This is a genomic window from Burkholderia sp. BC1, from assembly GCF_052683555.1.
This window is the reverse complement of the sequence record NZ_JBQYLP010000015.1, coordinates 56,453-112,282: the sequence shown is the minus strand read 5'-3', so window position 1 is coordinate 112,282 and position 55,830 is coordinate 56,453. Positions and strand designations below refer to the sequence as shown.

Sequence of the window (55,830 nt, the reverse complement as noted above, 5' to 3'; positions counted from 1 at the left end):
GCGCGGATCTCGACCGTCTGTGCGCGAAGACGGACATCAAGTCGCGAGCGTCGTGCGCGGCCTACATCGAAGGCGCCGCCGACGGCGTCTACAACACCATCGATGCGATCGGCGGCACGACGGGGCCGCGTGTCGGCCAGTATTTCTGCCTGCCGCCCGACATCAAGGCGCAGCAGATGACCGACGCGGTGCGCAAGTACATCGCCGAAAATCCGAAGCTCGCCGACTACAACGCGAGCACCGCCGTGTCGCTCGGTCTCGGCAAGGCCTTCCCGTGCCGGGGCGGCAACTGACCGACCGGACCGTGTCCGGGCCTGCGCGTGTGCCGCGCGGCGCCCGGACGTTCCCGACGCATTCAGGACGAGGCGCACGCGCCTCCTAACCGAAGCATCCCGGGCGCCAATGATTTCAGTCGAGGAGTTTCAGCGCATCGCCGATGCGCCGCTGCATTCATGGCTCGGCACGCTGTTCGTGTCGATTGCCGTCGTGTTCGTCGTCACCATCGGGCATCGTCTCGGCGCGCGGATCGTCAAGCGCATCGCGCAGCCGTATCCGCTGACGAGCGCGATCCTGCGCTACATCGACAAGCCGTCGCTCGTCGCACTCGTGCTGCTCGCGCTCGAATTCGTGTGGCTGCAGGCCGACGACGGCATGGCCTTCGTGCGCGGCATGCGCACCGCCGCCGCGGTCGGCTCGATCGCCTCGCTGACGTGGCTGCTCGTGCGGCTTGCGGCCGGCGTCGGCGACGCGATCATCCGCGCGCATCCGCTCGATACCGCAAACAACCTGCACGCGCGCCGCGTCCACACGCAGGCGAAGGTCCTCGTGCGGACCGTGATGGTGCTGATCGTGATCATCGGCACCGGCGCCGCGCTGATGACGTTCCCGAACGTGCGGCAGATCGGTGCGAGCCTGCTCGCGTCGGCCGGCGTCGCGGGCCTCGTCGCCGGTATCGCCGCGCGGCCCGTGCTCGGCAACCTGATCGCGGGGCTGCAGATCGCGCTCACGCAGCCGATCCGGCTCGACGACGTCGTCGTGATCCAGGGCGAGTGGGGCCGCATCGAGGAGATCACGGGCTCGTTCGTGTCGGTGCGGCTCTGGGATCAGCGGCGTCTCGTCGTGCCGCTGCAGTGGATCATCGAGAACCCGTTCGCGAACTGGACGCGCAGCAGCTCCGAGATCATCGGCACCGTGTTTCTGTCGGTCGATTACCGCACGCCGCTCGCGCCGCTGCGCGAGGAGCTCGCGCGCCTCGTGCACGCGGCCCCCGAATGGGACGGCCGCGTGCAGGTGCTGCAAGTCACCGACGCGACCGAGCGCACGATGCAGCTGCGTGCACTCGTCAGCGCGGCCGATTCGTCGCTGTGCTGGGATCTGCGCTGCCGCGTGCGCGAAGGCCTGATCGCGTATCTGCAGACGCACTATCCGCAGTGCCTGCCGCGCAGCCGGATGGAGCTGTATCCGCACGACGCGGCGCCGAAGGAGCCGAGCCCCGAACGTCCGCATGCGCGGGCGCCGGCCGGCAGCACCGCCGCGAACACCGCGGCCGACCCGAAGGCCAACGACGGCCGCCACTGAGCGCAGCGCGCGCGACGATCCCCTCATGACTGCCCTCAACACGCTCGCGATTGCCAACTACCGCTCGTTGCGCGAGCTGATCGTGCCGCTCGCGGCGCTGACCGTCGTGACCGGCCCGAACGGCAGCGGCAAGTCGAGCGTCTACCGCGCGCTGCGGCTGCTGGCCGATACCGCGCAGGGCCGCGTGATCCCGTCGCTCGCGCGCGAAGGCGGGCTGCCCTCGACGCTGTGGGCAGGCCCCGAGCGCTTCTCGCGCGCGATGCTGGCCGGCGAGGCGCCGGTGACGGGCACGGTGCGCAGCGGGCCGGTGAGCCTGAAGCTCGGCTTCGCCTGCGACGATTTCGGCTATGCGATCGATCTCGGGCTGCCGGTGAAGACCGGCACGTCGATGTTCGGGCTCGATCCGGTCGTCAAGCGCGAATGCATCTGGGGCGGCCCCGTGCTGCGTCCGTCGACGCTGCTGGTCGACCGGCACGGCGTGCAGATCCGCGCCCGCGCGGCATCGGGCGACTGGCGCACGATTCCGCAGCCCGTCGCGAGCTTCGACAGCATGATGACCGAGTTCGCCGATCCGACCGGTGCGCCGGAGATGATCGCCGTGCGCGAGCGGATCCGCTCGTGGCGCTTCTACGACCACTTCCGGACCGACGCGCAGGCGCCCGCGCGGCAATCGCAGATCGGCACGCACACGCCGGTGCTCGCCGACGACGGCGCCGATCTGGCCGCCGCGCTGCAGACGATCCGCGAGATCGGCGACGGCGCGGCGCTCGACGCGACGATCGACGACGCGTTTCCCGGCGCGTCGATCGAAATCGACAGCCCGGGCGGCCGCGGCCGTCTCGACGTGCTGATGCGCCAGCCGGGCTTGTTGCGGCCGCTCGCGGCGGCCGAGCTGTCGGACGGGACGCTGCGCTACCTGCTGCTCGCGGCCGCGCTGCTGACGCCGCGCCCGCCTGCGCTGATGGTGCTGAACGAACCGGAGACGAGCCTGCATCCCGACCTGCTGCCCGCGCTCGGGCGGCTGATCGTGCAGGCCGCGCAGCGCACGCAGGTGATCGTCGTGTCGCATGCGGCGCGGCTGATCGCGACGCTCGAGCGCGACGGACGGTGCGAATCGCTGGTGCTCGACAAGCAGCTCGGCGCGACGACGCTCGTCGATGCCGATACGCGCGATCTGCCCGCATGGAAATGGCCGTCGCGCTGACGCGGGCGCGGCCGATGCCGGCGGATGCGGCTGCGCGGCGGCGCGCGGCGCTCGCTTGCGCGCGACGAGTGTATCGGTCTGTAACATCGCCCATAAAATGCAAGACCGCGCCGTGCCGGGCGGCGGAATCGCTAATAATGGCGGGATAGCGCGCCGGCGCCGTGCCACGCCGGGGCAGCGCCGCGCACCGGCGACGGGCGCCCCGCGCCGGGGGACGGACCGGGCCGCGCGTGCCGCGTGCCGGCCGCCTCGGCAGCCGGCGCGCACCGACGCGCTCACGCACGCCGACCAAGGAGACGTGGATCATGAGGATTGCCCAGATCGCCCCGCTGACCGAATCGGTGCCGCCGAAACTGTACGGCGGTACGGAGCGCGTCGTGTCCTACATCACCGAGGCGCTCGTCGACCTCGGACACGACGTGACGCTGTTCGCGAGCGGCGATTCGACGACGCGTGCGACGCTCGAGCCCGTGTGGCCGCGCGCGTTGCGGCTCGACACGTCGATCCGCGATCGCGTCGCGCCGCACATGCTGCTGATGGAAACCGTCGCGCGTCGCGCGAAAGACTTCGACGTGCTCCATTTCCACATGGACTACTACTCGTTTTCGGTGTTCGACCGGCAGGAGACGCCGTACCTGACGACGCTGCACGGCCGGCTCGATCTGCCCGAACAGCAGCCGGTGTTCGACACGTTCAGCCGCGCGCCCGTCGTGTCGATCTCGAACGCGCAGCGGCAGCCGCTGCCGCAGGCGAAGTGGATGACGACCGTCTATCACGGGCTGCCCGAGACGCTGTACATGCCGCAGCCGGTCGAGCCGCGCTATCTCGCGTTTCTCGGCCGCATCTCGCCGGAAAAGCGCGTCGATACCGCGATTCGCATCGCGCAGCAGTGCGGGCTGCCGATCCGGATCGCCGCGAAGATCGATTCGGCCGACCAGGAGTACTTCGAGCGCGAGATCAAGCCGCTGTTCGCGCTGCCGAACGTCGAGTACATCGGCGAGATCGCCGATCATCAGAAGGCCGAATTCCTGTCGGGCGCGCATGCGCTGCTGTTTCCGATCGACTGGCCCGAGCCGTTCGGGCTCGTGATGATCGAGGCGATGTCGTGCGGCACGCCGGTGATCGCGTTCAATCGCGGCGCGGTGCCGGAAGTGATCGACGAAGGCGTGTCGGGCTTCATCGTCGAGGACGAGATCAGCGCGGTGGCGGCCGTGAACCGCCTGCACCTGCTGCCGCGTGCGCGCGTGCGGCGGCGCTTCGAGGAGCGCTTCACGTCGCGCCGGATGGCGCAGCAGTACGTCGACATCTATCAGTCGATGATCCGCGCGCAGAAGCGCTCGCGCTTCAAGGTGATCGACTCGACGACATGACGCACGCGCGCGACGTGCATGAAAAAACGGCGATGTTCCGCAAGGACATCGCCGTTTGCACGTCGTCCGCGCAGCACGCGCGGACGGGGCAGGACGTCGCAGCGTCAGAGCTTGAGCTTCGTGACCTTCGTGCCGTTGATCGACACGTCGCCCATCAGGCCGGCGTTGGTCAGCACGATGACCTGAACCGGTGCGGTCGCCGTGTTCGTGTCGACCGCGCCGTTCGCGCCCATCTTCACGAGTGCGACCGACGCGCCGGCGCCGGCGGCCCAGCCCTCGGAGTTGCGGAATTCGTCGAGCGCCTGCTGCGTCATGAACAGGAACACGATCGCCTTCGACTGCGCGCCGGCCTGCAGGCCGACCGACAGCGACGACGTGTTGTAGTAGCCGACGGTGCTGCCGCCGACGCGCAGCGCGCCGTTGCCGGACTGGCCGCCGACGATGAAGCCGGCCTGCAGCACCTCCGGGAACACCAGCACGCCGCGCGACTTCGCGACGAGCTCGCGCGAGCCCTTGACCGTCGAATACAGGCGCGACAGCGTCGCGTCGACACTCGAATCGATCGCCTGACGCTTCGACGCGTTGGTCGCGGCGTTGTCGGGTTTGTCGGGGGTGGTGGTGCAGCCGGTGAGCGCGAGGCTACCGACGACGAGCGCAGCGGCCAGTTTCAGCGCGAGAGTCCGTTTTTGCATCGTTCTTCTCCATCGGATGATGTTCGGAGTGAGTCTCGCTCAGAGAGCGGCCCACGTCGGCAGTTATATCACAGCGACATGCAGCGGCTTTTCGTTCGGACGTGAAAAAGCGTCAAATCGCGTGCCGATGTCGCGGCATGCCAACGCGGCACCGACGCCGCGTGCGGCGTCGGGGGCGACAGGAGGAAAGGGCGGGGGCCTCAGCGCGCGACGGGCGGAACCGGCGGCTCCATCGGTGGCTTGACGGGCGGCTCGATGGGCGGCTTGACGGGCGGCTTGATCGGCGGCCGCCGCAGCGCGCGGCGAATCAGCGCGATCACGACGCCGCAGCCGAACAGGAACAGGGCCGGCACGACCCAGTAGCCGACGAACGCATGCCACAGATAGCTCGCGAGCGTATTGCGCCGCACCACGTATTCGTCGCGCGCGGCCTGCTGGCGCGGCGCGTTCGCGGCGAGCACCTCGGCCGGGCAGCCGGCCGCGCGTGCTTCATCGGCGTCGCCGTGGCACTTCGCGGCCGCGCCGGCGGCCTGCTGCGCATCGGTCAGTTGCCAGGTGGTCAGCGCAAGCTGCAGATCGGCCTTGTTGTAGGCCATCTCCTCGCGAATCTCGCGCACCGCGACGATCGCGACGGGCACGGCCCAGAATGCGACCACGATCACCCAGCGGCGGAACCAGCGGTGTTGTCTCCATGCCATCCATGCCTCCGTTTGACGCGGCATGCGCGTCCGTGTCGAGGGCGGCCCGATGGCGCTTCTTGTACTTGGATGGGCCGCGTTGCAGCCATCATAGAAGAAAACGCGGCGAATTGCCGCACCGCATGCGCGGGCGGGCGGCCGCGCCGGGCGGCGCGCGCGGCGGCCGGCGTCGATGCGCGTACAACGAAAACAAAAATGCCGCGCCCGCCGAAGCGGAGCGCGGCATTCGTGGCCGGTGTGCCGGAATCAGGCGGCCGGCTGGCTGCTCAGGCAGCTCTTCATGAACGCCTTGCGATCGTCGCCTTTCTTGTCGGCGGCTTGCGTGTTGCAGGCCTTCATCTTTTCCTGCTGCGTCATCTTCTTGGCAGGCTTCGCCGACAGGCAGTCCTTCATGAACGCCTTGCGTTCGTCGCCCGTCTTGCCGGCGGCCTGGGTGTTGCAGGCCTTCATCTTGTCCTGCTGGCTGTTCGCCGCGAACGCGGGGGAAGCCAGCATGCCGCCGAGAAGCACTGCGGCCACGAGCGATTGGATTTTCATTTTGACACTCCCATGGGGTGAATTGCGTTTTATCGACGCCGTCACGAAGCCGATGCAGCACGATACGGAGTAGGGTCGCATCGCGCCGCGTTCCGATTATGGCAAACCAATGTGAAAACACCAAAACGGCACTTCCTATAACGCCGTCGCGCCACCGTGCGTTGACGTCGCCCACGCGCCGGCGATCGGGATAAACCATGAGCGGCCCGCGTCGCATGCGTTTGTTCGCACCGAATCGCTCGAATCCGGGCCGCGAGCCATTACAATCGCGGCCATGAATACGCTGACTCCCGCTTCTTCTTCGTCCGCGGCGCACCTGCCGCGCATTGCCGTCCTCGCGACCGGCGGCACGATCGCCGGCGCCGCGCCCGACGCGACGAGCACGGCCGGCTATCAGGCCGGCGCGCTCGGCGTCAATTTCCTGCTCGACGCGGTACCGGCGCTCGCGTCGGTCGCGCGCATTCACGCCGAGCAGATCGCCAGCATCGACAGCAAGGATCTCGCGCTGCCGCTCTGGAACACGCTCGCCGCGCGGATCGACGCGCTGATGGCCGATCCGGCGGTCGACGGCATCGTCATTACGCATGGCACCGACACGCTCGAGGAAACCGCCTATGCGCTGCATCTGGTCGTGAGCGGCGACAAGCCGGTCGTGCTGACCGCCGCGATGCGGCCGGCCACCGCGCTGTCGTCGGACGGGCCGCTGAACCTGCTGAACGCGGTGACGCTCGCCGGGCATCCGGCCGCGCGCGGGCAGGGCGTGCTCGTCGCCTTCAACAACCGGATCCATGCGGCGCGCGACGTCGTGAAGACGAGCACCTATGCGGTCGACGCGTTCCAGTCGCCGGAGCTCGGCGCGCTCGGCTGGGTGCAGGACGGCCGCGTCGAATTCGCGCGCCGCGTGACGCGTGCGCGCGATGCACAACTGACGATTCCCGAGACGTGGCCGCCGGTCGACGTGGTGACCAGCTATGCGGGCGTCACGCGCACGGCCGTCGATGCGCTCGTCGCGGCCGGCGTGCGCGGCCTCGTCGTCGCGGGCACGGGCAACGGCTCGATCCATGCGACGCTGCAGACGGCGCTGGCCGACGCGGTGAACGCCGGGGTCGCGGTGGTGCGCGCGTCGCGCGTCGGTTCCGGTCACGTGATGCGCAACGGCGCCGCGAACGACGATGCGTTCGGCTTCGTCAGCGCCGGCTCGCTGAGCCCGTTCAAGGCGCGCGTGCTGCTGATGCTCGCACTCGCGAACGGCATTCGCGAGCGCGACGCGTTGCAGCAGCTGTTCGATCGCTGCTGACCCACACGCGGCCGCGTGCCGGCCGAATCGATGCCGTAAACGACAAAGGCAGGCCGAACGGCCTGCCTTTTCTCATGTCGACGCGTGCAAACGCTCAGGCTTGCGGCGGAATCACGAGCTTCTGGCCCGGATAGATGCGATCGGGGCTCGACAGCATCGGCTTGTTCGCCTCGAAGATCACCGGGTACTTGTTCGCGTCGCCGTACACTTCCTTCGCGATCGCGGACAACGTGTCGCCCGGCTTCACGTCGTGGTACCGGACTTCCGGATCGTCGGGCTGCAGGCCGTCGTCGTTGACGCCCGCGACACCCTGCACGTTGCCGGCCGCGACCTTGACCTTCGCCTTCGTGTCGAGATCGGGCACGCTGCCCGACAGCGACACGGTGCGCGACGCGCCGTCGAACGCGACGGTCAGGTTCGACGTGTCGAGACCCTGCGTGTTGATGTAGTTCTTGATGGCATCGGCCGCGGTCTGGTTCGCGGCATTCGGATTTTCCGCCGCTTGCGCGTCGGCATGACCCAGCAGTTTTTCACCCGCCTCTTTGATAAACGAAAGAAGACCCATCGTTGCACTCCTTAGGTGGTTGAAACGAAAACGCGCCGTGAAGTGGCGAAAAAAACACCGCGCTGGGGGCGGCCACCGAAGGTGAACGCGAGCGCGGCGGTTTTCTCGAAAGGCGTGGCGAAAGTGTAGGCGTTCGCCGCGACGATTGCATGAAAAATCGACGGTACGAACGTAAAGAAATGTAATACGCGAAATCCGACAGGCGGACACCCGACGACGACGTCTGACCGACCAAGGCTTCCCCGGCGTCGCCGGGTGCCGCTGCGGACCCCACCACGCCGCTCTCAGCCCAGAGCGGCGTTTTTCGCTCCGCCGCGCACGCATGGACGCGATGCGCGGCGGGGCGCCCCACCGTGATGCGCGCGTGTCGCACGCATCGATGCACCGGCAGCGGCCGGCGCACGTGAATTCCGCGCACCGTCCGCCGCGATCGCGACGGAGAGTGCGTCATGGCAGCCGCGCGACGCGGCCCGCGTTCAGCTTGCCGACTTCTCGATCTCGAAGTTCGACATGATTTCGAGCGCACGCACGAGTGCCGAGTGATCCCATGCCTTGCCGCCGTGCGATGCGCACACGCTGAACAGCTGCTGCGCGCTCGCGGTGTGCGGCAGCGCGAGGCCGAGCTTGCGTGCGCCTTCGAGCGCGAGGTTCAGATCCTTCTGGTGCAGCTCGATGCGGAAGCCCGGATCGAACGTGCGCTTGGTCATCCGCGCGCCGTGCACTTCGAGGATGCGCGATGCCGCGAAACCGCCCATCAGCGCCTGACGCACGCGCTCCGGGTCGGCACCCGAGCGCGCGGCGAACAGCAGCGCTTCGCCGACGGCCTCGATGTTCAGCGCGACGATGATCTGGTTGGCGACCTTGCAGGTCTGGCCCGCGCCGTTGTCGCCGACGAGCGTGATGTTCTTGCCCATCTTCTCGAACAGCGGCTTGGCGCGCTCGAACGCCTGCTCCGGGCCGCCGACCATGATCGTCAGCGACGCTTCGCGCGCGCCGACTTCGCCGCCCGACACCGGTGCATCGAGATAGTCGCAGCCGAGCGCGTTGATCTGCTTCGCGAATTCCTGCGTGTCGAGCGGCGAGATCGAGCTCATGTCGATCACGAGCTTGCCCGGCGTCAGGCCCTTCGCGACGCCGTCGTCGGCGAACAGCACGTTGCGCACGTCGGGCGTGTCCGGAACCATCGAGATGATGATGTCCGCGTTCTTCGCGACCTCGCTCGAGTTCGCGACGACTTTCGCGCTCGCGCGCAGATCGTCGGGCACCGGATACGCGCCGTTCACGACGAGCCGATGATCGGCCTTGAGCAGGTTGCGCGCCATGTGCGCGCCCATGATGCCGAGGCCGATGAAACCGATGGTTGCCATGTGAAAGTCTCCTATAGGGGCGAATGACGGAAGGTGGCGTTCAGGCGGCGCGGCGCGCGGCGCCCGACGTGCAGCCGGCGACGCTTTGCAGCCAGCCGAGCCCTTCGGTCGTGGTGGTGCGGGGCTTGTATTCGCAACCGACGTAGCCGGTGTAGCCGAGCCGGTCGAGCAGCGCGAACAGGAACGCGTAGTTGATCTCGCCGGTGCCCGGCTCGTGGCGGCCCGGGTTGTCCGCGAGCTGCACGTGGCCGATCGAGGCGAGGTTGCGTTCGATCGTCGCGGCGAGTTCGCCTTCCATGCGCTGCATGTGATAGATGTCGTACTGCAGGAACAGGTTGTCCGAACCGACCGCGCGGATCACGTCGAGCCCTTCGGCCGAACGGTTCAGCGCGAAGCCCGGAATGTCGAAGCTGTTGCACGGCTCGACGAGCAGGCGGATGCCTTCGCGCTTGAGCGCATCGGCCGCGAAGCGCAGGTTGTCGACGATCGTGACGAACGTCTTGTCGCGCGGCGTGCTCGCCGACGGAATCCCGACGAGGCAGTTCAGCTGCGGCACCTTCAACGCCTTCGCGTATTCGATCGCGCGGCCGACGCCTTCCTGGAATTCGCCGACGCGATCGGGCAGGCACGCGATCCCGCGTTCGCCCTGATCCCAGTTGCCGGCCGGCAGGTTGTGCAGCACGAGGCGCAGGCGATGCGCGTCGAGCCGTTCGGCGAGTTCCTCCTTCGCATACGGATACGGAAACAGGAACTCGACGGCATCGAAGCCCGCGTCCGCGGCCGCCTTGAAGCGGTCGAGGAACGGCACTTCGTTGAACAGCATGGTCAGGTTTGCAGCAAACTTCGGCATGAGCTAAGCCTCTTCGGTCGGTCAGTCAAAAAAATCGCGCGGATCAGTCGAGCATCGAGATGGCGGTCGGCGCGTGTTCGGCTTTCTCCGCGAGGTCCTCGAACTCGTTGATCGCATCGATCTCGGTGCCCATCGAGATGTTCGTCACGCGCTCGAGGATCACTTCGACGATCACCGGCACGCTGAACTCTTCCGCGAGCGATTGCGCCTGCTTCAGCGCCGGTTCGATCTCTTCCGGCTTGAACACGCGCAGCGCCTTGCAGCCGAGGCCTTCGGCCACGGCGACGTGATCGACGCCATAACCGTTCAGCTCCGGTGCGTTCACGTTGTCGAACGCGAGCTGCACGCAGTAGTCCATGTCGAACGCGCGCTGCGCCTGACGGATCAGCCCGAGGTACGAGTTGTTCACGACCACGTGCACGTACGGCAGCTTGAACTGCGCGCCGGCTGCCAGTTCCTCGATCATGAACTGGAAGTCGTAGTCGCCGGACAGCGCGACGATCGGGCGGGCCGGATCGGCCGCACGCACGCCGAGCGCGGCGGGAATCGTCCAGCCGAGCGGGCCGGCCTGGCCGCAGTTGATCCAGTTGCGCGCCTTGAACACGTGCAGGAACTGCGCGGCGGCGATCTGCGACAGACCGATCGTGCTCACGTAGCACGTATCGCGGCCGAACACCTTGTTCATCTCTTCGTACACGCGCTGCGGCTTGATCGGCACGTTCTCGAAGTGCGTCTTGCGCTGCAGCGTGCGCTTGCGCTGCTGGCACTCGGCCACCCAGGCGCTGCGGTCCTTCAGCTTGCCGGCCGCCTTCCATTCCTGCGCGACGGCGACGAACAACTCGAGCGCCGCCTTCGCGTCCGACACGATCCCGAGATCGGGGCCGAACACGCGGCCGATCTGCGTCGGTTCGATGTCGACGTGCACGAACTTGCGGCCCTTCGTGTAGACGTCGATGCTGCCGGTGTGGCGGTTCGCCCAGCGGTTGCCGATGCCGAGCACGAAGTCCGAGGCGAGCATCGTCGCGTTGCCGTAGCGGTGCGACGTCTGCAGGCCGACCATGCCGGCCATCAGCGGATGGTCGTCCGGAATCGCACCCCACGACATCAGCGTCGGAATCACCGGCACGCCGACGGTTTCCGCGAACTGCACGAGCAGGTCCTCGGCCGCCGCGTTGAGCACGCCGCCGCCCGACACGATCAGCGGCTTGTCCGCGTCGTTGAGCATCGCGAGCGCCTTCTCGATCTGCGCGCGGGTCGCCGCGGGCTTGTAGACCGGCAGCGGTTCGTACGTGTCGATGTCGAATTCGATTTCGGCGAGCTGCACGTCGATCGGCAGATCGATCAGCACCGGGCCCGGACGGCCCGAGCGCATCAGGTGGAACGCCTGCTGGAACACGCGCGGCACGAGTGCCGGCTCGCGCACGGTGACGGCCCACTTCGTGACGGGCTTCGCGATCGACTCGATGTCGACGGCCTGGAAGTCTTCCTTGTACAAACGCGCGCGCGGCGCCTGGCCCGTGATCGCGAGAATCGGAATCGAGTCGGCCGAGGCGGAGTAGAGGCCCGTGATCATGTCGGTGCCGGCCGGGCCCGACGTGCCGATGCACACGCCGATGTTGCCCGGTGCCGCGCGCGTGAAGCCTTCGGCCATGTGCGACGCGCCTTCGACGTGGCGCGCCAGCACGTGGCTGATGCCGCCCGACTTGCGCATCGCCGAGTAGAACGGGTTGATCGCGGCGCCGGGTACGCCGAACGCGGTCTGGATGCCTTCCTTCTCGAGCACGAGCACGGCGGCGTCGACAGCTCTCATTTTGGCCATGAATGTCTCCTTGAACCTGAAATGGGGTGAATCTCGGTAATCGGTCTGTTGAGGACACTTTAGGGATGCAGGAAAGGTTTGATAAGATCAGCCGAAGTCGCTTATTTCGAAACTAAAAGTATGGAATGACGGCCGGACGGGCATTCCACCGGCGTCGGAACGGAGACGGGAGATGGATCGCTTCAAGCAGATCGAGACGTTCGTGCGCGTCGCGGACGCCGGCAGCCTCGCGGCGGCGGCGCTCGAGGAGGGCGTGTCGCCGGTCGTGCTCGGCCGGCGCATCGACGCGCTCGAGAAGCGGCTCGGCGTCAAGCTGATGTACCGGTCGACGCGGCGGCTCGTCGTCAGCGAGGAGGGCGCCGCGTTCCTCGAACGCTGCCGCGGGCTGCTGTCCGAATGGGATCAGGCCGAGAACGAACTGGCCGCCGGGCGGCGCGCGGTCAGCGGTCACCTGATCGTATCGGCGCCGGCCGCGTTCGGCCGCAAGCACGTGGCGCCCCACGCGCCCGGCTTTCTCGCCGACAAGCCCGAGATGCAGCTGTCGTTCAACCTGACCGATCGCGTGGTCGATCTCGTGCGCGAAGGCTACGACCTGTCGATCCGGATCGGCGGCGCGGTGGACCCGAACTTCGTCGCGGTGAAGCTCGCATCGAACCGGCGCGTCGTGTGCGGCACGCCCGACTATTTCCGCCGGCACGGCCGCCCGAACTCGCTCGACGATCTGCTCAAGCACAACTGCCTCGCATTCAACCTGCAGGGCGGGCAGAACCGCGGCTGGTACTTTCAGCGTCACGGCAAGATCGTCACGATGCGCGTGACCGGCAATCTCGACTGCAACGACGGCGAGCTGCTGCACCGCTGGGTCGCCGAGGGGCTCGGGCTCGGCTGGCGCTCGACATGGGAAATCGCCGCGCAGCTCGAGACGGGCGAACTCGAAACGGTGCTCGACGAGTATGCGCTGCCCGACTACGACATCCTCGCCGTCTATCCGCAGCAGCGCTACGTGCCGGCGCGCGTGCGCTACTTCATCGACTACTTGCGCGACGCGTACGCGCAGCCGGGGTACTGGAGCACGTCGCCGTAACGGGCGGGCGCGTTGCTTAGGCGAGTGGCCGTGCGCGCCAGTTGCCGTTTTTTTCGCTTCGGGCCCGTGCCGCGGGAATAAACTCGACGCAATGGCGGTAAGGTCATCGAGAGTGTGGCGGCTGGCTTTGGGCCTCGGGACTTGCGCGGCCGGCATCGCACGCGCAGCGGGCGCGGCTTCGGCCGCCGGGACCAGGGAGGCCATGTGGGGCAAGCCGGACAGCCGGTCGATGGGCAGACAGCAGGCGATGCGGCGGCGCGCGGCGAGCGGTTTCGCGCGCTCGTGCTGCCGCACCTCGATGCCGCGTACAACCTCGCGCGCTGGCTGAGCGGCAGCGCGAGCGACGCGGACGACGTCGTGCAGGAGGCTTGCATGCGTGCGCTGCGTTTCGTCGATTCGTGCCGCGGCGACAACGCGCGGCCGTGGCTGCTGACGATCGTGCGGCACACGTGGTACAGCGAATGGCGGCGGCGCACGCATGCGCACGAAGTCGCCGCGCCCGACACGCTCGAGGACGCCGACGTGCCCGACGACTGGCAGCCGGCGACGGCCGATCCGCTCGCGCAGCTGCTGCGCGGCGAAAACGTCCGGCTCGTCAACGCGGCGCTCGCGAAGCTGCCTGCCGGGTACCGCGAGGTGCTCGTGCTGCGCGAGATGGAGGATCTCAGCTATCGCGAAATCGCGGCGATCGCGGACGTGCCGATCGGCACCGTGATGTCGCGGCTCGCGCGCGGCCGTCGGCGGCTCGCCGCGCTGCTCGGCGAGGAAGCCGTGCCGGCGCGCGGCGAGCGGGCGGCGCGCACGCCGGCCGGCGGATCGGCATCGGAGGCTATCGATGGACTGTAACGAAGCGCGCGCGCTGCTGGATGCGGACGTCGACCGCGAGCTGTCGCCGCCGGATGCGCTGCGGGTCCAGCAGCACGTCGACGAATGCGAGCTGTGCCGGCGCGAGCGCGAGCGGATCGTCGCGCTCTCGCATGCCGTGCGGGCCGCCGACTATCATCGCGCGCCGGACGCGCTGCGCGCGCGGATCGCCGCGCTGCAGCCGCAGGCGGAGGCGGCGACTGCGCCGATGGGCGATCGAACGGGGCCGGAACGGGCGCGCAACGACGGATTTCAGGCGCAGCCCCAGCCCCGGTCGCAGCCGCGCGGTCGCCGGCGGTTTTCATGGCTCGGCGGTCGCGCCGCGTCCGCGCGCCCGGCTGCCGCGGCATCGGGCACGCGCGCGCCGGCGCTGCCGGGGCTCGGCTGGGGCGTTGCGCTCGTCGTCGCGCTGGCGGCAGCGGGCGGCATCGCGGTGTCCGCGCATCGCGCCGAGACCGACCGCACGGTCGACGAACTGGTCGCGAGCCACGTGCGCGCGGGGTTGTCCGCGCGCGATATCGACGTGATCTCGACCGATCGGCACACGGTCAAGCCGTGGTTCAACGGGCGGCTCGACTACGCGCCGCCGGTCGAGGACCTCGGCGCGAACGGCTTCGTCCTCGTCGGCGGCCGGCTCGACTATGTCGACCGACGCCGCGTCGCGGTGCTCGTGTACCGCTATCGGCAGCATGTGATCGACGTCTACGTGTCGCCGGCGGGCGACGGACGCGCCGCGCCGTACGCGACCGTGTCGCAGGGTTACGCCGTCGATCGCTGGACGGCGGCCGGCATGACCTGGTGGGCCGTGACCGACGCGGAGCCGTCGGCGCTCGCGGCGTTCCGCGCGGCGCTATCGGCGCGCATCGGCGCGGCCGGCGGCGAACAATGACGCCGGTGGGCGAAGCGGCGGGGCGGTGAACGAGGCGGACTCGTCGGTCCCGCCCGCGCCGCAGCCCGGCGCCGACGCAGCCCGGCACCGACGCACGCCGCGTTCCGTCCCGATATTCCAAAATGCATGCGCGCCGCGAGCGCCGCGCGGCGCGGCAGCCCCTCAAGTGATTGAAAACACGGCCGAATCGGGCGGCGAATCGCCGATCGGCATTGCACACGGCGCGTATCCGGGTTAGAATCTTCGGCTTCTCACTTGCCACACCGGTTCAGACGCCCGGGTGGCTTCTATCCACAAGGAGTGTGTAATGCGTCATTACGAAATCGTCTTCATCGTGCACCCCGATCAGAGCGAGCAAGTGCCCGCGATGATCGAGCGTTACAAGACCACGATCACCTCGCACGGCGGCCAGATCCACCGTGTCGAAGACTGGGGCCGTCGCCAGCTGGCCTACATGATCGAGAAACTCGCGAAGGCTCACTACGTCTGCATGAACATCGAGTGCGACCAGACGACGCTCGACGAACTCGAACACGCGTTCAAGTTCAACGACGCCGTGCTGCGTCACCTCATCGTCAAGATGAAGAAGGCCGAAACCGGCCCGTCGCCGATGATGAAGGAAGTTCAGCGCGAAGAAGCCAAGAAGGCGGCTGCCGCTCAGCCGACCGAAGCGCAGGCTTAAGCTCGTCTCGATTAAGCCACCAAGGAGCACGCCACTCACGTGAACAGGTTGCAATTGACGGCAAGCGTCGTCGAGCGCGCAGCGGTGCGATACACGCCCGCCGGCGTTCCGATCGCGAGCGCGACGTTGCAGCACCGCACGGAAGTCGTCGAAGCAGGCATTCCCCGTCAGGTCGAAATGACGATCGAGGCGGTGGCGGCCGGCGACGCGAGCGGCAGGCTGGAGCAGTGTGAACTCGGCGTCGAGACGCTGTTCACGGGCTTCCTGGCAAAGAAAAGCCGCAACGCGCGAACCTTGGTGTTTCACATCACAGCATTGCAGGACATTGGAAAGGACTGAACATGGCCCGCCCCACTGGTAAGAAATTCGACAAGCGTCGTCAGCAACAAAACCCGCTCTTCAAGCGCAAGAAGTTCTGCCGCTTCACGGCAGCCGGCGTCGAGCAGATCGACTACAAGGACACGGAAACGCTGAAGGACTTCATCGGCGAAAACGGCAAGATCACGCCGGCCCGTCTGACGGGTACGAAGGCGCACTATCAGCGTCAGCTGGACACGGCAATCAAGCGCGCACGCTTCCTCGCGCTGCTGCCGTACACCGATCAGCACAAGGCGTAATCAGGCGACGCAATAAGGAGAATTCGAATGCAAATCATTCTGTTGGAAAAAGTCGCCAATCTGGGCAACCTCGGCGATATCGTCAAGGTCAAGGACGGTTACGCTCGCAACTTCCTGATCCCGAACCGCAAGGCTCGCCGTGCGACGAAGGAAGCGATCGCCGAATTCGAAGTGCGCCGTGCAGAGCTCGAGAAGATCGCGGCTGAAAAGCTGGCGGCTTCGCAGGCTGTCGGCGAGAAGCTGAACGGCCAGTCGTTCGAAATCACGCAGAAGTCGGGCGTGGACGGCCGTCTGTTCGGCTCGGTCACGAACGCGGACGTCGCGGAACTGCTGAAGAAGGCCGGCTTCGATGTCGAGAAGTCGCAGGTTCGCATGCCGGAAGGCCCGCTGAAGATGATCGGCGAGCACGGCGTTCAGGTCGCGCTGCATACGGACGTCGTCGTCGACGTCACGATCAACGTGATCGGCGACCACGCGTAAGCGTACGCAACACTTGCCGGGCGGCACACGCCGCCCGGACAGGGGCAGGCGCCCGGGCAACCGGGGCCTGCCTTTTTTGTTGGCCGATCGCCGGCGACGAACTGGCGTCGCGGCCGGCAATTCGCGATAATCCCAACCCATGAACGCGCCGCAAGATCCACAAATCGAATCGCTGAAAGTCCCGCCGCACTCGGTCGAAGCCGAGCAGTCGGTGCTGGGCGGCCTGTTGCTCGACAACGCGGCATGGGACCGGATTGCCGATTTCCTGTCGCAGAGCGACTTCTATCGTTACGACCATCGGATCATCTTCGAGCATATCGGCCGGCTGATCGCGGCCACGCGTCCGGCCGACGTCGTGACGGTGTTCGAAGCGCTGACGACGTCCGGCAAGGCCGACGAAGTCGGCGGTCTCGCCTATCTGAACGCGCTCGCGCAGAACACGCCGAGTGCGGCGAACATCCGCCGCTATGCGGAGATCGTGCGCGACCGTGCGGTGCTGCGCCGGCTCGTGTCGGTCGCCGACGAAATCTCGGCCGATGCGTTCAATCCGCAGGGCAAGGAAGTCCGCCAGCTGCTCGACGAAGCCGAAGCGAAGGTGTTCTCGATCGCCGAAGAGGGCGCGCGCGGCAATCAGGGCTTTCTCGAGATCGGTCCGCTGCTCACGCAGGTCGTCGAGCGGATCGACACGCTCTATCACACCGCGAACCCGAGCGACGTCACCGGCACGCCGACCGGCTTCGTCGATCTCGATCGCATGACGTCGGGCATGCACGGCGGCGAGCTGATCATCGTCGCCGGGCGGCCGTCGATGGGCAAGACCGCGTTCTCGATGAACATCGGCGAATACGTCGCGGTCGAGTACGGGCTGCCGGTCGCGGTGTTCTCGATGGAAATGCCGGGCACGCAGCTCGTGATGCGGATGCTCGGCTCGATCGGCCGGCTCGATCAGCACCGCATGCGTACGGGCCGCCTCACCGACGAGGATTGGCCGAAGCTCACGCACGCCGTGCAGAAGATGAGCGAAGCGCAGCTGTTCATCGACGAGACGGGCGGCCTGAACCCGATGGAACTGCGCTCGCGCGCGCGGCGTCTCGCGCGGCAGTGCGGCAAGCTCGGGCTGATCATCGTCGACTATCTGCAGCTGATGTCGGGCTCGTCGCAGGGCGAAAACCGCGCCACCGAGATCTCGGAAATCTCGCGCTCGCTGAAGAGCCTCGCGAAGGAACTCGACGTGCCGGTGATCGCGCTGTCGCAGCTGAACCGCGGCCTCGAACAGCGTCCGAACAAGCGCCCGGTGATGTCCGACCTGCGCGAATCGGGCGCTATCGAACAGGACGCGGACGTGATCCTGTTCATTTATCGCGACGAAGTCTACAATCCGGACAGCCCGGACAAGGGGACGGCCGAGATCATCATCGGCAAGCAGCGTAACGGCCCGATCGGTCCCGTTCGGCTCACGTTCCTGGGCCAATACACGAAGTTCGACAACTTTGCAGGGGCGCAGAACTTCTACGGCGAGTAACGCCGGATGTAAACCCCTATTTAGCCAAACGTTGTATCCCGTCCGGCGCGCGCGCATGCGCGCGTCGCGCCGTCACCGGAAACGGTACAATGTCGCCCGTTTTCGTGACAGTCGTTTGACAATCTCTCAGGAATCCCATGTTCGGTCGATTCATGCCCACCGAGGGCAAGTTCTTTGAACTCTTCAATGCGCACGCGAAGCACATCGTTTCCGGTGGCCGCGAGCTCGAACTGCTGATCGACAATCTCGCCGACGCCGAGATTCACAAGCAAAACGTGCAGACGGCGGAGAAAGCCGCCGACAAGCTGACGCACGAAGCGATCGATCTGCTGCACAAGACCTTCATCACGCCGCTCGATCGCGACGAGATCCACAAGCTGATCACGACGATGGACGACATCCTCGACCTGATGGAAGACGTCGCGACGGCCGTGTCGCTGTACGACGTGCAGTCCGTCACGTCGGAAGCGAGCCAGCTCGCGCACATCGTCACGCAGTCGGCGCAGCACGTTCAGCAGGCCGTCGCGCTGCTGTCCGACATGAAGCAGTCCGCGCAGATCCTCAAGCAGTGCGAGGAAATCGACCGCTGGGAGTCCGAGGCCGACCGCGTGCTGCGTGCGGCGATGTCGAAGCTGTTCCGCGAGGAAGACGACGTGAAGACGCTCATCAAGCTGAAGGCGATCTACGAACTGCTCGAGGAGATCACCGACAAGTGCGAGGACGTCGCGAACATCATCGAAGGCATCGTGCTGGAAAACGCCTGAGCGGATCACGATGCATTCGATACAACTCGCCCTATGGATGGTCGCGACGCTGGTGCTCGTCGCGCTCGTATTCGACTTCATGAACGGCTTCCACGACGCGGCGAACTCGATCGCCACCGTCGTGTCGACCGGGGTGCTGAAGCCGCAGCAGGCCGTCGTGTTCGCGGCGGCCTTCAACGTGATCGCGTATTTCATCTTCCATCTGAAAGTCGCGCAGACCGTCGGCAAAGGCACGATCGATCCGGAGATCGTCGATCACTACGTCGTGTTCGGCGCGCTCGTCGGCGCGATCGGCTGGAACGTGATCACGTGGTACTACGGGATTCCGTCGAGCTCGTCGCACGCGCTGATCGGCGGGCTGGTCGGCTCCGCACTCGCGAAATCGGGCTGGAGCGCACTGAATGTCGACGGGCTGATGAAGACCGTCGCGTTCATCTTCATTTCGCCGCTGCTCGGCTTCATTCTCGGCTCGCTGTTCATGCTCGGCGTGTCGTGGCTGTATTTCCGTACCGCACCGAGCAAGGTCGACCGGCGCTTCCGCCGGCTGCAGCTGCTGTCGGCCGGGCTCTATAGCCTCGGTCACGGCGGCAACGACGCGCAGAAGACGATCGGCATCATCTGGATGCTGCTGATCGCGTCCGGCTACGCGTCGGCGACGTCCGATGCGCCGCCTGCCTGGGTGATCGGCGCCTGCTATCTGTCGATGGGCCTCGGCACGCTGTTCGGCGGCTGGCGCATCGTGCGCACGATGGGCCAGAAGATCACGAAGCTGAAGCCGGTCGGCGGCTTCTGTGCGGAAAGCGGCGGTGCGATCACGCTGTTCGTCGCGTCGTTCCTCGGCATTCCGGTATCGACGACGCACACGATCACCGGCGCGATCGTCGGTGTCGGCGCGACGCAGAAGCTGTCGGCCGTGCGCTGGGGTGTTGCCGGCAACATCGTGTGGGCGTGGGTGCTGACGATTCCCGCATCGGCGCTGATCGCCGCCGGCGGCTGGTGGCTCGGGCACCGGATCTTCTGATTCCGGCGCGCGATCCGGTCGCCGCTTCGAGAAAAGGGCGCCGCATGCCGAACAGGCTGCGGCGCTTTTTTTTTGGCGTGCGGCAGCGCGTGTCTGCTAAGCATAGCGATCGGTTGTCGTAGACGATGAATCGGCAGGGAAGCCGGTCACCGATGCGATCGGGAAGCAGGTGAAACGATGGCGGCTTAAGCCGCTCAATGCGGACAGCGTGCCACGATAGTGTGGGGATCCCTCGACGTACGTGAACCCGGCGTGCCGGCCCGAGGGCGTCAGTAGCTGCCGTTCGCGAAGCGGGCGATCGGGTCGTCGGCCGTGCCGGTGCGGGCGCCGACCGGCGCGGACTGCGTCGACGCGCGCAGCACCTGAACGGCGGCCGGCTCGCTATTGCGCGACGGCGCGGCGGCAGCCGGCGGTTCGGCATCGAATGCGGCGGCTTCCGCGGCGGTCAGCGCCGTCGTCGGAATCGGCGTGCCGACTTCCGGTGTGCCGGCCGGCATCATATTCGACGTCGCGGCGATCGCGTCGCCGCCCGCGGACGCCGCCTGTTGCCGGGCCGCGGACAAGCGGGCCGGCGGCGGCTCGTACGGATCCGCAGGCGCGGCTGCCGCAGTCGATACAGTCGATGTTGTCGATACGGGCGCGGCTGCCGCGGCGACGGCCGCGGGCGGTGCCGCCGATACGCGTCGTGCTTGCGTCTCCGCATAAGCCGGCGGCTGCGATGCCGCGGCCGTCACGACGGGTGCGGGGGCGGCCGGCGTCGGCGCCGATACAGCCGCCGTCGCCGCCGTGCGCGACTCGTCGCGCCGCGCTTCGTACGTCGGCGCATCGAACGGCGTCGGCTTCGCGCGCGGCGGCGCGACGCGGCGAATGCCGTCGAAGCGCTTCGCCCAATACGGATTGGTCAGGTAATCGAGCCGCACGGTCCCGCCCGTCGACGGCGCATTCACGAAGCGGAGCTTGCCGACATAGATGCCGACATGCGAATGCGGGCGGCCGGTCGTGTTGAAGAAAATCAGGTCGCCGGGCGCGATCTGGTCGGGTTCGATCGACACGCCGCGGCTGCTCATGTCGGCCGTCGTACGCGGCAGGTTCACGTCGGCCGCGCGGTCCATCACGTAGCGCACGAGCCCGCTGCAGTCGAAGCCGCTCGCGGGCGTGTTGCCGCCCCAGCGATACGGTACGCCGACGAGGCTCATCGCCTGGATCGAAATTTCTTCCTGGCCGACGCTGTGATCGACGAATTTCGGGAAATTGGCGGGCGGTGGGAACGCGCGCGGCGTCTTGATCGTCATGCCGGACGAGCGCGACGCCGTCTGCGGCGGCACGCTGGAGCAGGCCGCAAGCAGCGAAACGACGGCGACGGGAACCCAGATTCGAAGCATGAAAGACGGAACGGGCGCGGCGCACCCTGATTCGTATGACGACGGATAGGCCCGATGGTAGACGCTCCGACGGGGCTTGCGCAACCATTCCTGAGAATTTACTTGAAGTTTCGCGCGTAAACCGTCGTGGTTTTCGTAACGGCGCGTTATCGACGAATCCGACCCTCAAAATAAAACGGCGCTCCGGAAGCGGAGCGCCGTCAGGTGTCGGAAACCGGCCGAGCGGCCGGCGCCGTGCGTCAGAGGATGTCGGACGCGTAATCGGCGAGGCGCGAGCGTTCGCCGCGCGCGAGCGTCACGTGGCCGCTGTGGCCCCAGCCCTTGAAGCGGTCGACGACGTAGGTGAGGCCCGAGCTGCCTTCGGTCAGATAAGGCGTGTCGATCTGCGCGATGTTGCCGAGGCACACGATCTTCGTGCCGGGGCCGGCACGCGTGACGAGCGTCTTCATCTGTTTCGGCGTCAGGTTCTGCGCTTCGTCGATGATCAGATACTTGTCGACGAACGTGCGGCCGCGCATGAAGTTCATGCTCTTGACCTTCAGGCGCGAGCGGATCAGCTCCTGCGTCGCGGCGCGACCCCATTCGCCGGCTGCGTCGTCGGTCTTCTGCAGCACTTCGAGGTTGTCGTCGAAGGCGCCCATCCACGGCTGCATCTTCTCTTCCTCGGTGCCCGGCAGAAAGCCGATGTCCTCGCCGACCGGCACGGTCGCGCGCGTGACGATGATCTCGTTGTAGCGCTTGTCGTCGAGCACCTGCGCGAGGCCGGCCGCGAGCGCGACGAGCGTCTTGCCGGTGCCGGCCTGGCCGAGCAGCGTGACGAAGTCGATGTCGGGGTTCATCAGCAGGTTCAGCGCGAAGTTCTGCTCGCGGTTGCGCGCCGTGATGCCCCACACGTTGTTCTTGTGATGGCTGTAGTCGCGCAGCGTCTGCAGCAGCGCCGTCTTGCCGTTCAGCTCGCGCACGATCGCATGGAACGTCGGCTCGCCGTTCTGCGGCTCGAGATAGACGAACTCGTTGACGAGCATCGACGCGACGAGCGGGCCCGTCACGCGGTAGTACGTGGTGCCCGTCTTCGTGTCCTGCCAGCTCTCCATGCCTTTCGCATGGCGGGTCCAGAAGTCCTGCGGCAGTTCGCGCACGCCGGTGTAGAGGAGATCCTTGTCCTCGAGCACCTGGTCGTTGAAGTAGTCTTCCGCGGGCAGGCCCAGCGCATGCGCCTTGATCCGCATGTTGATGTCTTTCGACACCAGCACGACCTGACGATCGGGCCGGTCGCGCTGCAGCGCGCGCACGACGCCGAGGATCTGGTTGTCGGCCTTGCCTTCGGGCAGCCCTTCGACGGGCGCGATGTCGGCGAGCTTCGTCTGGAAGTACAGGCGGCCGAGCGCATCGCGATTGCCGAGGCGCGACAGCGGAATGCCGGCCGAGATCGGGCCCGCGTCGGCGACGAGCGCATCGAGCGTGCGACTCACCTGACGCGCATTGCGCGCGACTTCGGACATCCCTTTCTTGTGGTTGTCGAGTTCCTCGAGCGTCATCATCGGCAGATAGACGTCGTGTTCCTCGAACCGGAACAGGCTGCTCGGATCGTGCATCAGCACGTTCGTATCGAGGACGAACAGCTTCTGCAGTTCGGCTTCGGCGGTCTTGCGCCCGCGCGCCTTGGTCGTCGCGCCCGTGTCGCGCGCCGGTGCGGCCGCAGGTTTGGCGGCGGCGGGCCGCTCGTCGCGTGCGACGACCGGTGCTGCGGGTGCGGCGGCCGGCATCGGCTGCAGCAGCGCGGCGGTCTGGCGCGTCTTGCGCGTACGCGTGGTCGCGCTCGCGGCTTCCTGCGCCGACGCGACGGCCCGCAGCGGTGCGGCGGTGTTCGCGGCTTCGGTCATCGGCTGGGCCACGCTGGCCGCGCCGTAGTCTGCGGATGTGGATGCGTCCCCTTCGGCGGTTTTCTTCGCGGCTTTCGCGGGCCGCGCTTTCGCCTTGTATTCATCGGGCGGCAGCAGGCTGCCGAGCTTGCTGGGGGCAGTAGGCAAAGGCATGGTGTCCCTCGGGAGGAATCGTGTCGCATGACGTGCGCCGCTGATCGCATCCTGCGTGATGACGCATGCAGTTTGCGCGCGGTGGCGCACAGGAATTTCGTCTAGCCGGTTCGCCTAAGTGTCGATCAACTCCTTGACGGGGTAGGGGCCGGACCGAGTGCCGGCGCGCAGTCCATAAAAAAAGCCGCTGCCCCGTGGACAGGGACATGCGGCTCGGCTGATACCGTCGTGATGCGCGTCAGATGCCGGAAAGCACCGGCGCAGCTACGAGAAATATGGGGCGAACTGGCATTCATTGCGGCCCAATATAACGCGCCTCAAAGCGCTTGTACAGCACTTAGCACGTCGTCCACGTGACCGGGTACCTTGATGCCGCGCCATGCCTGACGAAGCACGCCGTCGGCGTCGATCAGGAACGTCGAGCGCTCGATGCCGCGCACTTCCTTGCCATACATTTTCTTCATCTTGATGACATCGAACAGCGTGCACAGCGCTTCGTCGGCATCGGAAATCAGCGGGAACGGCAGTTCGAGCTTCGCCTTGAAATTGTCGTGCGAGCGCAGGCTGTCGCGCGACACGCCGACGATTTCCGCGCCGGCCTTCTTGAACTTCGGATAGAGATCGCGAAACTGCAGGCCTTCGGTCGTGCAGCCCGGCGTATTGTCCTTCGGATAGAAATACAGCACGAGCTTCTTGCCGCGCAGGTCGGACAGCGACAGGTCGCCGCCCGTGGCCGGTGCGGTGAAATCGGGAACTTGACGGTCTACTTCGACGGACACGTGTTTCTCCTGTTGTTATGGAAAGGCGCCGCCGCGGCGGCGCCGTTCGCGACGGGCCGCGCCGGCGCGCCGCGCATGCGCGTGCGAACTTCAGTCGGGCTGGACGATCAGTTCGCCGGAGCGGCCGGGGATTTCGCCCCACGCGACAGGGTACGATGGCAGCGAATCGCGGTCCAGCGTCGCATGGTAGTCGCCCATCGTCGCGAACGTATGACCCTGCGCGCGCCAGCCGGCAAGCAGCTGTTCGAACACGGGCGCGAGCTTCTGGCCTTCGAGCTCCGCGTGCAGCGTGAACACCTGGTCGTGCGGATTGGTTTCGGTGAACTGCAGAATGTGCGCGGCGACGTTGTGCGTGTCGATGCCGTCGACGCCGAGCACTTCATCGAGCGTCGGCAGCGTGGTCGGCATCTGCACGTGCGACAGCGTGCGACCGCGAACGACCGGCAGATACGGCGAGTGGCCGCGCCCGTCGGACGCATAACGCATGCCCCATGCGTCGATCTGCTCGAACGCCGCATCGTTCATCTGCCAGCCGGCCGCGCCGTGCGTGACGGGCGGTGCGCCGAAGATCTCGGCGAAGCGCGCATGACTCTTCTGCATCTCGCGTACCGTCCAGTCGCGGTCGCGCACGCGGACGTTGTCCTGCCAGTACACGTGGTCCCACGTATGGATGCCGCATTCGAAGCCGGCCTCGTGGATCGCGCGCATGTCGGCGACCGCGCGGCGGCCGATGTCGGGGCCGGGCAGCAGCACGCCGTACATCAGCTGCTTCACGCCGTAGTGTTCGACCACCGACGTGCGCGACACCTTCTTCAGGAAGCCGGGCCGAAACACGCGGCGCAACGCCCAGCCCGTGTGATCGGGGCCGAGGCTGAACAGGAAGGTCGCGCGCGCGTTGAAGCGGTCGAAGATGCGCGCGAGATTCGGCACGCCTTCACGCGTGCCGCGCAGCGTGTCGACGTCGATCTTGAGAACGATGCGAGCCAAGCGAGCGTCCCGTCAGCCTTGTTGCTCGACGAGTGCGCGCGCGTCGGCGACGTGGCCGCGATACGCTTCGAAGATCTTGCGCAGCGCGTCGTCGAACGTCGATTGCGGCGCCCAGCCGAGCTCCTGCATCGTGTTGTCGATCTTCGGCACGCGGTTCTGCACGTCCTGGTAGCCGTTGCCGTAGTACGCGCCCGACGTGGTCTCGACGAGTCGCACCTGCTTGGCGGAATCCGCATACTCGGGGAATTCGGCGGCCAGCTCGAGCATCTTGTTCGCGAGTTCGCGCACCGAGAAGTTGTTGTTCGGATTCCCGATGTTGTAGATCTTGCCCGAGGCGATGCCGTTCGGATTCTCGATGATCTTCATCAGCGCGCTGATGCCGTCGTCGATGTCGGTGAACGCGCGCTTCTGCGAGCCGCCGTCGACGAGGCTGATGTTCTCGCCGCGCACGATGTGGCCGAGGAACTGCGTGACGACGCGCGAGCTGCCTTCCTTCGGCGTGTAGATCGAGTCGAGGCCCGGGCCGATCCAGTTGAACGGACGGAACAGCGTGAAGTTCAGGCCTTCCATCCCATAGCCCCAGATCACGCGATCCATCAGCTGCTTCGAGCAGGCGTAGATCCAGCGCGGCTTGTTGATCGGGCCGTAGGTGAGGGCGGACGCGTCCGGGTCGAACTGCTCGTCCGAGCACATCCCGTAGACTTCCGACGTCGACGGGAACACGAGGTGCTTGCCGTACTTGACGGCCGAACGCACGATCGGCAGGTTCGCCTCGAAGTCGAGTTCGAACACGCGCAGCGGCTGCTGGACGTAGGTCGCGGGCGTCGCGATCGCGACGAGCGGCAGGATCACGTCGCACTTCTTCACGTGATACTCGACCCACTCCTTGTTGATCGTGATGTCGCCTTCGAAGAAATGCATCCGCTCGTGCTTGACGAGATCGCCGAGCCGATCGGTCTGCATGTCCATGCCGAACACTTCCCAATCGGTGGTTTCAAGAATGCGCTTCGACAGGTGGTGACCGATGAAGCCGTTCACACCCAGGATCAGGACTTTTTTTGCTTTCATGAATGACGGGAAGAATGAATGAACTGCGCGAATTCCGCGGGCGTCACGACGGTTTCGCGGCCGTCGCGCTGTTGCCGCAGTTCGAGAATGGATAGCGCGCGGCTGTCGCCGCAGACGCCGAATAGCGCATTATCGCTTACGTGCAGGCCGGGCGGCAAATTCGCTGCAGCCGCGGCGGCTGCGCTGCCGGGCGCCGCCGGGCGCGCGCGCGCGACGATAAAGCGCGTGCCGGCGAGCTCGGTGAACGCACCCGGATACGGCGGCGCGACCGCGCGCACGAGGTTGTAGACCTGCGCGGCCGGCTGCGTCCAGTCGATGCGGCCGTCCTCGGGCTTGCGCCCGCCGTAGTAGCTGCCGGCGGCCAGATCGTTCGGCAGATGCGGCGCCTCGCCGGCCAGCAGCGCGGGCAAGACGCGCCAGAGCGTCTGCTCGGCCGCCACCGTGACCTTGTCGAATACCTGCGCGGCCGTGTCGTCGGGCAGGATCGGCACCGCGGTCTGGCCGACGATCGCGCCGGCGTCGGGCTTCGCGGCCATTTCGTGCAGCGTCGCGCCCGTTTCCGTTTCGCCGTTCAGCACGGCCCAGTTCGTCGGGACGCGACCCCGGTACTTCGGCAGCAGCGAGCCATGCATGTTGTACGCGCCGCGCGGCGCGATCGCGAGCAGGTCGGTCGGCAGCATGTGCCGGTAGTAGAACGAGAAAATGAAATCGGGCTGCGCGTTCGATACCGCGCGGCGCAGCGCCGGATCGGCGGGGTCGGACGGCGTGACGACCGGAATGCCGTGCTCGGCCGCGACCGACGCGACGCTGCCGAACCAGATGTTCTCGTTCGGATTGTCTTCGTGCGTGACGACGAGCGCGACGTCGACGCCGCGCGCGAGCAGTACCTGCAGGCAGCGCACGCCGACGTTGTGATACGCGAAAACGACCGCGCGCGGCTTCATGAGCTCGCCTCCGAGCGCGCCTTCGCGCCGGCCGGCACGGCCGGCACGCCGTCGTGCTGCTCGAGCACGGCCTGGATCAGGTAGCGCGGCCGCGCTCGCACCTGCTGATAGATGCGGCCGACGTATTCGCCGAGCAGCCCGAGCGCGAAGATGATCACGCCGAGCAGGAAGAACGTGATCGCGAACAGCGTGAACACGCCTTGCACTTCCGCGCCGACGATGAAGCGCCGCACGAGCAGCAGCACGAACAGCGCCGCGGAGCCGAGCGACAGGATCACGCCGATGAACGACAGCCATTGCAGCGGCACGACCGAGAAGCCGGTCACGAGGTCGAAATTCAGGCGGATCAGGCTGTACAGCGAATACTTCGACTGGCCCGCGAAGCGTTCCTCGTGCGCGACTTCGATCTCCGTCGGGTTCTGCGCGAACGTATACGCGAGCGCCGGGATGAACGTGTTGACTTCGCCGCAGACGTTGATCGTGTCGATGATGCGGCGGCTGTACGCGCGCAGCATGCAGCCCTGGTCGGTCATCTTGATCCGCGTGATGCGTTCGCGCAGACGGTTCATCATCTGCGAGGCCTTGCGGCGCCAGAGGCTGTCCTGACGCTGCTTGCGAATCGAGCCGACGTAGTCGTAGCCCTCGCGCATCTTCGCGATCAGCTTGCCGATTTCCTCGGGCGGATTCTGCAGATCGGCGTCGAGCGTGACGACGATTTCGCCGCGCGACTGCGCGAAGCCGGCGAGGATCGCCATGTGCTGGCCGTAGTTGCCGTTGAGCAGCACGACGCGCGTCGTGTCGGGACGCACGTGGAACTGGTCGGCGAGCATCGCGGCCGAGCGGTCGCGGCTGCCGTCGTTGACCAGGATCACTTCGTATGACGTGCCGAGCGCGTCGAGCGCCGGATAGAGCCGCGCGAACAGCGCGGCGAGGCCGTCTTCCTCGTTATACACGGGGATCACGACCGACACTTCCGGACTCGTCGCGCCCGGATGGCCGGCGCGTGCTTCTAGGTGATTCATGTACGCTTACTTTCCGTATTGTTCGCAAATCTGATTGGTGGCATCGACGACGCGGCGCACGTCGGCTTCCGTCATCTGCGTAAACAGCGGCAGCGTGACGGTCGATGCGCCGTAGCGCTCCGCATGCGGGAACATGCCTTCGCGGAAACCGCGCGCGCGGTACAGCGTGAACAGATGGATCGCCGGGTAATGGACGCCCGTGGCGATGCCGCGTTCCTTCATCTGCGCCATGAAATCGGCGCGCGAGATCGACAGCCGGTCGAGCGGCAGCGTGATCTGGAACATGTGCCAGTTGCTGTTCGTGAAATCGGCGACCGGCAGCCCGACGCCGAGCCGCACCGCCGCGCCGCCGTCGAACGCCGCGAAGTAGGCGCGCGCGAGCGCGCGGCGCTGCGCGGTGAAGCGCTCGAGGTGCGGCAGCTGGCCGAGGCCGACGCGTGCGGCGACATCGGTCAGGTTGTACTTGCCGCCGAGCACGTCGCAGTCCATGCCGTCGAAGCCGCTGCGCGTGATGCCCTGCAGCCGGTATTTCTGCGCGAGCGTCGCCTCGGCCTCGTCGTTCAGCACGAGCGCGCCGCCTTCGATCGTCGTCAGGTTCTTGTTCGCGTGGAAGCTGAACGACACGATGTCGCCGATCGCGCCGATGCGCTTGCCGTTCCATGTCGAGCCGAGCGCCTGCGCCGCGTCCTCGACGACGCGCAGCCCGTGTGCGCGCGCGATCGCGTACAGCCGGTCCATGTCGACCGGCAGGCCGGCCAGATAGACGGGGATGATCGCCTTCGTGCGCGGCGTGATCGCCTGTTCGAGCTTGTCGAGATCGATGTTGCGCGTGACGGGATCGATGTCGGCGAAGACGGGTGTCGCGCCGGTCTCGAGGATCACGTTGCTCGTCGATACCCACGACGCGGGCGTCGTGATGACTTCGTCGCCGGGGCCGACGCCCGCGATGCGCAGGCCGATCTCGAGCGTGCAGGTGCCGGAGTTGAACGCGCGCACCGGGCGGCCGCCGCAGTACTCGGACAGCGCGGCCTCGAACTTCTGGCACTGCGGGCCCGTGGTGATCCAGCCCGAGCGCAGCACCTCGACGACGCCCTGGATGGTTTCCTCGTCGATCTCGGGGCGGGTGAACGGCAGAAACGGAGCGGTAGTCTGGCTCATGAACGCATAGCCTGTAATGGCGTGTAATAAAAGGGTCGGGCGATCCGTCCGAAACCGGCATTAAACACCGGTTGGCGGATTCGTAGCGTGATTTTTTGTAGGCGGGCGCTTAACGCCGCCGCGCTCAGCTGCGCGCGAGCACGAGCACCCCGATCAGGATGATGCCGATGCCGACGAGCCGCTGGACGGACAGCACCTCGCCGAACAGATACCAGGCCGCGAACGCGTTGACGACGTAGCCGAGCGACAGCATCGGATACGCGATCGACACGTCGACGCGCGACAGCCCGACGATCCAGACGACGACGCTCAGCACGTAGCAGCCGAGGCCGCCGATGATCGGCAGCTGCGTCGCGATCTTCAGACCGACCGGGATGATGTTCGCACGGCTGAATTCGAAGTGTCCAACGGCGTTGACGCCGGCCTTCAGCAGAAGTTGCGCGCACGCGTTGAGCAGCACGCCGGTGATGATGCAGACGAACGAAATCGGGTTCATGCGGCGGGCGTCCTTACGATTGCGGTTTCTCGACGATCACGCGGCGGTTGTCGCGCGCGATCACGCGCATCGGCACCTGCTGCTTGACGAGCGCGTCGTATTCGCCGGGCGGCATGATCGCGAGCGCGTGCGTGTCCTGCTTCCAGCGCGCGATCCACTCGTCGACGGTCGGAACCCATTTGTTCGGCTCGACCGAGATGCCGAACGCCAATTCGTCCTGGCGATGCACCATGATCGTCGTGTGGCCGACGTAGAACGGGAACGTGTGATCGAGCATCTCGATCGAGTAGAACGGCGTGTCGGGCGGCAGCTTCGCGAGCTCGGCGCGCACGGCGGGCGCAAGCAGCGCGCCGGAGCTGTAGCGGCCGAACTCGTCGTGGCCCGTGCCGCCGATCGTGCCGAAGATCAGCCACGCGGCGCCGAACGCGGCGAGCGCGGCCGTCACGCCGGTGCGGCGGTTCAGCCATGCGGCAACGAGCGTCAGCACGGCGGCGATCGCGAGGCCGACGTAGAGCCAGATCTGGAACGCGCGGTACAGCGCGTTCGGCGTGCGCGCGTCGCCCTGGTACGCGAGGAAAATGATCCCGAACGCGGCGGCGACGAAGAACACCAGATAGCCGAGCAGATGGCGCCGGAACCGGTCGGCGCCGAGCAGCGGCAGATAGGCGCCGATGATCAGCGCGAGCGCCGGCGCGACCGGCAGCACGTACGAGATCAGCTTCGAATGCGACGCGCTGAAGAACAGGAAAATGAATGCGCTCCAGATCAGCAGCACGAGCATCGGCGAGAAGCCGTTCGGCTGGCGCGGCATCCGCAGCGCGTGGCGCACGCTCTGCCACGCGACCGACAGCCACGGCAGGAAGCCGACCAGCAGCACCGGCACGAAATAGTAGAACGGGCCCGGCCGGTTCTGTTCCGGCGTCAGGTAGCGGCGGAACTGCTGGACGATGAAGAAGAAGTTGAAGAATTCGGGATTGCGCTGCTGCACGAGCACGAACCATGGTGCGGCGATCGCGAAGAAGATCACGAGGCCGCTCACCAGATAGAGGCGCTTCCAGAGCGCCCAGTCGCGTGCGATCAGCGTATAGAGCACGAGCACCGCGCCGGGCAGGATCACGCCGACGAGCCCCTTCGACAGCACCGCGAACGCCATCGCGGCCCAGCACACCCACATCCAGCCGCGCACGGCGGCGGGGCGCAGCCCGGGCCGCTGCGCGAGCAGCAGCGCGCAGAGCGACAGCGCCATCCAGAACGCGAGCCCCATGTCGAGCGCGTTGAAGTGGCCCATCAGGTTCCAGTACGGCGACGACGCGAGCACGACGGCGGCGAGGAAGCCGGACAGCGGGTTGAACAGGCGCGCGCCGGTGAAGCCGACGAGCAGCACGCCCGCGAAGCTCGCGAGCGCCGTGTAGAGGCGTGCCTGCCATTCGCCGATGCCGAACCAGGCGAACGTCAGCGCGTTGAGCCAGGTCTGCAGCGGCGGCTTCTCGAAGTACTTGTAGCCGTTGTAGCGCGGCGTGATCCAGTCGCCGGTCACGAACATCTCGCGCGCCATTTCCGCGTAGCGGCCTTCGTCGCTCGGAATCAGGTGGCGCATGCCGAGCGGCGTGAACCAGATCACCGCGAATGCGACGAGCAGAAGGACGAGCACGATGCGATTGAGCGGTAGCCTCGACGGCGTATCGTTCATGGAGTTTCAGCCTGTTGGTTGTTGTGATGAGCCGCCGGCGGGTGGCGCCGCGGCAGGCGGCGTGCCGGGGGTGGCCGGCGTACCGGCCCGAGTTTTACCGCATCGGCGCTTAACGTTCAATTAAGAGCGCGGCGGCGACCTTGCGGCCTTCGGCCATCAGGATGTTGTAGGTGCGGCACGCGGCCTGGAAGTCCATCGTCTCGACGCCGATGCGCTGCGCGGCGAGCGCGGCGACGAGCCGCGGGTGCGGGAAGCGCAGCCGGGCGCCGCTGCCGAAGATCACGACCTCGGGCGCCGGGTCGAGCAGCATCGCGAAGTGCTCGGGCGTGAGCGCGTCGAACGACGACACCGGCCAGGCGCGGACCGGTGCGCCTGGCAGCACGATGACGCTCGTTTCGTGGCGTTCGAGGTTGACGTCGACATAATCGGGGCCGTAGCCCGTGACGGTGTTGAGCGCGCCGCTCGCGTCCTGGTGCAGTTTCAAATCGGTATTCCGCGGTTTCCGTGGTGGGAATGGGATCGGGCCGCGCGGGCCCGGGCAGCCGGTTTCGCGCCCGACGCGCGCGGGACGCCTGACGGCGCGGGCCCGGCGCGGCTTTGGTGCATTGCGAAAGTCGGCCAAAATCCGCTAAATTATAACTTTTTGGTCGCCTGCGGGCGCCACTTGCGTCGTGCGCCGCCACAAGCTGCGTCCGGACCGCCGCTTTTTCCCAGCCTAGACAGCGCGCACAGACCGGCCGCTCTCCAGTTTTGATCCCGTCCCCCGGCCGCAAGGCCAACCCAGGAACCGTGTCGTCGTGAAACCGATTCAGAAGTCGAACAAGCTGCTCAACGTCTGCTACGACATCCGTGGCCCGGTGCTCGAGCACGCGAAGCGCCTCGAGGAAGAAGGCCACCGCATCATCAAGCTGAACATCGGCAACCTCGCGCCGTTCGGGTTCGACGCGCCGGACGAGATCATCCAGGACATGATCCGCAACCTGCCCACGTCGTCCGGCTATTCGGACTCGAAGGGCGTGTTCTCCGCGCGCAAGGCGGTGATGCACTACACGCAGGAAAAGGGCGTCGTCGGCGTCGGTCTCGACGACATCTACATCGGCAACGGCGCGTCCGAGCTGATCGTGATGGCGACCCAGGCGCTGCTGAACGACGGCGACGAAGTGCTGCTGCCCGCGCCCGACTATCCGCTCTGGACGGCCGCGGTGAGCCTGTCGGGCGGCACGCCCGTGCACTACATCTGCGACGAGCAGAACGCGTGGATGCCCGATCTCGACGACATCCGCCGCAAGATCACGCCGAACACGAAGGCGATCGTCGTGATCAACCCGAACAACCCGACCGGCGCGCTCTATTCCGACGAATTGCTGCTCGAGCTGCTCGCGATCGCGCGCCAGCACGGGCTGATCGTGTTCGCCGACGAGGTCTACGACAAGATCGTCTACGACGGTCTCGAGCACACGGCGATGGGCGCGCTCTCCGAGGACGTGATCACGGTCACGTTCAACAGCCTGTCGAAGAGCTACCGGTCGTGCGGCTACCGCGCGGGCTGGATGGCCGTGTCGGGCCTCGGCGGCGACAATCGCCGGCGCGCGAAGGACTATCTCGAAGGGCTCGGCATCCTGTCGTCGATGCGGCTCTGCGCGAACGTGCCCGGCCAGTTCGCGATCCAGACGGCGCTCGGCGGCTACCAGAGCATCAACGAACTGATCGTGCCGAGCGGGCGCCTGTACAAGCAGCGCGAACTCGCGTACGACATGCTCACGTCGATCCCGGGCGTCACCTGCGTGAAGCCGCAGGCCGCGCTCTACATGTTCCCGCGCCTCGATCCGAAGCTGTATCCGATCCAGAACGACCAGCAGTTCATTCTCGACCTGCTGCTCGAGGAGCGCGTGCTGCTCGTGCAGGGGACGGGCTTCAACTGGCCCGCGCCGGATCACTTCCGCGTGGTGTTCCTGCCGAACCTCGACGACCTGACCGATTCGATCAACCGGATCGCGCGCTTCCTCGACGGCTATCGCAAGCGCCATTCGGTCTGAGCGGCGCCATCGCACGGCATTCATTACTTTTCATTCATCGACCACACGCAGCATGGAACCGATCAAAGTTGGCCTGTTGGGCTTCGGCACGGTAGGCAGCGGCACCTTCACGGTGCTGCGACGCAACCAGGAAGAAATCAAGCGACGCGCAGGACGCGGCATCGAGGTTGCGCGCATCGCCGTGCGCAACCCGGCCAAGGCGCAGGCCGCGCTCGCCGGCGATGCCGGCGGCGCGCAGATCACCGACGACTTCAACGCGGTCGTCGACGATCCGTCGATCGCGATCGTCGCCGAGATGATCGGCGGCACCGGCATCGCGCGCGAGCTCGTGCTGCGCGCGATCGCGAACGGCAAGCACGTCGTGACGGCGAACAAGGCGCTGCTCGCGGTGCACGGCACCGAGATCTTCGAGGCCGCGCGCGAGAAGGGCGTGATGGTCGCGTTCGAAGCGGCCGTCGCGGGCGGCATCCCGATCATCAAGGCGCTGCGCGAAGGGCTGACCGCCAACCGCATCCAGTACATCGCCGGCATCATCAACGGCACGACGAACTACATCCTGTCGGAGATGCGCGACCGCGGGCTCGACTTCGCGACCGCACTGAAGGCCGCGCAGGAACTCGGTTACGCGGAAGCCGATCCGACCTTCGACATCGAAGGCGTCGACGCGGCGCACAAGGCGACGATCATGAGCGCGATCGCGTTCGGCGTGCCGGTGCAGTTCGACCGCGCGTACGTCGAAGGCATCAGCAAGCTCGACGCGACCGACATCCGCTATGCCGAAGAGCTCGGCTACCGGATCAAGCTGCTCGGCATCGCGCGCCGCACCGAGCGCGGCATCGAGCTGCGCGTGCATCCGACGCTGATTCCGGAGAAGCGCCTGCTCGCGAACGTCGAGGGTGCGATGAACGCGGTCGTCGTGCACGGCGACGCGGTCGGCACGACGCTGTACTACGGCAAGGGCGCGGGCGCGGAGCCGACCGCGTCGGCGGTCGTCGCCGATCTCGTCGACGTCACGCGCCTGCATACGGCCGATCCCGAGCATCGCGTGCCGCATCTCGCGTTCCAGCCGGACAGCCTGTCGAACACGCCGATCCTGCCGATCGAGGAAGTGACGAGCGGCTACTACCTGCGTCTGCGCGTGGCCGACGAAACCGGCGTGCTCGCCGACATCACGCGCATCCTCGCCGATTCGGGCATCTCGATCGACGCGCTGCTGCAGAAGGAATCCGAGCAGGTCGACGACGCGAACGGCGAAACCGACATCATCCTGATCACGCACGAGACGCTCGAGAAGAACGTCAACGCGGCGATCGCGCGTATCGAGAGCCTGTCGACGGTCGTGTCGAAGGTGACGAAGCTGCGCATGGAAGCGCTGAACTGAGCTCAAGACTGAGGACGCCATGAACTACATCTCCACGCGCGGCGCCGGCATCGGCGAGCGCCATACGTTCTCCGACATCCTGCTCGCCGGCCTCGCGAAGGACGGCGGGCTCTATCTGCCGGCCGAGTATCCGCGGGTGTCGGCCGACGAGCTCGCGCGCTGGCGCGCGCTGCCGTATGCGGATCTCGCGTTCGAGATCCTCTCGAAGTTCTGCGACGACGTGCCGGCCGACGATCTGCGCGCGATCGCGCGCCGCACCTATACGGCCGACGTCTACCGCCACACGCGTCACGGCGAAAACGCGGCCGAGATCACGCCGCTGAAGACGCTCGGCACCGAGCACGGCGCGCCGCTCGCGCTGCTCGAACTGTCGAACGGGCCGACGCTCGCGTTCAAGGACATGGCGATGCAGCTGCTCGGCAACCTGTTCGAGTACACGCTCGCGAAGCACGGCGAGACGCTGAACATCCTCGGCGCGACGTCCGGCGACACGGGCAGCGCGGCCGAATACGCGATGCGCGGCAAGGCCGGCGTGCGCGTGTTCATGCTGTCGCCGCACAAGAAGATGAGCGCGTTCCAGACGGCGCAGATGTACAGCCTGCAGGATCCGAACATCTTCAACCTCGCGGTCGAGGGCGTGTTCGACGACTGCCAGGACATCGTGAAGGCAGTGTCGAACGATCACGCGTTCAAGGCGCAGCACAAGATCGGCACGGTCAACTCGATCAACTGGGCACGCGTCGTCGCGCAGGTCGTCTACTACTTCAAGGGCTATTTCGCGGCCACGCGCTCGAACGACGAGCGCGTGTCGTTCACGGTGCCGTCGGGCAACTTCGGCAACGTCTGCGCGGGCCACATCGCGCGCATGATGGGGCTGCCGATCGCGAAGCTCGTCGTCGCGACCAACGAGAACGACGTGCTCGACGAGTTCTTCCGCACCGGCGCGTACCGCGTGCGCAGCGCGGAGAACACCTATCACACGAGCAGCCCGAGCATGGACATCTCGAAGGCGTCGAATTTCGAGCGCTTCGTGTTCGATCTGCTCGGCCGCGATCCGGCGCGCGTGATGCAGCTGTTCCGCGACGTCGAGGAGAAGGGCGGCTTCGATCTGGCGGCAAGCGGCGATTTCGCGCGCGTCGCCGAGTTCGGCTTCGTGTCGGGCCGCAGCAGCCACGCCGACCGCATCGCGACGATCCGCGACGTGTTCTCGCGCTACGGCACGACGATCGATACGCATACGGCCGACGGCGTGAAGGTCGCGCGCGAGCATCTGGATGCCGGCGTGCCGATGATCGTGCTCGAGACGGCGCAGCCGATCAAGTTCGGCGAGACGATCCGCGAGGCGCTCGAACGCGAACCGGAGCGCCCGGCGGCGTTCGACGGGCTCGAGTCGCTGCCGCAGCGCTTCGAGGTCGTGAAGGCCGACGCGCAGCAGGTGAAGGACTTCATCGCCGCGCACACGCGCGCCTGACGGGCGGCCGGGCGCGACGCCCGGCAGCGCGGCACGGCCGGCACGCCGATTCGTCCAACGGATCGCGTTCCGGCCGTTTCGTTTGGCGACGCCGCCGCGCGGTCGCGGCGGCCGCTGGCGTATCGGTGCGGCATGACTGCGGGCATCAGTGCGGCATCGGTGCAGCATCAGTGCGGCGCGTCGGCGCCGATCACAGTTTCCGCATGCCGGCCATATCGCGCGTGCGCGCGACGGCGTCGCTACAATGACGTATTGCGTTCAATCCCCCGATTTCACGATGTCGAATCCGAACCCTGCGGCGCCGCATGCGCCGATGCTGTCGACGGCCGAGGCGCTCGCCGCGCTGCTCGATGCCGCGAAGCCGCTGCCCGGAACCGAAACGGTCGCGACGCTCGACGCGCTCGGACGCGTGCTCGCGGCCGACGTGAGCTCGCCGCTCGACGTGCCGCCGATGCATACGAGCGCGATGGACGGCTACGCGGTGCGCGTCGCCGATCTGCTGCACGGCGAGCGGCGGCTGCCGGTCTCGCAGCGGATTCCGGCCGGCCATCCGGCCGCGCCGCTCGCTGCCGGCACCGCCGCGCGGATCTTCACCGGCGCGCCGGTGCCGCCCGGCGCCGACGCCGTCGTGATGCAGGAGCAGGCCGCGGCCGACGGCGACGCGGTCGAGATCCTGCATACGCCGAAGCCCGGCGAATGGATCACCGCCCAGGGCGCCGACATCCGCCGCGGCGCGGTGATCCTGCCGGCCGGCACGCGGCTCACGCCGCAGGCGCTCGGCCTCGCCGCGTCGGTCGGCTGTGCGACGCTGCCGGTCGCACGGCCCGTGCGCGTTGCGGTGTTTTTCACCGGCGACGAACTGACGATGCCCGGCGAGCCGCTGAAGCCCGGCGCGATCTACAACTCGAATCGCTTCACGCTGCGCGCGCTGCTGCAGCGGCTCGGCTGCCACGTGACCGACTACGGGATCGTGCCCGACTCGCTCGCGGCGACGCGCGACACGCTGCGGGCAGCCGCGCGCGATCACGACGTGATCCTGACGAGCGGCGGCGTGTCGGTCGGCGACGAGGATCACGTGAAACCGGCCGTCGAGGCGGAAGGGCGGCTCGCGCTGTGGCAGATCGCGATGAAACCCGGCAAGCCGCTCGCGTTCGGCGCGGTGCGGCGCGGCGACGATCTGCCCGACGCGCATTTCATCGGGCTGCCCGGCAACCCGGTGTCGAGCTTCGTCACGTTCCTGCTGTTCGTGCGGCCGTTCCTGCTGCGTCTGTCCGGCGTGCGCGACGTCGCGCCGCGCGCGCTGTCGCTGCGCGCGGACTTCTCGCAGAGCAAGGGCGACCGGCGCAACGAATTCCTGCGTGCGCGCGTCAACGCGGCGGGCGGTCTCGATCTGTTCCCGAACCAGAGCTCGGCGGTGCTGACCTCGACCGTCTGGGGCGACGGCCTGATCGACAATCCGCCGCAGCACGCGATCAGCGCGGGCGAGACCGTGCGCTTCATTCCGTTTTCCGAACTGCTGTCGTAACGCGACGGCTTCCCGACATGAAGATTCAGCTGAAATTCTTTGCGAGCGTGCGCGAGGCGCTCGGCGTCGCCGACGAACAGGTCGACGTGCCGGACGGCATCGCGACGGTCGGCGACGTGCGCGCGTGGCTGCGCACGCGCGGCGGCGCCTGGGCCGAGACGCTCGCCGAAGGGCGCGCGTTGCGCATGGCCTGCAATCACGAGATGACCGACGCCGGCACGCGCATCACCGACGGCTGCGAAGTCGCGTTCTTTCCGCCCGTCACGGGCGGCTGAGCGATGCGTTCGGTACAGGCGGCCGGCGGCGCGCCGGCAGGGAGCGAATGATGGCGACCGTACGAGTGCAGACCGACGATTTCGATCTGAACGCCGAGGTGGCGGCGCTGCGCGCGCGCAATCCGAAGATCGGCGCAGTCGCGTGCTTCGTCGGCACCGTGCGCGACCTGAACGAAGGCGACGCGGTGGCCGCGCTGGAGCTCGAGCACTATCCGGGCATGACGGAGAAGGCGCTCGAGAAGATCGCGGCGGACGCCGCCCGGCGCTGGCCGGGCATCGACGTCGCGATCGTCCATCGGGTCGGCAAGCTGTATCCGCTCGACCAGATCGTGATGGTGGCGACGGTCGCCGCCCATCGCGGCGACGCGTTCGCGTCGTGCGAATTCGTGATGGATTACCTGAAGACCGATGCGCCGTTCTGGAAGAAGGAGACGACGCCGGACGGCGAACGCTGGGTCGACGCGCGCAGTACCGACGATGCGGCGCTGGCGCGCTGGGGGATCGAGTCGCGCAACGCGGCGCGCTGAGTGCGGTTCTGCGGCCGTGGCTGCGGCTGCGCGATGCCGGGCCGGCGTCCCGCGGTGGCCCGCGCGGGCGGTGCAGCGCCGAAAGCCGACGAGGACGGCGAACGCGGCGGCGCGGCATCGGCCCGCACGGCCATCAGTCGTCGGCGCCGCGCCCGATGATCTTCGCCGGAAACGGCTCGCCGCGTGCGCGCGACGGCAGCGCATGCGGATCGTCGCCGGCATCGGGCCGGCGCGGTGCGATCGCGTCGAGCAGCGCCTGCTGCTCGGGCGGAATCCGGTAATCCCAGCCGAAACGGCTCAACTGCAGGCTCTGCGCGATCCGCAGCGCGGGCTCCATGAAGCGGATCGCCGCCGCGGGCGCATAGCGCGTGTCGACCGTGTTCAGAAACAGCGACAGCCAGCGGCTGAAGTGTGCGGGCTCGATGCCTTCGAGCGGCTGATGCGCCTGCTGTACATTGCCGCGATAGCGCTTCGTGCCGAGCACGAGGCTCGACCAGAAGCTGACCATCTTCGGCAGATGCTCGTCCCAGCGTCCCGCGAGCTTCGTGTCGAACACCGGCCCGAGCAGCGGGTCGGCGCGCACGCGATCGTAGAACGCATAGACGAGGTCGCGGATATTGTCTTCGGTCGGCTCGGCGTCGCGCAGGCGCGCGGGTGCCGAATCGGGCGGGGCGGATGGAGCAGTCATGTGAACCTGAGGCGGAAATCGGGGCGATGCGCGAGACGGCGCACGGGACGCGGGCACGATTTTGCCGCAAAATAGCGTCCATTCACCCATGAAAAACGTGCAAACATCAGGCATCTTATTGCTTGCGCGCGATCCCGGCAACCGGGCGAGCGCAAGCGGCGCGCAGAACCGGTCCGACGCATGCCGCCTTCCGTCCTGCCCGCGTAATCGGGGCACGATCCTCAATCATCCTACTGGCTCATGAGACTGACCGACTACACCGACTATTCGCTGCGCGTGATGCTTTACCTGGCCGTGCGCGGCGAGGGGCTTGCGACGATTCAGGAAATTTCGGATGCCTACGGCATCTCGAAGAATCATCTGATGAAAGTCGTGCAGCGGCTCGGCGAACTCGGCTGGGTCGACACGGTCCGCGGCCGCAACGGCGGGCTGCGGCTCTTTCCTGCGTCGCTGAAGCTGACGGTCGGCGAAGTCGTGCGCGCGACCGAGACCGACTTCGCGCTGGTCGGCTGCTTCGTAGCCGGCGACGATACGCGCGGCTGCGTGATCGAGCCGCAGTGCCGGCTGAAGGGCGTGCTGGCTGCCGCGCGCGACGCCTTTTTCGCCGAGCTCGAACGCCATACGCTCGCCGAGCTCGCCGAGCCCGCCCCGGCGCTCGTGTCGCTGCTCGGCATCCGGCCGATCGCGGTCGCGCGCACGCCGCACGCGGCAGGCTCGACCGAGTAGCGCGGGCGCCGCGCCCGGCACACCGGCCGACACGACCGTGCAGCGCCCCGCGCGATCGCGGCCCGAATCGGCGCATGCGCGTGCCTGCCGCAGCCGACACTTTTTTGCGCTGTATCGACCCGAGTTCCGCTTGAAAGCCGCATAACCATCCTCACTTTGGTGTTAATCGAAAATTGGAGGTCTCAACTAAATGAGAATCGACAAGCTCACCACCAAGTTCCAGGAAGCGCTTGCGGATGCGCAAAGCCTCGCGGCCGGCCGCGACAATCAATACATCGAACCGGTTCACGTGCTCGCGGCGCTGCTCGCGCAGCAGGACGGTTCCGCGCGCTCGCTGATGTCGCGGGCGGGCGTCCACGTGCAGGCGCTGCAAGGCGCGCTGAACGACGCGATCGCACGCCTGCCGCAGGTCACGGGCACGGGCGGCGACATCCAGATCGGCCGCGAGCTGGCCGGCCTGCTGAACCAGGCCGACAAGGAAGCGCAGAAGCTCAACGACACGTTCATCGCGAGCGAGATGTTCCTGCTCGCGGTCGCGGACGACAAGGGCGAAGCAGGCAAGCTCGCGCGTCAGCACGGTCTCACGCGCAAGGCGCTCGAAGCCGCGATCGCCACGGTGCGCGGCGGCTCGCAGGTGCATAGCCAGGACGCGGAAAGCCAGCGCGAAGCGCTGAAGAAATACACGGTCGACCTGACCGAGCGCGCGCGCGCCGGCAAGCTCGATCCCGTGATCGGCCGCGACGACGAAATCCGCCGCTCGATCCAGATCCTGCAGCGCCGCACCAAGAACAACCCCGTGCTGATCGGCGAGCCGGGCGTCGGCAAGACGGCCATCGTCGAAGGGCTCGCGCAGCGGATCGTCAACGGCGAGGTGCCGGAGACGCTGAAGGGCAAGCGCGTGCTGTCGCTCGACATGGCCGCGCTGCTCGCCGGCGCGAAGTATCGCGGCGAGTTCGAGGAGCGCCTGAAGGCCGTGCTCAACGACATCGCGAAGGACGAAGGCCAGACGATCGTGTTCATCGACGAGATTCACACGATGGTCGGCGCCGGCAAGGCCGAAGGCGCGATGGATGCGGGCAACATGCTGAAGCCGGCGCTGTCGCGCGGCGAGCTGCACTGCATCGGCGCGACCACGCTCGACGAATACCGCAAGTACATCGAGAAGGATGCCGCGCTCGAGCGCCGCTTCCAGAAGGTGCTCGTCGACGAGCCGAGCGTCGAGGCGACGATCGCGATCCTGCGCGGGCTGCAGGAGAAGTACGAACTGCACCACGGCGTCGACATCACGGACCCGGCGATCGTCGCCGCGGCCGAGCTGTCGCACCGCTACATCACGGACCGCTTCCTCCCGGACAAGGCAATCGACCTGATCGACGAGGCCGCTTCGAAGATCAAGATGGAAATCGATTCGAAGCCCGAAGAGATGGACAAGCTCGACCGCCGGCTGATCCAGCTGAAGATCGAGCGCGAGGCCGTGAAGAAGGAGCAGGACGAAGCGTCGCAGAAGCGGCTGCAGCTGATCGAGGAAGAGATCGAGCGGCTCGGGCGCGAGTATGCGGACCTCGAGGAAATCTGGACCGCCGAGAAGGCCGCGGTGCAGGGCAGCGCGCAGCTGAAGGAAGAGATCGAGAAGGTGCGCGCGGACATCGCGCGGCTGCAGCGTGAAGGCAAGCTCGAGAAGGTCGCCGAACTGCAGTACGGGAAGCTGCCGCAGCTCGAGGCACAGCTGAAGCAGGTCACGCAGGCCGAAGAGCAGGAGCAGCACAATCCGACGCGGCCGCGTCTGCTGCGCACGCAGGTCGGCGCCGAGGAGATCGCGGAAGTCGTGTCGCGCGCGACCGGGATTCCGGTGTCGCGGATGATGCAGGGCGAACGCGAAAAGCTGCTGCACATCGAGGAGAAGCTGCACGAGCGCGTGGTCGGCCAGGACGAGGCGATCAACGCGGTCGCCGATGCGATCCGCCGCTCGCGTGCGGGCCTCGCCGATCCGAACCGTCCGTACGGCTCGTTCCTGTTCCTCGGCCCGACGGGCGTCGGCAAGACCGAGCTGTGCAAGGCGCTCGCGTCGTTCCTGTTCGATTCGGAAGAGCATCTGATCCGTATCGACATGAGCGAGTTCATGGAGAAGCACAGCGTCGCGCGGCTGATCGGCGCGCCGCCGGGCTACGTCGGCTACGAGGAGGGCGGCTACCTGACGGAAGCCGTGCGCCGCAAGCCGTACAGCGTGATCCTGCTCGACGAGATCGAGAAGGCGCATCCGGACGTGTTCAACGTGCTGCTGCAGGTGCTCGACGACGGTCGCATGACCGACGGGCAGGGCCGCACGGTCGACTTCAAGAACACGGTGATCGTCATGACGTCGAACCTCGGCTCGCAGGTGATCCAGTCGATGACGGGTTCGCCGCAGGACGAGATCAAGGATGCGGTGTGGCTCGAGGTGAAGCAGCATTTCCGCCCCGAGTTCCTGAACCGGATCGACGACGTCGTCGTGTTCCACGGCCTCGACCGCCACAACATCGAGTCGATCGCGAAGATCCAGCTCGCGCGCCTGCACGACCGGCTCGCGAAGCTCGACATGGCGCTCGACGTGTCGCCGGCGGCGCTCGAGCAGATCGCGAAGGTCGGCTACGATCCGCTGTTCGGTGCACGGCCGCTGAAGCGCGCGATCCAGCAGGAGATCGAGAACCCGGTCGCGAAGCTGATCCTCGCCGGCCGCTTTGGCCCGAAGGACGTGATTCCCGTCGACGTCAACGACGGCAAGTTCGTGTTCGACCGCGTCGTGCACTGATCGCCGTCATCGGCAGCGTCGCCCGGTTCGTGCCGGGCACGCAAAAAACGAACACCCCGCCTCGGCGGGGTGTTTGCTTATGGGGCCGCGTACGACGGCGCAGGGCCGTCGCGCGTACCGCTCAGGCCTGCTTGTTCCCGCCGAACATGCCGGCCAGCTGCGTGAGCGCGCCGAGCACGTTCGACGTGTCGACCTGGCCGTCGCTCGGCACTTCGCCGTTCGGCGTCGCGTGGTTCACGACGTGCGGCAGCACCTGCGCGAGGATCGACGACGCCTGCGCCGGGTCGATGCCGACCTTGCTCGCGAGCGAGCCGACCACGTCGGAGCCCAGCACGTTCTGCAGCGTGTCCGGCGAGATCGGCTGATTCGCGCCGGTGCCGACCCACGAGCCGATGACTTCGCCGGCGCCGCCCGCCTTGAATTTTTCGATGAGGCCGTTCAGGCCGCCCGGCTGGTTGTTGATGAATTCGAGCGCGGTCGTAATCAGCGCGCTTTGCGAGTTGCCGCCGGCCTGGCCGCCGATCAGACCGCCGACGATGTCGAGGAGACCCATGGTTCTTCACCTTCACTGAAAGGGGCGCCGCAAGGCGACGCCCGTTGCACGGATGCCGCGCACGCGTCCGTCGCGCGCGCGGCGCACATCAGGCGCCCGACGCCGCGGCGGCGGAGGCTGCCTTGTCCTTCTTGCTCTTCTTCTTCGAACCCTTCGCTGCCTTCGTCGACGATGCGGCAGCCGGCGCGCTCGCGCTTGCGCCCGCGTCCGCGGACGCCGCGGCTGCTGCTGCCGCCTTCTCCTTCTTCGAGGCGCGCTTGCTCTTGGCCGGCTTGGTCGCCGCGGCCGGCGTGCTCGCCGCCGGTGCCGGCGCCGGCGCGGCGGCCGTGGTGCCGGCCGTCGCGGTGGTCGACGTCGATGCCGTACCGGCGGACGTCGTCGTCGACGTCGTGGCCGAGGTCGTCGCGGCCGGCTTCGACAGCTTCACGCCCTTCGGCGGCGCGGACGAGCCGCCGATCGTCAGCCCGTTTTCCTCGAGATGCCCGACCGACTTCGTGCCGAGCCCCTTCACGCGCGTGGCGAGATCGTCGGCATCCTTGAACGGGCCGTTCTTCGTGCGCTCGTCGATGATCGCCTTCGACTTCACGGGCCCGAGGCCCTTCACCGATTCGAGCGCGGCCTGATCGGCCGTGTTGACGTCGACGGCGGCCGCAAGGCCCGCAGCGAGCGACAGCGATAACGCGACGAACAGCATCAGCAGCTTTTTCAGCATGGCAAGGGCTCCCTGGTTCGGACGGATGAATGGCTGTTGCAACGGACGGCGGATGCGACACGGCCGGGCGTCGCCGTTAAGCATAGGACAAATGCGTGCCCTTTTTAAGACAGGCTGCACGAATCTTGCTCAAGCGCGCGCCGCGTGTAAAGGGCGAATGCGCCGCGGCGGCGCGGTTTTGACGATTCTTTACGGTATTGCCGCGCCGGCGGCACGATGCTGGCCGTTCGACGGCGCTTGACTTAGAGTGAACTCTAACTCCTAACCTTGAGCGTGCCATGTCGATGACCGAATCGAAACCTTCCGCCGCCGGTCCGCTGACGATCGGTGAAGTCGCCGCGCGGATGCGCGTGTCGACGCATACGCTGCGCTATTACGAGCAGGCCGGGCTGCTGCGTGCGATTTCGCGCAACGCGGCCGGGCACCGGCTTTATGCGCCGGCCGATCTGGACTGGCTCGCGTTCGTGATGCGTCTGAAGTCGACCGGAATGCCGATCGCGCAGATGCAGCAGTTCGCGGCGCTGCGCGCGCAGGGCGAGCCGACGCTCGGCGCACGGCGTCGGCTGCTGATCGCGCATCGCGATGCGGTGCGTGCGCATCTCGTGGAGCTGCAGGCGAGCCTCGACGCGATCGGCGAAAAGATCGCGCACTACGAGGCGCTGGAGCGCGAGTCGGAACGACAGGCGAGACCTTCTCATTCACTCAAGGAACAAGACGAACATCATGGAACGAGTCGTTGAAGATCGCTATGCGCGCGGCTGGGACAAGCTCAAGGAAATCGACGGCGACGCGGGCGAGCGCGTGATCGCCGCGCTCGCGCCGATCGCGCCGGACTTCGCGCGGATGGTCATCGAATTTTCGTTCGGCGAGATTTACAGCCGCCCGCAACTGGACCTGAAATCGCGCGAGATCGCGACGATCGCGGCGCTCGCCGCGCTCGGCAATGCGCAGCCGCAACTGAAAGTGCATATCGAAGGTGCGCTGAACGTCGGTTGCACGCGCGACGAGATCGTCGAAGTGTTCATGCAGATGGCCGTCTATGCCGGTTTCCCGGCCGCGCTGAACGCGCTGTTCGCCGCGCACGAGGTGTTCCGCCAGCGCGACGAAGCGGCGGGCGCGGCGCGCGACGACACGCCCGCGGCGCCCGCCGAAACCGCGTGACACGCGTGATGCGCGCGACACGGCATGCGCGCGCGGATCGGCGCGCGCGTCACACGCGGTGCGGCGCGACTATCCGGTATTTCGCGATGCGCCGATACAGCGTCGCGCGCGACATGCCGAGTGCCTGCGCGGCCGCATCGGGCCGCCAGCGGTGCGCGGTCAGCGCCGCGACGATGCGGCTGCGTTCGTCGTCGGGCAGCACGCTCCCGGTGTCCGCACCGAGCTGCGCGGCGACGTCGGCCGGCAGATCACGCCGTGTCACGCGTGCGCCGTCGCATACCGCGCAGGCATAGCGCATCACGTTGCGCAACTGACGCACGTTGCCGGGCCACGGATAGGCGGCGAGCTGCTCGGCGAGCGTCGTGTCGAGCGTCAGCACGTGGCCGGTCGCCTGCGCTTCCTCGGCGAACACGGCTGCGATCAGGTCGCGCACGTCGGCGCGTTCGCGCAACGGCGGCAGCTCGAACGTCGCGCCGCTGAGCCGGTAATAGAGATCCTCGCGGAACGTGCCGGCCGCGACCATCTGCGCGAGATCGCGGTGCGTCGCGCAGATTACGTCGAGATCGACGCGCACCGGCGTGTCGCTGCCGAGCGGCACGACTTCGCCGTCGGCAAGCACGCGCAGCAGGCGCGTTTGGAGCGCGAGCGGCATGTCGCCGATTTCGTCGAGAAACAGCGTGCCGCCGTCGGCCAGCGCGATCTTGCCGCGTGCGCCGTGCTTGCGTGCGCCCGTGAATGCGCCGGCCGCGTAGCCGAACAGTTCGCTCTCGATCAGCGCTTCGGGCAGCGCGCCGCAATTGACGGCGACGAACGGCCGTGTGCGTCGCGCGCCGGCATCGTGGATCGCCCGGGCGAACACTTCCTTGCCCGCGCCGGTTTCGCCGAGCACGAGAATCGGCAGGCGCTTGCTCGCGACGCGCAGCGCGAGTTCGGCCTGCTGCGCGACGCGCGCGTCGCTGCTGTGCAGGAACGGCGTCAGCGCGCCGACGTGGCGCTCGGTCGCGCCCGGCCGGCGCGATGCGCTGCCGGCGTCGCGTCCCGCGCGGCGCAACGGCGCGCGCAGCCGCGCATGCAGCGTCGCACCGGTCGCGCGCAGGCGCAGCGCGACGATCGCGTCGAGCCGCGCGGCGTCGCGCAGCGGCATGTCGGTCACGTCGAAAATCTCGTCGATGTGGCGCGGCTCGCGCAGCTCCGGCAGCGCGTCGCGCGCGCGCCGGTTGGCGGCGACGATGTTGCCGCATTCGTCGAACGCGATCAGCCATTCGGGCTGCGCCTCGACGTAGTGACGATTAGGATGCCCGAACAGGATCCAGTGCTGCGCCGTGCTGTGCACGAAGTAGCCGTCCTCGATCAGCGCCGCGCTCTGCCGCACGAGCTGATAGACGAGACGCTGGCTGTCGCGATTGTCGGGCGACTGCACGGCCGACGCGTCGAGCACGCCGATCAGCTCGCCGGCCGGCGAAAAGATCGGCGCCGCGCTGCAGGTGAGCGTCGTGAACGCGGCACGGAAATGGTCGGTCTTGTGCACGGTGATCGGCGCGAGATCGGTCAGCACGCTCGCGACGCCGCACGTGCCTTCCTCGCTCTCCGACCAGCACGAGCCGATGTGCAGCCCCGCATGGCGAAAGTCGTTGCGGCGCTCGCGATCGATCCGATAGTCGATCGTCACGCCGTGCGCGTCGGTCAGCATCACGCAGTAATCGGCGACGCGGATCATCTCGTGCAGCCGCGTGAGGCACTGGCCCGATGCGCGCAGAAACGCTTCTTCCTTGTCGCGCACCTCGCGCAGCTCGGCCGCGGTCAGCACGCGCGGGCCGATCGACGATGCGGGGTCGAGCCGGTAGCGCTCGAGCGAGCGCTGCCATGACGAGACGAGGCGCGTCGAATCGGCCGGCGGCGGCAAACGGCCGGCGAGCGCACCGAGCACGCGGTCCGCATGCTGGGCCTGGGGAACGACGTAAGGCATGGTCGGCTCCGGTTCCGTACGACGGGGAATTCGATGCTCTTGTAGCACATCCGTTTCGGCGGATCACATTGCGCCGCAGCACGGGAGACGCCTGAGACGTTCGTCTCACGCCCGTCGCCGCGCGTCTCGCGCGATTGAGACGCGCAGCGACGCGTCGTCCGGCCGGCATCGCGCCGGCGCAATGCGGCGGACAGCCGCGCCGCAGGCGGGTTTGCGCGCGATGCGCGGCGTCGCGGCGCGTGCGACGACGAGGCGCGCAGCGTCGCGCGCGCGTGAGACGCCGGCGCCGCTCGGCGACGCGATGCGCGGTCGCGGCGTTGCATCCGCATGCCGCGCGCGGCCGCCGCGCCAGCGCCGGCGCGGGTGCCGCGCCGATCGCGCGCATGCTGGCACATCGCTTGCAGAGATCACGGGCAAGACCGGCGCGATGGCGTCGGCGACGACGATCCGCGGCCCTTCGCAGGCCGCGGACGGAACGCAGGGCCGCGGCGGGCGCGACAGCGCCGGCGCCGGCCGACTGGATGGAGACAAAGCCCGTGACGACGCCCGTTACCGTCGGCGTGATCGCGAACCCCGCCTCGGGGCGCGACATTCGCCGCCTCACCACGCACGCATCGGTGTTTCCGACCGCCGAGAAGGCGAACATGATCGTGCGCCTGCTGGCCGGCCTCGGCGCGATGGGCGTCGAGCGCGTGCTGACGCTGCGCGACCGCACCGGCATCGCGACGCTGCTGCTGCGCGCACTCGATACACACCGCGCGGTGGGGGCCGACGCGCGCTGGCCGGACGTCGAATTCGTCGACCTGCCGATCACCGATACGGTCGCCGACACGCATGCGGGCGCCGCCTATCTGCATCGCCACGAAGTCGCGCTGATCGTCGTGCTCGGCGGCGACGGCACGCATCGCGCGGTCGCGGCCCATTGCGGCACGACGCCGCTCGTCGCGCTGTCGACCGGCACCAACAACGCGTTTCCCGAGCAGCGCGAGGCGACCGTCGCCGGCGTCGCGGCCGGCCTCGCCGCCACTGGCGCGGTGCCGCCCGACGTCGCGTTCACGCGCAACAAGCGGCTCGTCGTGCGCTGCGCGGCCGGCCCGCAGCCGGGACGCGAAGAGATCGCGCTCGTCGACGTCTGCGCCGCACGGCAGCGCTTCGTCGGCGCACGCGCGATCTCGGGGCCCGACGACATCGACACGCTCTATCTGACCTTCGCGGAGCCGGACGGCATCGGGCTGTCGGCGCTCGGCGGTGCGTGGGCGCCGCTCGAGCGCAGCGCGCCGCACGGGCTCGCGATGCGTTTCGCGGGCGAGGGGAAGACGGCCGGCACCCCGCTCGTCGCACCGATCGCGCCGGGCCGCGTCGACCGCGTCGTGATGCGCAGCTGCGAACGGCTCGAGCCGGACACGTGGCAGCCGATTCCATTCGAGCACGGCACGCTCGCGTTCGACGGCGAACGCGAGATCGAAGTCGCGCGCGGCGACCGCTACGAGATCGCGCTCGACTGGCGCGGCCCGCTCACCGTCGACGTCGGCCGCACGCTGCGCTACGCGGCGTCGCGTCAGTTGCTGCGCGACGTCTCCGCGTGGCGCAACTGAACGCACCGACGCGCATGCATCGCTTTTCCCATTCACAAGGAGACAGTGCCATGACAACCGCTCTCGAAGGACAGATCGCGATCGTGACCGGCGGCGCGCGCGGCATCGGCCGCGGAATCGCGCTGACGCTCGCCGGCGCGGGCGCCGACATTCTGCTTGCCGACCTGCTCGACGACGCGCTCGACTCCACGGCGCGCGAAGTGCGTGCACTCGGCCGCCGTGCAGCGGTCGCGAAGGTCGACGTCACGCAGCCCGCGCAGGTCGACGCGATGGTCGCGCAGGCGCTCGCCGAGCTCGGCCGGCTCGACATCCTCGTCAACTGCGCCGGCGTGATCAGCATCCACCCGGTCGACCAGCTGAGCGAGCGCGACTGGGATTTCGTGATGGACGTGAACGCGAAGGGCACGTTTCTCGGCTGCCGCGCGGCGCTGCCGCATCTGAAGGCGCAGCGCAGCGGCCGGATCGTCAACGTCGCGTCGATCGCCGGCAAGGAAGGCTTTCCGAATCTCGCGCACTACAGCGCCTCGAAGTTCGCGGTCGTCGGTTTCACGAACGCGCTCGCGAAGGAGGTCGCGCGCGACGGCATCACCGTCAACGCGATCTGCCCGGGCATCGTGCGCACCTACATGTGGGACCGGCTTTCCGACGAATGGAAGGCGGACGGCGAGTCGGTCGAGGAATCGTGGCAGCGGCATCAGCTGACGCTGATTCCGCAAGGCCGCGCGCAGACGCCCGAAGACATGGGCCGCCTCGCGCTGTTCTTCGCGACGATGGACAACGTGACCGGGCAGGCCGTGAACGTCGACGGCGGCTTCACGTTTCACTGACGGCCGCAACCGGCACGCGCGGGCCGCAGTCGCGCAATCCGTTGCCGCGGCAGCGCCGCGGCGGCATTCGCAGTCAGACCAACCCAAGGAGACACACATGTCCGTTTCGACACAGCTCAGCAGGGACACGCTGCTGGAGGCATACCGGCTGATGCGCACGATCCGCGAATTCGAGGAGCGCCTGCACGTCGAGTTCGCGACCGGCGAGATTCCCGGCTTCGTTCACCTGTATGCGGGCGAGGAGGCGTCCGCGGTCGGCACGATGCTGCACCTCGGCGTCGCCGACTACGTCGCGACGACGCACCGCGGCCACGGCCACTGCATCGCGAAGGGCGTCGACGTGCGCGGGATGATGGCCGAGATCTACGGGAAGAAGACCGGCGTCTGTCACGGCAAGGGCGGCTCGATGCACATCGCCGACCTGTCGATGGGGATGCTCGGCGCGAACGGGATCGTCGGGGCGGGCGGGCCGCTCGTTTGCGGCGCGGCGCTCGCGGCCAAGCAGAAGAAGACGGGCGGCGTCGGCGTCTGCTTCTTCGGCGACGGCGCATCGAACCAGGGCGTGATCTTCGAATCGATGAACCTCGCATCGGTGTGGCGGCTGCCCGCGATCTTCGTCGCCGAGAACAACGGCTACGCGGAAGCGACCTCGTCGAGCTGGTCGGTCGCGACCGACAACATCGCCGATCGCGCGAACGGCTTCGGCATGCCGGGCGTGATCGTCGACGGCTTCGACTTCTTCGCCGTGCACGAAGCGCTCGGCGAAGCCGTCGAGCGCGCGCGCAACGGCGGCGGCCCGACGCTCGTCGAGGTGAAGTTCTCGCGCTACTTCGGCCACTTCGAAGGCGACGCGCAAACCTATCGCGCGCCCGGCGAAGTGCAGAAGCTGCGCGACGAGAAGGACTGCCTGAAGCATTTCGAATCGCGCGTCGTGCGCGCCGAAGTACTGACGACGGACGAGCTGCGTGCAGTCGACGCGCAGGTGAAGGCGCTGATCGACGACGCGGTGGCCGAAGCGAAGGCCGCGCCGCTGCCGGATGCGGCCGACCTGCTGACCGACGTCTACGTGTCGTATCCGTGAGCGCGGCCGTACCGCGCGCAATGCAACGGCCGACACGGCGAACCGAACATTCCAGGAGACAGACATGGCAAGGAAGATCACTTATTCGCAGGCGATCAACGAGGCGCTCGCGCAGGAGATGGCGCGCGACGACAGCGTGATCGTGATGGGCGAGGACAACGCGGGCGGCGCGGGCGCGCCCGGCGAGGACGACGCATGGGGCGGCGTGCTCGGCGTGACGAAGGGGCTGTTCCACAAGTTTCCGGGCCGCGTGCTCGACACGCCGCTGTCCGAAGGCGGCTACATCGGCGCGGCCGTCGGCGCCGCCGCGTGCGGGATGCGGCCCGTCGCCGAGCTGATGTTCGTCGACTTCATGGGCGTGTGCTTCGACCAGATCTTCAACCAGGCCGCGAAATTCCGCTACATGTTCGGCGGCAAGGCCGTCACGCCGGTCGTGATCCGCGCGATGTACGGCGCGGGCCTGCGCGCGGCCGCGCAGCACTCGCAGATGCTCACGTCGCTGTTTACGCACATTCCGGGGCTGAAGGTCGTGTGTCCGTCGACGCCGTACGACGCGAAGGGACTGCTGATCCAGTCGATCCGCGACAACGATCCGGTGATTTTCCTCGAGCACAAGCTGCTCTACACGCGCGAGGGCGACGTGCCCGAGGAGTCCTATGCGATTCCGTTCGGCGAGGCGAACGTCGTGCGCGACGGCGACGACGCGACGATCGTCACCTACGGCCGGATGGTGCATGTCGCGATGGACGCCGCCGCGAAACTCGCGAAGGACGGCATTCAGGTCGACGTGATCGACCTGCGCACGACGTCGCCGCTCGACGAGGAAACGATTCTCGAAAGCGCGGCGCGCACCGGGCGCGTGGTGGTCGTCGACGAAGCGAACCCGCGCTGCTCGATCGCCACCGACATTGCCGCGCTCGTCGCGCAGCGCGCGTTCCGTTCGCTGCAGGCGCCGATCGAGCTCGTGACCGCGCCGCATACGCCCGCGCCGTTCGCCGGCGTGCTCGAGGATCTGTATATCCCGTCTGCCGATGCGATCGCGCAGGCCGTGCTGAAAACGAGGAGCTGAGACGATGTCGATTCACATGATCACGATGCCCAAGTGGGGGCTGTCGATGGAGCAGGGGCAGGTCAACGGCTGGCTGAAGGCGGTCGGCGAACGCGTGTCGAAGGGCGACGAGGTGCTCGACGTCGAGACCGACAAGATCTCGTCGGGCGTCGAATGCGCATTCGACGGCACGCTGCGCCGGCAGGTCGCTCAGGAGGGCGAAACGCTGCCGGTCGGCGCGCTGCTCGGCGTGGTCGCCGCGGCCGACGTGAGCGATGCTGACATCGACGCGGCGATCGCGGCATTCCAGCGCGACTACACGCCGAGCGCGGCGGCCGACGAAGCGGCCGGCCCGCAACCCGAGAAGGCGCAGATCGGCGGCCGCACGATGCGCTTCCTGAAGCTCGGCGACGGCGCCGGCACGCCGGCCGTGCTGATCCACGGCTTCGGCGGCGACCTGAACAACTGGCTGTTCAACCATGCGGAACTGGCGGCGCACCGGCCGGTGTGGGCGCTCGATCTGCCCGGTCACGGCGAGTCGGGCAAGGCGGTCGAGAGCGGCAACCTCGACGAGCTCGCCGACGCCGTGCTGGCGCTGCTCGACGCGAAGGACATCGAGCGTGCGCACCTGATCGGCCATTCGATGGGCGGCGCGGTCGCGATGACGGTCGCCGAGCGTGCGCCGGCGCGCGTCGCGTCGCTGACGCTGATCGCGAGCGCGGGCCTCGGTGCCGAGATCAACCGCGACTACATCGACGGCTTCGTCGCCGGCAACAGCCGCAATACGCTGAAGCCGCATCTCGGCGCGCTGTTCGCGGACAGCGCGCTCGTCACGCGACAGCTCGTCGACGATCTCGTCAAATACAAGCGGCTCGAAGGCGTGCAGGCCGCGCTCGAGAAGATCGCGAACGCCGCGTTCGACGGCGCGACGCAGCGACGCGTGTTCCGCGACCGGCTTGCGTCGCTCGCGCCGCGCACGCTCGTGATCTGGGGCGAGCGCGACCAGGTGATTCCGGCGCAGCACGCGCACGGCTTGCCGGACGGCGTGCGCACCGAGCTGATCGCCGGCAGCGGGCACATGGTGCAGATGGAAGCGGCGGCCGACGTGAACCGGCTGATCGTCGCGTTTCTCGGAGACTGACGATGGCTGCCGCGCTCGAACGACCCAGCCTCACCGCGCTCGGCCAGCCGGGCGCGCGCAGCCGCGACAAGCTCGCGCGCATTCCCGTGCGCGTCGAGCCCGCCGACGGTGCGGCGCTGCCCAAGCCGCCGTGGCTGCGCGCACGGCCGATGATGAGCGCGGCCGTCGCCGACATGGCGGCCGTGCTGCGCGCGCATCGGCTGCATTCCGTATGCGAGGAAGCGATGTGTCCGAACATCGGCGAGTGTTTTGCGCAACGCACGGCGACCTTCATGATCATGGGCGGGCTCTGCACGCGCCGCTGCCCGTTCTGCGACGTCGCGCACGGCCGTCCGGAGCCGCTCGATCCGGACGAGCCGGCCCGGCTCGCGGAGGCCGTCGCCGCGCTCGCGCTGCGCTATGTCGTGATCACGTCGGTCGACCGCGACGATCTGCGCGACGGCGGCGCCGCGCATTTCGCCGCCTGCATCGCGGCGGTGCGCGCGAGCGTGCCGGGGATCGGCGTCGAGGTGCTGGTGCCCGATTTCCGCGGCCGCATCGATCGTGCGCTCGACGCGCTGTCGCAGGCATGGCCCGACGTGTTCAACCACAACATCGAGACGGTGCCGTCGCTGTATCGTGCGGCGCGGCCCGGCGCCGACTATCGCGGCTCGCTCGACCTGCTCGCGCGCGCGAAGGGCGCGCGGCCGGCGCTCGTCACGAAATCGGGATTGATGCTCGGACTCGGCGAAGGCGACGACGAGGTGCGCGCGACGATGCGCGACCTGCGCGCGCACGGTGTCGACGTCCTGACGCTCGGCCAGTATCTCGCGCCGTCCGCGCATCATCTGCCGGTGCGGCGCTACGTGAGCCCGGAGGCGTTCGCGGCATGGCGCGACGAAGGACTCGCGCTCGGTTTCGCGGAGGTGGTCGCCGGCCCGCTCGTGCGCTCGTCGTATCACGCGGCCGACGTGCTGGTGCCCGCGTAGCGGGCCGCGGCTCAGGCGCCGGCGGACACGTGCAGGCGGCTCACGCGGCGCAGGTACAGCGCGAGCCCGACGCCCGCGAGCATCAGGCTGACCGTGTTCGCGAACCAGAAGCCGCGCGCGCCGACGAGCCACGCGGGCGCGATGCCGCCGACGTCGAAGCCGAGCAGATAGCCGCCGCCGAGGCCGACGCCCCAGAGCGCGACCGCGTAGATCACGGTCGGCACGACCGCGACCTTGTACGCGCGCAGCACGAACGCGGAGGTGATCTGCAGCGCGTCGAAGAAGTGGTAGCAGGCGACGATCGCGACGAGCGGCATCGCGGCGGCCGCGACGGCCGGATTCGGCGTGTAGCCGCCGATGATCAGCGGCCGCAGCACGAACACGAGCAGGCCGTACGCGGCCGCGATCGCGCAGGCGAGGATCACGCCGTGTCGGCCGAGCAGCCGCGCTTCGTCGGGCCGGCCCGCGCCGAGCGCGCGCGCGACGAGCGTGGACGCAGCAACGCCGATCGACAGCGGCGTCATGTACAGCACGGCGCCGACGTTGCCGGCGATCTGGTGGCCGGCCAGCGTCGTCGTGCCGAACTGCGCGATGAACAGCGCCATGCAGGTGTAGGACGTGACTTCGATCAGGTAGGACAGCCCCATCGGCACGCCGAGCTTCAGAAGCGCCTTCTGGCGCGCCCAGACGGGCCAGCAGAAGCGCGAGAAGATCGCGAGCGGCGCGAACACGTCGAGGCGCGCGAGCAGCGCGAAGCCGATCAGCGCGAGCGCCCAGTTGATCAGCGTGCTGGCGAGCCCGCAGCCCGGGCCGCCGAGCGCCGGTACGCCGAAGCCGCCGAAGATGAACCACACGTTGAGCGGAAACTTCAGCAGCAGTGCGCCGATCTGCAGGATCATCGCGAGCCGCGGCTTGCCGGCTGCGTTGGTCAGCGCGTTGTAGATGCGGAACACGAGGCTCGCCGGTAGCCCGTACGACAGGATGCGCAGATAGTCGACGGTGCGGTCGTGAAGCGCGGGCGGCGCGTGCGCGATGCGCAGCAGCGGTTCGGGAAAATGCAGCAGCAGGAAGCCGGGCGTCGCGAGCAGCACGGCGAGCCACAGCGCCTGGCGCACTTCCTCGCCGATCTCGGCGTAGCGCCGCGCGCCGTACAGCTGGCCCGCGATCGGCTGCAGCGCGGACAGGATGCCGGTCAGGCCGATATAGACGGACACGTAGATCGACGAACCGAGCCCGAGCGCGGCGAGGTCGACGGCCGAGTAGCGGCCGACCATCGCGGTATCGATCACGCCGAACGCGATGATCGCGAGCTGGCCGACGAGCACCGGCCACGCGAGACCGACGATGCGACGGATGTCCGCGAACATCGTCAACCGGCCGCCCGGCGATGCGGCGCGCGCCGCTTGACCGGCGTCTTCGGCCGTTCGATGCGCTCGTACAGGCGGAAGCGCTCGTCGCGGTCGGCGACGCGGCGGCCTTCCCAGACGAGACGCCAGACGTACTGCGACATCGCGCTCGGCTCGCCGAAGTCCGCGCGGTCCTGGCGCAGGATCACGTCGCAATCTTCGGTGAAATCGAAGTGCATGTTGCCGAAATAGGCGAACGTCGCGATCTGCGCATCGCCGAGCCGCACGGGCGAAATGCATTGGTAGTCGGCCGGCAGGTGCGTCGCGATCTGCTGCGCGACGTCGCGGTAGGTGCGGCCGTAGTTGACGATCGGCAGCCACAGCGTCATCAGCAGCACCCACATCAGCGTGGTGCCCGCGCCCGACAGCACGACGCTGCGCCAGAGCACCTTCGGCTGCCGTGAGATGCGCCAGCGCGCGAGCACGCACCAGCACACCGTGACGACAACCGCACAGGCGAACGACAGCGCGTTGAAATGCGGCTCGTAGCCGG

Annotated in this window: 55 protein-coding genes and 1 pseudogene (2 of these 56 only partly in view); 32 read left to right on the top strand and 24 right to left on the bottom strand. The window is 67.7% G+C overall.

Annotated features, from left to right (window positions below):
* From ACSHSS_RS10515 to ACSHSS_RS10500, 4 genes are all read left to right on the top strand, one after another.
* Window positions 1–293, top strand: the 3' portion of a protein-coding gene (locus tag ACSHSS_RS10515) for a Rap1a/Tai family immunity protein (protein ID WP_006402276.1). Its footprint begins 64 nt before the window's first position; only the last 293 of its 357 coding nucleotides appear in the window; the start codon falls outside the window, past its left edge; its stop codon occupies window positions 291–293.
* A 109-nt stretch (window positions 294–402) separates the two neighbouring features.
* Window positions 403–1,578 carry a mechanosensitive ion channel family protein gene (locus ACSHSS_RS10510; protein ID WP_006402277.1) on the top strand — a complete coding sequence of 392 codons (1,176 nt, stop codon included), beginning with the start codon at window positions 403–405 and terminating at the stop codon, window positions 1,576–1,578.
* Window positions 1,579–1,603: 25 nt separating this feature from the next.
* On the top strand, window positions 1,604–2,782 hold the full coding sequence (locus ACSHSS_RS10505; protein ID WP_059938318.1) for an AAA family ATPase: 1,179 nt from the start codon (window positions 1,604–1,606) through the stop codon (window positions 2,780–2,782).
* Window positions 2,783–3,087: 305 nt separating this feature from the next.
* The gene (locus tag ACSHSS_RS10500) at window positions 3,088–4,152 is read left to right on the top strand and encodes a glycosyltransferase family 4 protein (protein WP_006402279.1); all 1,065 of its coding nucleotides are present in this window, start codon (window positions 3,088–3,090) and stop codon (window positions 4,150–4,152) included.
* A 104-nt stretch (window positions 4,153–4,256) separates the two neighbouring features.
* Here the strand turns inward: ACSHSS_RS10500 and ACSHSS_RS10495 are convergent, their stop codons facing one another.
* From ACSHSS_RS10495 to ACSHSS_RS10485, 3 genes are all read right to left on the bottom strand, one after another.
* A complete protein-coding gene (locus ACSHSS_RS10495; RefSeq protein ID WP_006402280.1) occupies window positions 4,257–4,844 on the bottom strand; it encodes a BPSL1445 family SYLF domain-containing lipoprotein in 588 nt (195 codons plus the stop codon).
* 200 nt (window positions 4,845–5,044) lie between these two features.
* Window positions 5,045–5,542 (bottom strand): hypothetical protein, encoded by a 498-nt coding sequence (locus ACSHSS_RS10490; RefSeq protein ID WP_012213213.1) that lies wholly within the window; start codon window positions 5,540–5,542, stop codon window positions 5,045–5,047.
* Between the two features lie 246 nt (window positions 5,543–5,788).
* Window positions 5,789–6,079, bottom strand: a complete 291-nt coding sequence (locus ACSHSS_RS10485; protein ID WP_006402283.1) for a PsiF family protein — start codon at window positions 6,077–6,079, stop codon at window positions 5,789–5,791.
* Window positions 6,080–6,353: 274 nt separating this feature from the next.
* Here ACSHSS_RS10485 and ACSHSS_RS10480 point away from each other — a divergent pair, with 274 nt between their 5' ends.
* Window positions 6,354–7,376: an asparaginase gene (locus ACSHSS_RS10480; protein ID WP_006413344.1), complete on the top strand. Its 1,023-nt coding sequence runs from the start codon at window positions 6,354–6,356 to the stop codon at window positions 7,374–7,376.
* A 94-nt stretch (window positions 7,377–7,470) separates the two neighbouring features.
* On the opposite strand, the gene lysM is transcribed toward ACSHSS_RS10480, so the two are convergent.
* The 4 genes from lysM to gcl form a co-directional block, all read right to left on the bottom strand.
* Entirely contained in the window at window positions 7,471–7,941 is a 471-nt protein-coding gene (gene lysM, locus ACSHSS_RS10475; RefSeq protein WP_006402286.1) for a peptidoglycan-binding protein LysM, read from the bottom strand.
* 476 nt (window positions 7,942–8,417) lie between these two features.
* The gene (locus ACSHSS_RS10470) at window positions 8,418–9,308 is read right to left on the bottom strand and encodes a 2-hydroxy-3-oxopropionate reductase (protein WP_059782569.1); all 891 of its coding nucleotides are present in this window, start codon (window positions 9,306–9,308) and stop codon (window positions 8,418–8,420) included.
* 40 nt (window positions 9,309–9,348) lie between these two features.
* Window positions 9,349–10,158, bottom strand: coding sequence for a hydroxypyruvate isomerase (gene hyi, locus ACSHSS_RS10465; protein WP_006402289.1), 810 nt, complete (start codon window positions 10,156–10,158; stop codon window positions 9,349–9,351).
* Between the two features lie 43 nt (window positions 10,159–10,201).
* Complete coding sequence (gene gcl, locus ACSHSS_RS10460) at window positions 10,202–11,977, bottom strand: glyoxylate carboligase (protein WP_006402290.1); 1,776 nt, start codon at window positions 11,975–11,977, stop codon at window positions 10,202–10,204.
* Window positions 11,978–12,149: 172 nt separating this feature from the next.
* Between gcl and ACSHSS_RS10455 the strand changes: the two genes are divergently transcribed.
* From ACSHSS_RS10455 to ACSHSS_RS10410, 10 genes are all read left to right on the top strand, one after another.
* Entirely contained in the window at window positions 12,150–13,061 is a 912-nt protein-coding gene (locus ACSHSS_RS10455) for a LysR family transcriptional regulator (protein WP_105767812.1), read from the top strand.
* A gap of 204 nt (window positions 13,062–13,265) precedes the next feature.
* Window positions 13,266–13,907: an RNA polymerase sigma factor gene (locus ACSHSS_RS10450; RefSeq protein WP_445544932.1), complete on the top strand. Its 642-nt coding sequence runs from the start codon at window positions 13,266–13,268 to the stop codon at window positions 13,905–13,907.
* Entirely contained in the window at window positions 13,897–14,814 is a 918-nt protein-coding gene (locus tag ACSHSS_RS10445; RefSeq protein WP_445544931.1) for an anti-sigma factor family protein, read from the top strand. The genes ACSHSS_RS10450 and ACSHSS_RS10445 overlap by 11 nt, the downstream gene beginning before the upstream one ends.
* Before the next feature lie 307 nt (window positions 14,815–15,121).
* The gene (gene rpsF / locus ACSHSS_RS10440; RefSeq protein WP_006402295.1) at window positions 15,122–15,496 is read left to right on the top strand and encodes a 30S ribosomal protein S6; all 375 of its coding nucleotides are present in this window, start codon (window positions 15,122–15,124) and stop codon (window positions 15,494–15,496) included.
* 39 nt (window positions 15,497–15,535) lie between these two features.
* Entirely contained in the window at window positions 15,536–15,835 is a 300-nt protein-coding gene (gene priB / locus ACSHSS_RS10435; protein ID WP_006402296.1) for a primosomal replication protein N, read from the top strand.
* Window positions 15,836–15,837: 2 nt separating this feature from the next.
* Window positions 15,838–16,113, top strand: a complete 276-nt coding sequence (gene rpsR / locus ACSHSS_RS10430; protein ID WP_004193360.1) for a 30S ribosomal protein S18 — start codon at window positions 15,838–15,840, stop codon at window positions 16,111–16,113.
* A gap of 27 nt (window positions 16,114–16,140) precedes the next feature.
* Window positions 16,141–16,593 carry a 50S ribosomal protein L9 gene (gene rplI / locus ACSHSS_RS10425; protein ID WP_006402297.1) on the top strand — a complete coding sequence of 151 codons (453 nt, stop codon included), beginning with the start codon at window positions 16,141–16,143 and terminating at the stop codon, window positions 16,591–16,593.
* A gap of 139 nt (window positions 16,594–16,732) precedes the next feature.
* Window positions 16,733–18,115 (top strand): replicative DNA helicase, encoded by a 1,383-nt coding sequence (locus ACSHSS_RS10420; RefSeq protein WP_006402298.1) that lies wholly within the window; start codon window positions 16,733–16,735, stop codon window positions 18,113–18,115.
* A gap of 137 nt (window positions 18,116–18,252) precedes the next feature.
* Window positions 18,253–18,879: a DUF47 domain-containing protein gene (locus ACSHSS_RS10415; protein ID WP_006402300.1), complete on the top strand. Its 627-nt coding sequence runs from the start codon at window positions 18,253–18,255 to the stop codon at window positions 18,877–18,879.
* Window positions 18,880–18,889: 10 nt separating this feature from the next.
* Window positions 18,890–19,900, top strand: a complete 1,011-nt coding sequence (locus tag ACSHSS_RS10410; RefSeq protein WP_006402301.1) for an inorganic phosphate transporter — start codon at window positions 18,890–18,892, stop codon at window positions 19,898–19,900.
* A 269-nt stretch (window positions 19,901–20,169) separates the two neighbouring features.
* Here ACSHSS_RS10410 and ACSHSS_RS10405 read toward each other — a convergent pair whose 3' ends face one another.
* Window positions 20,170–21,282: a C40 family peptidase gene (locus tag ACSHSS_RS10405; protein WP_217104738.1), complete on the bottom strand. Its 1,113-nt coding sequence runs from the start codon at window positions 21,280–21,282 to the stop codon at window positions 20,170–20,172.
* Window positions 21,283–21,521: 239 nt separating this feature from the next.
* Window positions 21,522–23,318 (bottom strand): PhoH family protein, encoded by a 1,797-nt coding sequence (locus tag ACSHSS_RS10400; protein WP_059782558.1) that lies wholly within the window; start codon window positions 23,316–23,318, stop codon window positions 21,522–21,524.
* Between ACSHSS_RS10400 and ACSHSS_RS10395 the strand changes: the two are divergent.
* Window positions 23,268–23,455, top strand: a pseudogene (locus ACSHSS_RS10395) (hypothetical protein). The gene ACSHSS_RS10400 and the pseudogene ACSHSS_RS10395 overlap by 51 nt on opposite strands.
* 180 nt (window positions 23,456–23,635) lie before the next feature.
* Here ACSHSS_RS10395 and ACSHSS_RS10390 read toward each other — a convergent pair.
* The 9 genes from ACSHSS_RS10390 to ACSHSS_RS10350 all read right to left on the bottom strand — a co-directional run bounded on the left by ACSHSS_RS10390 (window position 23,636) and on the right by ACSHSS_RS10350 (window position 31,946).
* Window positions 23,636–24,097 carry a peroxiredoxin gene (locus ACSHSS_RS10390; RefSeq protein WP_006402305.1) on the bottom strand — a complete coding sequence of 154 codons (462 nt, stop codon included), beginning with the start codon at window positions 24,095–24,097 and terminating at the stop codon, window positions 23,636–23,638.
* Window positions 24,098–24,187: 90 nt separating this feature from the next.
* Window positions 24,188–25,084, bottom strand: a complete 897-nt coding sequence (locus ACSHSS_RS10385) for a polysaccharide deacetylase family protein (RefSeq protein ID WP_445544930.1) — start codon at window positions 25,082–25,084, stop codon at window positions 24,188–24,190.
* Between the two features lie 12 nt (window positions 25,085–25,096).
* Window positions 25,097–26,152, bottom strand: a complete 1,056-nt coding sequence (locus tag ACSHSS_RS10380) for a bifunctional UDP-4-keto-pentose/UDP-xylose synthase (protein ID WP_006402307.1) — start codon at window positions 26,150–26,152, stop codon at window positions 25,097–25,099.
* Complete coding sequence (locus ACSHSS_RS10375) at window positions 26,149–27,096, bottom strand: formyltransferase (protein WP_445544929.1); 948 nt, start codon at window positions 27,094–27,096, stop codon at window positions 26,149–26,151. Before ACSHSS_RS10375 ends, ACSHSS_RS10380 begins: the two co-directional genes overlap by 4 nt.
* Window positions 27,093–28,118: a glycosyltransferase gene (locus tag ACSHSS_RS10370; RefSeq protein WP_445544928.1), complete on the bottom strand. Its 1,026-nt coding sequence runs from the start codon at window positions 28,116–28,118 to the stop codon at window positions 27,093–27,095. Before ACSHSS_RS10370 ends, ACSHSS_RS10375 begins: the two co-directional genes overlap by 4 nt.
* A gap of 6 nt (window positions 28,119–28,124) precedes the next feature.
* Window positions 28,125–29,276 (bottom strand): DegT/DnrJ/EryC1/StrS family aminotransferase, encoded by a 1,152-nt coding sequence (locus ACSHSS_RS10365; RefSeq protein ID WP_048806114.1) that lies wholly within the window; start codon window positions 29,274–29,276, stop codon window positions 28,125–28,127.
* Between the two features lie 124 nt (window positions 29,277–29,400).
* Window positions 29,401–29,772 (bottom strand): EamA family transporter, encoded by a 372-nt coding sequence (locus ACSHSS_RS10360; protein ID WP_006402311.1) that lies wholly within the window; start codon window positions 29,770–29,772, stop codon window positions 29,401–29,403.
* 13 nt (window positions 29,773–29,785) lie between these two features.
* Window positions 29,786–31,462, bottom strand: coding sequence for a glycosyltransferase family 39 protein (locus ACSHSS_RS10355; protein ID WP_217261798.1), 1,677 nt, complete (start codon window positions 31,460–31,462; stop codon window positions 29,786–29,788).
* Between the two features lie 109 nt (window positions 31,463–31,571).
* Window positions 31,572–31,946: an Mth938-like domain-containing protein gene (locus tag ACSHSS_RS10350; RefSeq protein ID WP_006402313.1), complete on the bottom strand. Its 375-nt coding sequence runs from the start codon at window positions 31,944–31,946 to the stop codon at window positions 31,572–31,574.
* A gap of 313 nt (window positions 31,947–32,259) precedes the next feature.
* On the opposite strand from ACSHSS_RS10350, the gene ACSHSS_RS10345 reads away from it, so the two are divergent.
* The 6 genes from ACSHSS_RS10345 (at window position 32,260) to moaE (ending at window position 38,677) form a co-directional block, all read left to right on the top strand.
* On the top strand, window positions 32,260–33,498 hold the full coding sequence (locus ACSHSS_RS10345) for a pyridoxal phosphate-dependent aminotransferase (RefSeq protein WP_006402314.1): 1,239 nt from the start codon (window positions 32,260–32,262) through the stop codon (window positions 33,496–33,498).
* 52 nt (window positions 33,499–33,550) lie between these two features.
* Window positions 33,551–34,879 carry a homoserine dehydrogenase gene (locus tag ACSHSS_RS10340; RefSeq protein WP_039221502.1) on the top strand — a complete coding sequence of 443 codons (1,329 nt, stop codon included), beginning with the start codon at window positions 33,551–33,553 and terminating at the stop codon, window positions 34,877–34,879.
* 19 nt (window positions 34,880–34,898) lie between these two features.
* Window positions 34,899–36,350: a threonine synthase gene (thrC, locus tag ACSHSS_RS10335; RefSeq protein WP_105841496.1), complete on the top strand. Its 1,452-nt coding sequence runs from the start codon at window positions 34,899–34,901 to the stop codon at window positions 36,348–36,350.
* A 277-nt stretch (window positions 36,351–36,627) separates the two neighbouring features.
* Entirely contained in the window at window positions 36,628–37,875 is a 1,248-nt protein-coding gene (locus ACSHSS_RS10330) for a molybdopterin molybdotransferase MoeA (protein ID WP_445544927.1), read from the top strand.
* A gap of 17 nt (window positions 37,876–37,892) precedes the next feature.
* Window positions 37,893–38,150 carry a molybdopterin converting factor subunit 1 gene (gene moaD, locus ACSHSS_RS10325; protein ID WP_006407805.1) on the top strand — a complete coding sequence of 86 codons (258 nt, stop codon included), beginning with the start codon at window positions 37,893–37,895 and terminating at the stop codon, window positions 38,148–38,150.
* Window positions 38,151–38,200: 50 nt separating this feature from the next.
* On the top strand, window positions 38,201–38,677 hold the full coding sequence (moaE, locus tag ACSHSS_RS10320) for a molybdopterin synthase catalytic subunit MoaE (RefSeq protein ID WP_212155455.1): 477 nt from the start codon (window positions 38,201–38,203) through the stop codon (window positions 38,675–38,677).
* A gap of 133 nt (window positions 38,678–38,810) precedes the next feature.
* Here moaE and ACSHSS_RS10315 read toward each other — a convergent pair whose 3' ends face one another.
* Entirely contained in the window at window positions 38,811–39,365 is a 555-nt protein-coding gene (locus ACSHSS_RS10315; protein ID WP_060041367.1) for a group III truncated hemoglobin, read from the bottom strand.
* Window positions 39,366–39,605: 240 nt separating this feature from the next.
* Here ACSHSS_RS10315 and ACSHSS_RS10310 point away from each other — a divergent pair, with 240 nt between their 5' ends.
* Entirely contained in the window at window positions 39,606–40,091 is a 486-nt protein-coding gene (locus ACSHSS_RS10310; RefSeq protein WP_059843943.1) for an Rrf2 family transcriptional regulator, read from the top strand.
* 190 nt (window positions 40,092–40,281) lie between these two features.
* The gene (gene clpB / locus ACSHSS_RS10305; RefSeq protein ID WP_445544926.1) at window positions 40,282–42,879 is read left to right on the top strand and encodes an ATP-dependent chaperone ClpB; all 2,598 of its coding nucleotides are present in this window, start codon (window positions 40,282–40,284) and stop codon (window positions 42,877–42,879) included.
* A gap of 121 nt (window positions 42,880–43,000) precedes the next feature.
* Here clpB and ACSHSS_RS10300 read toward each other — a convergent pair whose 3' ends face one another.
* Together ACSHSS_RS10300 and ACSHSS_RS10295 are read right to left on the bottom strand one after the other, a co-directional pair.
* Window positions 43,001–43,432: a YidB family protein gene (locus ACSHSS_RS10300; RefSeq protein ID WP_445544925.1), complete on the bottom strand. Its 432-nt coding sequence runs from the start codon at window positions 43,430–43,432 to the stop codon at window positions 43,001–43,003.
* 88 nt (window positions 43,433–43,520) lie between these two features.
* Window positions 43,521–44,144 (bottom strand): ComEA family DNA-binding protein, encoded by a 624-nt coding sequence (locus ACSHSS_RS10295; protein ID WP_006413422.1) that lies wholly within the window; start codon window positions 44,142–44,144, stop codon window positions 43,521–43,523.
* Between the two features lie 278 nt (window positions 44,145–44,422).
* Here ACSHSS_RS10295 and ACSHSS_RS10290 point away from each other — a divergent pair, with 278 nt between their 5' ends.
* Both ACSHSS_RS10290 and ACSHSS_RS10285 read left to right on the top strand, forming a co-directional pair.
* Entirely contained in the window at window positions 44,423–44,884 is a 462-nt protein-coding gene (locus ACSHSS_RS10290; RefSeq protein ID WP_445544924.1) for a MerR family transcriptional regulator, read from the top strand.
* Window positions 44,868–45,305, top strand: coding sequence for a carboxymuconolactone decarboxylase family protein (locus tag ACSHSS_RS10285; protein ID WP_006402328.1), 438 nt, complete (start codon window positions 44,868–44,870; stop codon window positions 45,303–45,305). The genes ACSHSS_RS10290 and ACSHSS_RS10285 overlap by 17 nt, the downstream gene beginning before the upstream one ends.
* A gap of 49 nt (window positions 45,306–45,354) precedes the next feature.
* On the opposite strand, the gene ACSHSS_RS10280 is transcribed toward ACSHSS_RS10285, so the two are convergent.
* Window positions 45,355–47,271: a sigma-54-dependent Fis family transcriptional regulator gene (locus ACSHSS_RS10280; RefSeq protein WP_445544923.1), complete on the bottom strand. Its 1,917-nt coding sequence runs from the start codon at window positions 47,269–47,271 to the stop codon at window positions 45,355–45,357.
* 536 nt (window positions 47,272–47,807) lie between these two features.
* Here ACSHSS_RS10280 and ACSHSS_RS10275 point away from each other — a divergent pair.
* The 6 genes from ACSHSS_RS10275 (at window position 47,808) to lipA (ending at window position 53,931) form a co-directional block, all read left to right on the top strand.
* Complete coding sequence (locus tag ACSHSS_RS10275; RefSeq protein ID WP_060041549.1) at window positions 47,808–48,866, top strand: ATP-NAD kinase family protein; 1,059 nt, start codon at window positions 47,808–47,810, stop codon at window positions 48,864–48,866.
* Between the two features lie 50 nt (window positions 48,867–48,916).
* Complete coding sequence (locus tag ACSHSS_RS10270; protein WP_217061467.1) at window positions 48,917–49,693, top strand: SDR family NAD(P)-dependent oxidoreductase; 777 nt, start codon at window positions 48,917–48,919, stop codon at window positions 49,691–49,693.
* Window positions 49,694–49,790: 97 nt separating this feature from the next.
* The gene (locus tag ACSHSS_RS10265; RefSeq protein WP_006407815.1) at window positions 49,791–50,774 is read left to right on the top strand and encodes a thiamine pyrophosphate-dependent dehydrogenase E1 component subunit alpha; all 984 of its coding nucleotides are present in this window, start codon (window positions 49,791–49,793) and stop codon (window positions 50,772–50,774) included.
* 64 nt (window positions 50,775–50,838) lie between these two features.
* Window positions 50,839–51,843 carry an alpha-ketoacid dehydrogenase subunit beta gene (locus tag ACSHSS_RS10260; protein WP_006402333.1) on the top strand — a complete coding sequence of 335 codons (1,005 nt, stop codon included), beginning with the start codon at window positions 50,839–50,841 and terminating at the stop codon, window positions 51,841–51,843.
* A 4-nt stretch (window positions 51,844–51,847) separates the two neighbouring features.
* A complete protein-coding gene (locus ACSHSS_RS10255) occupies window positions 51,848–52,963 on the top strand; it encodes an acetoin dehydrogenase dihydrolipoyllysine-residue acetyltransferase subunit (protein WP_445544922.1) in 1,116 nt (371 codons plus the stop codon).
* Between the two features lie 2 nt (window positions 52,964–52,965).
* Window positions 52,966–53,931 carry a lipoyl synthase gene (gene lipA / locus ACSHSS_RS10250; RefSeq protein WP_006402335.1) on the top strand — a complete coding sequence of 322 codons (966 nt, stop codon included), beginning with the start codon at window positions 52,966–52,968 and terminating at the stop codon, window positions 53,929–53,931.
* Window positions 53,932–53,942: 11 nt separating this feature from the next.
* On the opposite strand, the gene ACSHSS_RS10245 is transcribed toward lipA, so the two are convergent.
* Both ACSHSS_RS10245 and ACSHSS_RS10240 read right to left on the bottom strand, forming a co-directional pair.
* On the bottom strand, window positions 53,943–55,298 hold the full coding sequence (locus tag ACSHSS_RS10245; RefSeq protein WP_217104842.1) for an MATE family efflux transporter: 1,356 nt from the start codon (window positions 55,296–55,298) through the stop codon (window positions 53,943–53,945).
* Between the two features lie 2 nt (window positions 55,299–55,300).
* Window positions 55,301–55,830, bottom strand: the 3' end of a protein-coding gene (locus ACSHSS_RS10240) for an ArnT family glycosyltransferase (protein WP_170935272.1). It continues 1,228 nt past the right edge of the window; 530 of the gene's 1,758 nt are visible here — the last part of the coding sequence; the start codon falls outside the window, past its right edge — the gene reads right to left on this strand; it ends in the stop codon at window positions 55,301–55,303.

Bases quoted from the DNA above. Each gene is read 5' to 3' on its own strand.
- ACSHSS_RS10290 (WP_445544924.1), top strand. From the start codon at position 44,423: ATGTCGATGACCGAATCGAAACCTTCCGCCGCCGGTCCGCTGACGATC.
- ACSHSS_RS10480 (WP_006413344.1), top strand. From the start codon at position 6,354: ATGAATACGCTGACTCCCGCTTCTTCTTCGTCCGCGGCGCACCTGCCG.
- ACSHSS_RS10360 (WP_006402311.1), bottom strand. From the start codon at position 29,772: ATGAACCCGATTTCGTTCGTCTGCATCATCACCGGCGTGCTGCTCAAC.
- ACSHSS_RS10405 (WP_217104738.1), bottom strand. From the start codon at position 21,282: ATGCTTCGAATCTGGGTTCCCGTCGCCGTCGTTTCGCTGCTTGCGGCC.
- ACSHSS_RS10255 (WP_445544922.1), top strand. From the start codon at position 51,848: ATGTCGATTCACATGATCACGATGCCCAAGTGGGGGCTGTCGATGGAG.
- ACSHSS_RS10315 (WP_060041367.1), bottom strand. From the start codon at position 39,365: ATGACTGCTCCATCCGCCCCGCCCGATTCGGCACCCGCGCGCCTGCGC.
- moaD (WP_006407805.1), top strand. From the start codon at position 37,893: ATGAAGATTCAGCTGAAATTCTTTGCGAGCGTGCGCGAGGCGCTCGGC.
- gcl (WP_006402290.1), bottom strand. From the start codon at position 11,977: ATGGCCAAAATGAGAGCTGTCGACGCCGCCGTGCTCGTGCTCGAGAAG.
- ACSHSS_RS10400 (WP_059782558.1), bottom strand. From the start codon at position 23,318: ATGCCTTTGCCTACTGCCCCCAGCAAGCTCGGCAGCCTGCTGCCGCCC.
- ACSHSS_RS10455 (WP_105767812.1), top strand. From the start codon at position 12,150: ATGGATCGCTTCAAGCAGATCGAGACGTTCGTGCGCGTCGCGGACGCC.
- ACSHSS_RS10375 (WP_445544929.1), bottom strand. From the start codon at position 27,096: ATGAAGCCGCGCGCGGTCGTTTTCGCGTATCACAACGTCGGCGTGCGC.
- lysM (WP_006402286.1), bottom strand. From the start codon at position 7,941: ATGGGTCTTCTTTCGTTTATCAAAGAGGCGGGTGAAAAACTGCTGGGT.
- ACSHSS_RS10490 (WP_012213213.1), bottom strand. From the start codon at position 5,542: ATGGCATGGAGACAACACCGCTGGTTCCGCCGCTGGGTGATCGTGGTC.
- ACSHSS_RS10370 (WP_445544928.1), bottom strand. From the start codon at position 28,118: ATGAATCACCTAGAAGCACGCGCCGGCCATCCGGGCGCGACGAGTCCG.
- ACSHSS_RS10495 (WP_006402280.1), bottom strand. From the start codon at position 4,844: ATGCAAAAACGGACTCTCGCGCTGAAACTGGCCGCTGCGCTCGTCGTC.
- ACSHSS_RS10410 (WP_006402301.1), top strand. From the start codon at position 18,890: ATGCATTCGATACAACTCGCCCTATGGATGGTCGCGACGCTGGTGCTC.
- ACSHSS_RS10485 (WP_006402283.1), bottom strand. From the start codon at position 6,079: ATGAAAATCCAATCGCTCGTGGCCGCAGTGCTTCTCGGCGGCATGCTG.
- ACSHSS_RS10245 (WP_217104842.1), bottom strand. From the start codon at position 55,298: ATGTTCGCGGACATCCGTCGCATCGTCGGTCTCGCGTGGCCGGTGCTC.
- ACSHSS_RS10500 (WP_006402279.1), top strand. From the start codon at position 3,088: ATGAGGATTGCCCAGATCGCCCCGCTGACCGAATCGGTGCCGCCGAAA.
- ACSHSS_RS10340 (WP_039221502.1), top strand. From the start codon at position 33,551: ATGGAACCGATCAAAGTTGGCCTGTTGGGCTTCGGCACGGTAGGCAGC.
- ACSHSS_RS10355 (WP_217261798.1), bottom strand. From the start codon at position 31,462: ATGAACGATACGCCGTCGAGGCTACCGCTCAATCGCATCGTGCTCGTC.
- ACSHSS_RS10330 (WP_445544927.1), top strand. From the start codon at position 36,628: ATGTCGAATCCGAACCCTGCGGCGCCGCATGCGCCGATGCTGTCGACG.
- lipA (WP_006402335.1), top strand. From the start codon at position 52,966: ATGGCTGCCGCGCTCGAACGACCCAGCCTCACCGCGCTCGGCCAGCCG.
- thrC (WP_105841496.1), top strand. From the start codon at position 34,899: ATGAACTACATCTCCACGCGCGGCGCCGGCATCGGCGAGCGCCATACG.
- ACSHSS_RS10280 (WP_445544923.1), bottom strand. From the start codon at position 47,271: ATGCCTTACGTCGTTCCCCAGGCCCAGCATGCGGACCGCGTGCTCGGT.
- ACSHSS_RS10445 (WP_445544931.1), top strand. From the start codon at position 13,897: ATGGACTGTAACGAAGCGCGCGCGCTGCTGGATGCGGACGTCGACCGC.
- moaE (WP_212155455.1), top strand. From the start codon at position 38,201: ATGGCGACCGTACGAGTGCAGACCGACGATTTCGATCTGAACGCCGAG.
- hyi (WP_006402289.1), bottom strand. From the start codon at position 10,158: ATGCCGAAGTTTGCTGCAAACCTGACCATGCTGTTCAACGAAGTGCCG.
- ACSHSS_RS10510 (WP_006402277.1), top strand. From the start codon at position 403: ATGATTTCAGTCGAGGAGTTTCAGCGCATCGCCGATGCGCCGCTGCAT.
- clpB (WP_445544926.1), top strand. From the start codon at position 40,282: ATGAGAATCGACAAGCTCACCACCAAGTTCCAGGAAGCGCTTGCGGAT.
- ACSHSS_RS10365 (WP_048806114.1), bottom strand. From the start codon at position 29,276: ATGAGCCAGACTACCGCTCCGTTTCTGCCGTTCACCCGCCCCGAGATC.
- ACSHSS_RS10420 (WP_006402298.1), top strand. From the start codon at position 16,733: ATGAACGCGCCGCAAGATCCACAAATCGAATCGCTGAAAGTCCCGCCG.
- ACSHSS_RS10285 (WP_006402328.1), top strand. From the start codon at position 44,868: ATGGAACGAGTCGTTGAAGATCGCTATGCGCGCGGCTGGGACAAGCTC.
- ACSHSS_RS10470 (WP_059782569.1), bottom strand. From the start codon at position 9,308: ATGGCAACCATCGGTTTCATCGGCCTCGGCATCATGGGCGCGCACATG.
- ACSHSS_RS10295 (WP_006413422.1), bottom strand. From the start codon at position 44,144: ATGCTGAAAAAGCTGCTGATGCTGTTCGTCGCGTTATCGCTGTCGCTC.
- ACSHSS_RS10300 (WP_445544925.1), bottom strand. From the start codon at position 43,432: ATGGGTCTCCTCGACATCGTCGGCGGTCTGATCGGCGGCCAGGCCGGC.
- ACSHSS_RS10265 (WP_006407815.1), top strand. From the start codon at position 49,791: ATGTCCGTTTCGACACAGCTCAGCAGGGACACGCTGCTGGAGGCATAC.
- ACSHSS_RS10415 (WP_006402300.1), top strand. From the start codon at position 18,253: ATGTTCGGTCGATTCATGCCCACCGAGGGCAAGTTCTTTGAACTCTTC.
- ACSHSS_RS10270 (WP_217061467.1), top strand. From the start codon at position 48,917: ATGACAACCGCTCTCGAAGGACAGATCGCGATCGTGACCGGCGGCGCG.
- ACSHSS_RS10380 (WP_006402307.1), bottom strand. From the start codon at position 26,152: ATGAAAGCAAAAAAAGTCCTGATCCTGGGTGTGAACGGCTTCATCGGT.
- rpsR (WP_004193360.1), top strand. From the start codon at position 15,838: ATGGCCCGCCCCACTGGTAAGAAATTCGACAAGCGTCGTCAGCAACAA.
- rplI (WP_006402297.1), top strand. From the start codon at position 16,141: ATGCAAATCATTCTGTTGGAAAAAGTCGCCAATCTGGGCAACCTCGGC.
- rpsF (WP_006402295.1), top strand. From the start codon at position 15,122: ATGCGTCATTACGAAATCGTCTTCATCGTGCACCCCGATCAGAGCGAG.
- ACSHSS_RS10310 (WP_059843943.1), top strand. From the start codon at position 39,606: ATGAGACTGACCGACTACACCGACTATTCGCTGCGCGTGATGCTTTAC.
- ACSHSS_RS10505 (WP_059938318.1), top strand. From the start codon at position 1,604: ATGACTGCCCTCAACACGCTCGCGATTGCCAACTACCGCTCGTTGCGC.
- ACSHSS_RS10260 (WP_006402333.1), top strand. From the start codon at position 50,839: ATGGCAAGGAAGATCACTTATTCGCAGGCGATCAACGAGGCGCTCGCG.